Here is a 57,671-nt window from a genome sequence, read left to right on the forward strand (position 1 = left end):
TCTGGAGCTGCTTGATTTCTTTAGTGCCGGCAGATGCGATATGTTCGCGATGGACACGTGACCCAAGCAGCTGCATCGTCAGTAAGAGCCTTTCATGGAAGGGAAGCGTGTGAAAGCCGTTTTTCTTAAGCTCGTCATTCAGTTCTTCAACCGCTTGATAAGCGTTCGTTTTTTCCAAAATGTTCATTTCCTCTTCGTCGATAGAAACGGTTGAGTTATCTGATTTTCGTTTTACGACGATCAGAAGCTGCAGAATTAAAAATTGGACAACCTCTTCGGTGAAAGAAACATTCAGTTTCTTTTCGATTGAGGCTACTTCGTTTTCTAAAAAGATGAGCAGTCGGTCGTCTGTATTACCTGAAGACGGATTCAGCATTTCATAGAGCTTCTCATGCAAATGCCGGGAATCTTTTGATGAAAGTACGTCACTGATCAAAGTCGTTAAAAGCTGACGCTTCGCCTGTTCAGATCCGATAAGCTCGTAGCCTGATCCTTTCTCATAAGAGAGGGTAATTCCCAAAGGATTTATCGAATCGGCTGCTTTTTTTATATCGCGAAAAATGGTTCCTCTGCTTACTTGTGTTCTTTCCATTAGGTCATGCAGTGAGGAAGTTTCGCTCTGAGTCAACAGGGAAATCAAAATAATGCAGATTCGTTCCTGCCGGGATAACCGATATTCCCATTCATCCGTGAGTTTCAAGCGGGAAGCGAGATGATCGCGAGTACGTTCTGATAAATAAAATCCCTTGCCGTACGCTTTTTCTACCGGAGATAATCCTTCCCGTTCAAGCCATCCATTAATTTGGTCAATATCGTAATAAATGGTTCGCTGTGAGACCCCTAGTCTTTCCTTTAGAAGATCGATGCTGACCGCTCCATTGGATTGATAAATCAAGTTCAATATGGAGGTTCTTCTTTGATCAAGGACCATATGCAAAAGCCCCCTTACTTGATGCCATAATTTGCAAAAATAGACGCTTCGTTTTCTTCTTCTCTCTACACTTGTTAGTATACTCCTTTTACAAACTGTATGTAAGGGTTTTCGAAGTATAATAGTTGAGTAGCTTCATTTTGCAAAATGATACTTTTGTCGTTCGGGACGTTTCCAGTATTGAAACCTGGCAAGAAAATGGTTTAATTAAACTAATATTGAAAAGCTGGAGGCTTAAGGTTCATGATTAAAAAACTAAATGCCACAGATAAGGAAACAGCCAAGAAAATGATCGATGTCCAGCTGCCTTCCTATAAAGCAGAAGCAGAATTAATCGGCTTTTACGGGATTCCCCAGTTAAACGATACGGTTGAATCGATCATGGAAAACGATGAGATATTCATTGGATATTTTTTCGACGAAGAATTGGCAGCTTTCATTTCATATACCGAAGAACAAAATGAATTTGATATTTGCAGGCTGGTTGTCCATCCGAACCATTTTCGCAAAGGAATTGCGAAAAAGCTGTTGGAGCATGTACTTAAGAATAGAACGAATGGCAAAAAAGTGATTGTCAGCACGGGAGCAAAAAACGTTCCAGCCAAAAATCTTTATGCTTTTTTTGGTTTTGAAGAAGTGAAGAATATTGAAGTTGCACCGGGGATTTTTCTTACTTTTATGGAGTTAATGTAGAGAAACAGTTAATTTCAATTAATCTCAAATTTATATGTTAAAGAGTACTAATAAATAGTGGTTTTCCCTCTTTTTTCAAGCGGAAGTTAGATATAATTTAACCAATAAATCAAAAAGAGGTGCAGCATTTGAAAAAAGTCCTAATGTTTTTTCTATGCCTTGCTGTTGTTTTGACAACATCTGCTTGTCAAAAAAAATATACTGGTGAGTATAAACAATGGGGAATGACGGCCAAATTGGTTGATACTGATAAACTAGAAAAGCATAACATTCCATATAAAATTGAAGATGGTCAAGTTTATATTCCTGAAGATGCCTATGAGGATGCTCTATTCTGCTGCTCATAACAAAAAACAGGAGACACAAAAGCTCCTGTTTTTTTGTTATTTTCCTGTAGTGTCGCTTGTTGTTCGATGTGAACTACCTTATTAGGGCAGGCTTCAAGGAATCGATCGTTTATTTTAAAAGGCACCAGATCCGCCTCCTCCTCCACCAACTCCGCCTCCTCCTCCACCAACTCCGCCTCCTCCGCTAAACCCGCCACCTGTATTGGATGAACCGGCTGCAGTGCTTGAGGCAGCTAATCCTGCTGAATGAAAGCTAGGAGATATTGAGGCTGTGAGAATCATAAGGGTGGTTATGTCAATCGAGTAAAAGCTTGGCTGAATGTCATTTGAACTGGCTCTATTACTGGATCGATGAAAGGCGTTCTCAAGCTCTTCATGTTTTTTGTATAAGCTATTGTCTTTTATACCCATTCCGTAGATGAAAGAACGCAATCGCTCATCTTCCGTCCAAGTGCTCCACTCATTTTCAGTAAGATATGGGAAGTTATTTTTGAATCGATTCCACTTATAAAACGTTGCCGCTCCTTTTTCGCTTTTTGGTCGGTAAAAAATCGCATACCCGATCAAAAAGAGGAAAGTTGGCAATGAGAGAAAGAACAAGCCAAAAAGGTCATACAACGGAAATAAAAAGAGAAATGGCAATAAGATTAAGCTCGATAAGCCGACAGTTGAACGATATATTGTATTTTTCTCGTAAAAAGCTTGGTCTTTGATTTCGTTCTTAACGGCATACTGCCATTTTGTCTGGTTGGAAAGGTATTTATTGTGATTTTTCTTCTGTTTTGTATACCTAGCCAGGTCATCTAAACTGAAAGTGCCGTTTTTCCCGATTTTGTCAAACAGCCATTCCATCAAAATTTCTTCGTGGCGTAAAGCGCCTTTTCGAGTAATAATTCGAAATTGATCGTCAGAAATGTTTTCAATATAGCCTTTGTGTAGCAAATCCATCAATCCCGCTGCAACTGTATCTGAAGAAAATGCTCCTTTATTTGTATAAAAAATCGTTGCCGGTATGCTCATACTTTCTTCCGGAATCTTGTTTGATGTTGCCGCTTCTTCCTTCTCAAGCATTAGCTTTAAGTCTCTGCTTCGTTTCCAGGAATAAAGGAGGATTGCAAGTATAACGAGACCAAAAGCTGGGATAAGTACTTCGCCGATAGTAGAAAGCTGCTTCTTCATCCTCGCATCTTCAGCAGCTTGATCTATCCCCTCCTGCTCAGCCGCCAGGATTTTCTCCTTCATCGGCTTATTCGACATATTGGAAGCGGCAGAAAATAGCTTGTTGTCATAGGCGACTCGAATATCACCTTTTGTACCATCGGGAACCTCTTCAAAGGAAAATTTGACGGATCCGTCCGGTTGAATCGCTTCTTTATTAAAAGCTTCATCATAGCCAAAAGCTATCACATCTTCTGTTGTTTTTTCGGGTGGATGAACTGTGACCGTAAGATTTTCATAGGTTGATTCATTGTTATTATCGAAGAAAGGCCAATAAAACTCTGCTGCATCTGAATATACACTTACTCCATTCTTTATAGAGTAATGAAGGTCGACAGAAATCGTTTCATAGCTGCCTGCTCGGTGAATTTTATAGGTATTTTCATCTTTTTCTGTTTTTAATGGTTTTCCGTTTTCATATGCTTTAAAATTTGAGATTTCCGTGCCTTTTTTGGCGATCAATTCTCTGGTGATCCCATTGAAATCATCGTCGAACTTATAAGTATGTGTCTCTTTAACATTAACATCGCCATTTTTTTGCAAATCAGCTTGTATTTGAGTATTAGTAATGGAATAATCAATGGCAAAGGTAAGAACAGGAAAAAGTACTAGTGCAGCCGACATGACAAGAATAGAAATCAATCGTTTCATTATTTAATCACCTGCCTTTAGTATGTTATACGAAGAAACAGAGAAAAGGTTTTAAAAAAAGAGAGTGTATATGGATCATCTGTTTTAAATATATACTAATAAAAAAGTAGGCTAGGAGAGAAGAAGATGGGGGACAACAATGCAACAAAGGATTATTGGGACGCAAGCTTATATGATGGAAAACACGCCTTTGTTTCTAACTTTGGAAATGATGTAATCAAACTTTTAGACGCAAAAAAAGGTGAACGTATCCTTGACCTGGGATGCGGCACAGGGGATTTAGCACACTCGTTAACTGAGATGGGTGTGACAGTTGTCGGGTTTGATAAGTCGAAAAATATGATTGATCAAGCAAAGGCTAAGTATCCGAATATTGTTTTTGGTGTTAGTGATGCAACAGAATTAGACTATCAAAATGAATTTGATGCGGTGTTTTCAAATGCTGTCCTTCATTGGGTTAAGCCTCCAAAGCAGGCGCTGCAATCAATCTATCAAACACTGAAGCCAAAAGGCAGATTTGTCGCTGAATTCGGCGGAAAAGGAAATGTTAAAATCATTACAGATGAAATTCTGAATCAATTTAAGAGCTATGAAATTAACTTTTCTGATGAGCAGTTCCCATGGTATTTTCCGAGTATTGGCCAATATTCAACATTGATGGAGGAAGTCGGGTTTAGAGTCATGCATGCACAGCACTTTGATCGTCCGACGCCGTTAGATGGGGAACACGGCTTAAGAAACTGGTTGGAAATGTTCAGCGGCGGGATGTTTGAAGGAATCTCAAACGAATTAAAAAATGAAATCTTCAACAAAATCGAAACCAACGTAAGAGAAACATTATATCTAGATGGCTGTTGGTTTGCTGATTATAAAAGGATCCGTGTCATTGGAGTGAAATAGAACGATGAGGAGGAATTGTGCAATTAATTAAGTCTTCTGTGCAATTATTAGCTATTACTGTGCAAAAATAGCGACTACCTGTGCAATTATTGCAACAGTTTGTGCAAATAATCAATTGAACTGTGCAATTCCCACGCTTCATTGTGCAATTCCTATACGTTTTTCGCAAAAAAGGGCGACCCACACAACTCGTGAGCCGCCATCACCATCTTCTCAGCTATTTTGTTCTTTCAATTCTAAAAAGATTGCTGATAAATCCAACTCGCCTTTTCCGTGTTCTTTAGCCGATCCGTAGGTTTGATCTGCAGCTTTAGTCAGCGGCAGGGAGGCGCCGTTTTTGTCTGCTTCTTTTAAGGCAAGACCCAAATCCTTCGACATCAGCTTCAGCATGAACGCAGCAGGGAATTCTTCTTTCTCAAACAACTGTTTTTTGCCGGTAACGAGCGGGGTTCCTACCGCAGAGGCAAGGATCATTTCTAGGGTGTTTTCTTTTTCAAGACCTAATTTTTCGGCAAGCAGCAAGGCTTCAGATGCTCCCTGCATCGTAATTCCCAGCAGCAAATTAATGACAAGCTTGGCTGAGGCGCCTTTTCCGTTTTCGCCGAAATGTACGGTCTTTTTGCCCAGTATATCAAAGATCGGCTGTACCTTCTGGATATCTTCTGCGTTTCCTCCCGGTAATATTACCAGTGTACCGTCTTCTGCAGGCTTCACAGATCCTGATACGGGTGCATCGATGAAAGCCGCCTCTTTTGTACGGACAAGCTCTGAAAAAAGTACCGAATCCTCAGGGCTGACTGTACTCATGTCGATAACGATTTTGCTGTGATCTAATCCAGCCAGGATTCCTTCTTCCTGTTCCATCACATCCTTAACCGCAGCACCGTCCGTCAGCATTGTAATTATGACATCTGATTTTTCCGTCAGTTCCTGTGGTGTCTCGCATAGGATCGCGCCTTCGTCGGCCAAGCCTTGTGCTTTTTCTTTCGTCCGGTTGTACACATGCAAAGTGTAGCCGGCTTTGAGAACGTTTTTTGCCATCGGGGTTCCCATATATCCTAGTCCAATCCAACCGATTTTCAACAATGCAATCATCCTTTCCGTAGTTATCTCTCTTTATTTTAACAAATACGTCTTTGCCAATGATACTTTGGTGATTTCATAGGAAACATCTCCTACTCTTATAAAATTCAATTTGTATATTCAGAGAAAATATGATATTTTTTATGTTAACCAAAAATAAAATAGGTTAACATAAAAATGCTATATGGAGGGGTTGACCGTATGACCACGGATTGGCGATTGCTAGCACAGCAAGTTATGGAAGGGTACGAAGTCACAGAGGAAGAGGCTTTGTCAATTATACAAGCTCCTGACGAAGAAATGCTTGATATCTTACAGGCAGCTTTTCTTATCCGCCAAAAGTATTATGGGAAAAAAGTAAAGCTCAATATGATTATTAATACGAAATCAGGGCTTTGTCCGGAGGATTGCGGATATTGCTCGCAATCGATAGTGTCCGAAGCTCCGATTGATAAATATGCATGGCTGACCAAGGAGAAAATTGTTGAAGGAGCCCGGGAATCTGTTCAAAGAAAAGCAGGTACATATTGTATCGTTGCTTCAGGAAGAAGGCCAACCAGTAAAGAAATTGATCATGTTATCAGTGCGGTAGAAGAGATTCGCGAGACGACGGATTTGAAAATTTGCTGCTGTCTCGGATTTTTAAATGAAGAGCATGCAAAAAAACTGGCGGATGCGGGTGTTCATCGCTACAATCATAATCTGAATACGAGTGAACAAAACTATGAAAATATTTGTTCTACCCATACATATGATGATCGGGTTGATACGGTCGTGAATGCGAAAAACTCCGGCATGTCACCTTGTTCAGGGGCAATTTTTGGCATGGGAGAATCCGATCTGGAGGCGGTTCATATCGCAAAGTCTCTGCGCGAATTAGACGCTGACTCCATTCCATGCAATTTTCTGATCCCAATTGACGGGACGCCACTTGAAGGACGCACCGACCTGAATCCGCGAAAATGTTTAAAGCTTCTCGCGATGATGCGTTTTGTGAACCCTTCGAAGGAAATTCGGATATCAGGAGGAAGAGAAGTCAATCTTCGTTCTTTGCAAGTAATGGGCCTTTATGCGGCAAATTCGATTTTTGTCGGGGACTATTTAACGACGATCGGACAAGAGCCAACAGCCGATTGGGGAATGATCGAGGATCTTGGGTTTGAAATTGAAGAATGTGCCTTATGATAAATAGAAAAGCAAAAAATTTTAGGAGGAGTCTTCTTTGAAAGTACGAGACATTACGTTTATTTCATTATTTGCTGCAGTTATGGGGGTGCTGGGGCTTGTTCCTCCTATAGTACTGACCTTTAGCCCAGTGCCAATTGTTCTTCAAAATTTTGGTGTGATGCTTGCCGGCGGACTGCTTGGTGCAAGACTTGGCGCCTGGAGCCAGGCGATATTCTTAATGGTAGTGGCGGCCGGAATGCCGCTTTTGAGTGGAGGACGAGGCGGCCTCAGTGTTTTTGTCGGACCGAGTGCTGGATACTTATTCGGTTATATCATCGTTGCCTTTACCATCGGGTATATTCTTTCCCGATTTCGTGTGGTAACCTTTATAAAGATATTGATCACTAATGTGTTAGCGGGAGTATTCTTGCTGTATGTATTTGGAGTCCCCGTTCAAGCTTTTGTCATGAATACTTCATTAGCAGGAGCATTAATATCAAGCTGGGTTTATCTTCCTGGAGATTTGTTAAAAGCGGTACTTGCTGCTTATCTAGTGAACAGGTTAAGAAAATCCCCGGTATTTCAGAAAAAGGCGGCTAGTATTTAGGAAAAGGAGATAAAGAATGGCAGCGATAACCCAGACCTACGACAAGCATCGTCAAAATCAACCTGAGCGCATCGCTGTTCAGATGGGCCATGAATCGATTACTTATCGAGAGTGGCAGGAGTTGGTTGCAAAAACAGCAAACTGGCTGACATCTCTGGATAAAGTGAATCGGACGATAGGAATTCTATTACCTAATGGAATTCCCTTTCTGCAGCTCTTCGCAGGGGCGTCTTCGGCAGGATTGACAATAGTCCCTCTCGATCCAAAATGGAAAAAAGAAGAGTTAGAAAAAAGATTACAGCTCTGCTCTCCTTCCTTCGTGATTACGACAAAGAAAATGAGCAGCGCGTTAGATACCATTGGATGTAATAGATTACTTTGGGAAAATTGCAAAGCTGATATTCAATGTGCACCACAGGATGAACCTGATGAAGTAAGCGGGGACCTTCCGTTTTTCATGGGGTTTACTTCGGGTTCAACGGGAGCACCTAAAGCCTTTGTCCGCTCGCATGATTCCTGGATTGAAAGCTTTGCCTGCAATCGGGTGGATTTTAACATGCATGGCGATGAACACGTCGTTATTCCGGGAGCACTTATTCATTCCCATTTTTTATATGGCGCTATAAGCACGTTGTATCTCGGAGGAACGGTGTATTTGCTAGAGAAATTTTCCCCATCTCAAACAATCTCTTTCATTGAAGCACATTCGATTACGACCGTTTTTATGGTCCCAACAATGATAGAAGCGCTTATGAGAGAAAAACGCATAATAAACAAGCCTCTAACGATCATTTCCTCTGGAGCGAAATGGGAAGCCGATTCAAAACGGCGGATACGGGACACCTTTTTCAATTTGACGATGTATGAATTTTACGGAGCCGGTGAACTAAGCTTCATTACTGTTCTTTCCGATCAAAACAATAGGCAGAAGCCTAGGTCAGTAGGCAAAGCGTGCCACAATGTCGAAATCAAAATAGTAAAGTCAAACCAAGAAGCCGCGCTCCCGAATGAAGTCGGAAAGATTTATGTACGAAGCAAGATGATTAGTATGGGATATGTACATGAAGGCTCAGAAGAGATTCATTCACTTCAGGATGAGTGTGGCTGGAGTTCTGTGGATGACATGGGATATTTGGATGAGGATGGATTCTTGTACATAGCTGGACGAGAAAAAAATATGATTCTCTATGGCGGCATGAACATTTTTCCCGAAGAAATTGAAGCCGTGCTCACACTACATCCTGAAGTTGAGGAAGCTGCCGTAGTGGGAATTTCAGATCCATACTGGGGACAGGTTGTGACTGCGGTTATCAAAGGGAGTGCTTCGAAACCCGAATTAAGAAGGCTTTGCCAGAGCAAGCTAGCCTCATATAAAGTTCCCCGAAAATGGCACTTTTTCGATGAAATTCCTCATACAACAAGCGGAAAACTCGCAAGGCAGCAAATGAAGGAAATGTTGGAAAGCAAGGTGAGCAGACATTAAGAGAGCGGTTATTGTCCAAGCAAAACGAACGCCGATAGGAAAAGAAAACGGCATGTTAAAACACTTGCAGCCCCACGAATTGGCTGCTCCTCTTCTTAAACAATTAAGCAAGGGGATCGAAGAGGAAGTTGACGATGTCATTCTTGGAAACGTTGTTGGGCCGGGCGGAAATGTTGCAAGACTGTCTGCTTTAGAGACAGGTCTTCCTTATGATGTTCCGGGAATGACGATAGACAGGCAATGCAGTGCCGGGCTGGAGGCTGTTCGAATCGCCTGCTACTCCATTCAAGGAGGGGCAGGCCGTTGTTATATTGCTGGAGGAGTGGAAAGCGCGAGTACTTCTGCTTTTGAAAAACGTGCACGGTTTTCACCTGAGTATATCGGAGATCCAGATATGCCATTGGCCGCAGAATATGTCGCTAAAAAATATGGTATATCAAGAGAAAAGCAGGATAAGTATGCATTAAGAAGCTATGAACGGAGCCGGGAAGCTTTTCAAACTGGAGTATACAATCAGGAAATACTAGCGATAAATAACATAGATACAGACGAGGAGCTGTTGCGTGACCGCAATATGGAAAGGCTCATAAATCGGGCAAGACCTATAATTGCTAATGAGCACGGCACCGTTACGGCGGCAAACAGCTGCGGTATTCATGACGGGGCATGCGCTGTTTTAGTCATGGAAGAAACGATGGCAAAACAACAAGGGTATCAGCCGGTATTACGGTTCATTGACAGCCAGGTGTCCGGTGTTCACCCGCACATTCCGGGAATTGCGCCTGTTCCCGCAATTTTGCAGCTGTTAAAGAGGAACGAGTTAACAATGGAGGACATAAGCTTTGTTGAATTAAACGAAGCGTTTGCCTCAAAGGTTGTCGCTTGTGCGGAAGAACTGTCCATCCCTTACGAAAAATTAAATGTTAGCGGCGGCGCCCTTACATTAGGTCATCCTTACGGAGCATCCGGCGCCGTTTTGATCACACGTTTATTTTATGAGGTACAAAAAAGCAGGCAGGCAAAGTATGTCCTTGCGGCTATTGGAAGCGGCGGGGGAGTTGGGGTTGCCATGTTGTTTGAGAAGGTGTAAGAGTCAAATAGTTTTTTAAATAAAAATATAATAAATTTCTCACCTTATATTCATACCATTAAATTTTTCTGCCGTATCATGTATACTTATCGGACAGTACAGATAAAGGTGGAGCCTCATGATTCGAACTTTCCTGTTTTCCAACCGCTTTGTGTTTAAGATTATACTAGTTTTTCTATTTGTTATCTTATTGCCTACCTTTATTCTAAGTTGGGCTTTTAATATGCAATCTGAATCTGTTGTAAAGACAAACGTACGTGAAAATACGATTCAAACCACTAAACAAACGGCGGATTCTCTTTCTTTTATTTTTAACTCGGGCAGCGACACATCGGATTTTATTTTCAGCAATACAGACATTCAAAAAGCGATAATGAACATGAATAGAAGCTCGGCTGAAGAGCAGCGTCGGATTTTTCAATACATGAATAACACGTTGAATCAAATTGTTTACTCAAACTCCTTCGTCAAAAATGTCTATGTTTGGAAAGAAGAGGGCAGCGGCTGGGGCGGCAGTACATTTTCTCCTTATATGTATCATCCATCCATGTACAAGCTAATGCGGATTCGTGTGTCTAATCAGGAATGGATAAAGGAAGCCAAACAGAAGGATGGCGAACTGGCTTGGCGGGGGTTGCAGTTTGACCGTTTGATCGGAGGGGGTGCCAATACAGACCTGATTCTTCCTATCGGGAGAGTTGTTAAAAACTTCAACGATATGAATCACATAGGGTTTATGCAGGTGAATTTAAATGGGCATTCTATCTTAAACATCCTCGAGCAGCTAAAGCTTGGGAAGACAGGAAGATTTTTTGTTGTAGATCAGCAAGGTAAAATCATGATCCATCCTGATCTTAATCTGATTAACAAGAGTGTGGAAACTCCGGATTTACTCAAAAAAATTGTGGACAAAGATGTTGTAGAATTCGAATATACCTTAAATGGAAATCCGCATTATGGGGTCAAGCAGCCCTTGAGTAACGGATGGATGATCGTGGGAACTGTGCCGGTTTATGAAATTACCGGACAATTGGATCGGTTGCAGACCTTTATTTTGATTTCTTCCGGAGTTCTCATCATGCTTTCTATTGGTATCGGTCTATTAATGGTAAGCAGAATAACAAAACCGATCAAGCAGCTTACTCTGGATATGAGGAAGGTAAAGAATGGGGATTTAAAGGTAAGGACAAATGTAAGGTCCAACGATGAAATCGGTCTAATGAGTCAGCAGTTTAACAGCATGCTTCAAGAAATCGAAAAGCTTATGCATAAGGTAAATGAAGAGCAGGATCAAAAACTACAAGCGGAGCTAAGAGCCGTCATGCACCGGATTCATCCCCATTTTCTTTTAAATACATTAAATATGCTATGGTGGTCGATTAAATCAAATCAGAATGATCGAGCTGCTCTAAGTTTGAAGTCATTAATCCGCCTTTTGGAAGCACATATGGGTAAAAGCGGAAGTATGATTACATTGGAAGAGGAAATAGATTTTCTGCGGAAATATATTACCATTTTAGAGCTTCGATATGAAAAGACCTTTAAACTGGATTTGGAAGTGGAGCCAGAAGCGGAGAAGCTTGTTATTCCTCGTATGCTGCTCCAGCCACTGGTAGAAAATGCAATTTTCCATGGGATTATTCCCAAGGAAACGGACGGACGTATCTTAATCCAAGTTCATACAAGAGATAATTATACAGAATTTCTAGTCACTGACGACGGTATAGGTATCCGTGAGGAGAAGCTGAAAATATTAAATGAACCGGAGAAGGCTAAGGCCAAGGGTGAAATGGGTATTGGTCTGCTGCACGTTTACGATATGCTTCGCTTTTATTATTCTGATTGCTCTGAGTGGACGGTCACAAGTAAACTGGGAGAAGGGACAACCGTCTGTATCTTACTCGGAAATCCTGCGATACCTAATTCCTTAGATAATAAAAGGAGAAACGTTTAATGGCACGGTGGATATCAATTTTGTTGATCCTTGTTATTGCTACCGGATGTGAAAGATCGAAAATCATCACTTCGGATGAGCCACAAACGCATCATGAGAATAAAGAGAATGTAATCGAGTTTTGGCATACATACAGCGACACAGAAAGCAGGATTTTGGAACGGGAGATGATTCCTGCTTTTGAACGCCAATTTCCTAATATAAAAGTAATAGCTGTAAGGAAACCTTATAACACGGGACTGAAAAACACATTGATTGCTCGGGCTTCATCCAACCGCGGTCCTGATGTGGTCAGAATGAAATTGGACTGGATTCCTGATTTTTATCAAAACAGGCTGATTATGCCTTTAAATACTTTTCCTGATTTCCAAAAAGTCCGTCATACGCTTAATCATAAGACGATGTCAGCGGGCTTCTACCAGAATCAATATTATTCTCTTCCCATGGATTTTCTCGTACAGGTGGCTATCTTTAACCGGGAGCTTTTGAATAAAGCGGGGTATTCGGAACCTCCTAAAACAATGAAGGAAATTTTGGAACTTGCCAGTCAACAGCATCATACTATTGGACTTGGAGGCTTGGATACATGGAGAACGCTTCCATATATATTCGGCCTTGGGGGTTCGCTGACCGATGCTAAGTTTACTAAGGCAACCGGGTATTTAAATGGAGAAGCAACAGTACAGGCGGTGGAGAAGCTTCTGTATCTTTATAATAAAGGGCTGATTGATCACATGGTAGGAGAAGAAGGGGGAGACAATTGGGAAGGTGTAAAAAGCGGTAATGTGCTTATAACGGGCGAGGGGCCATGGTTTTACAACATATGGACCGATAAGGAATTGGACAGGTCTTTAAAAAATACTCTACCTATTCCTTTCCCCCATAATAAAGGGCCATCTTCAATCCTGGACGGCGATCATTTGGTTATTATGAAAGGGAGCAAACATCCTGATGCTTCTTGGACATTTCTGAAATGGATGTCCAGTAAAGAGGCTCAGTTGATGATGTCGAAAGTAGGGATTTTTCCAACGAATTTAGAAGCAGCAAAATCGATAAATTCTAATCGGGATTCTTACACTATTCCGTATAAAGAGGCTCTGGATCATGCTTACCATAGGCAATCGGTAAAAAATTGGAGTGAAATCGATGAGGTTTACACTCGCTATATGCGTAAAATATTCCTAGGGGAAATCTCTGTAAAAGAGGGACTGACCCGTGCGGCAAAAGAGATTGACCGTTTATTGGCCGTATAACGTTCAGAATGAAAGCGATCTGGGCATATCACGAGAAGAGAAAAAAAGAGGCCGTCAAATGACAGCCTCTTCGTCAATTTTATCGTCTATTCTTCGACGATTATTTTCGTTTGCTTGGATGTTCCATCAATCGAAAGGTTATATTCTCCAGCTTTATCAAAATGAACAGTAAATGTCTGTTGTTTTTTCTCTCCAGGGGCAAGACGGATATAGTGTTGTTTTATTATTGTGTCATCAACTTTTAATTTCAGTTCATCGCCTAATGGCGTTTGACTGTTGTTCTCAGCATCTAAGCGGACTGAAACTGTTTGGCCGGCTTTTACTTTCTTAGGGGCTTTTAATTTCCCGTAGCCAAGGGTTTTTGATTTGTAGTCAGGATAATTCTTCAAATCTTTTTTTGATGCTGGCTCCAAACTAATGGCATGTCCTCCGCTGCCAACCATGGAAGCCGTAATCTTATCCTTTGAATCTACGATAACTTTATCGATGGATACTTCGGTTGGGTTATTTTCCATGTCCGCTTCAGAACCGTCACTATAAATCGTTGCGACATATTTTTGATCTTTTTCAAGGAATTTAAGTGGTACTTGAATATTTTTCGGATCTCTATCGGTTAATGTTCCGACAAACCATTTATCCCCTTTTTTGCGGGCAATCGATAGATATTCATCGATTTCTGCATCAAGTACTTTCGTATCGTCCCAGCTTGCCGGTACATCTTCGATAAACTTAAATTCAGGCTGGTTGCGATAATGTTCTGGAAGGTCGGGAGCCATCTGCAAACCGCTGAAAATGACAGGGTAATAGGCAAGCTGACGGGCTCTTGTCGTCCATACACGTGTATCTTGATCATTTGGATCATATTTAAGATTGAAGATACCTCCGTTATAATCCATCGGTCCACCTAATCCAGCAGTAAACGGAAGTGTCACCGTGTGTTCAGCTGGATTTCCTGTATCTCCACCGTTGTATTCCATACCACGGAAAGTCTCACGACTCATCATATTCGGATAGGTCCGACGTTCACCGGTATCTTTAATTGTTTCATGAGCATCTACCATCAGGTCATACTTAGCAGCTGTCGTAAGAACCTTACGGAAATGGTTGACCATGAATTGGTCACGGTGATGATGGCCTTCAGGCTCAACAATTTTCGGAGTGCCGACGTATCCTGTCTTAATGGAATGAATCCCTAATTCTTTGTAATAAGCGAAAGTCTTCTCTAGTTGATTTTCATAATTTGTAATGTTTCCGCCTGTTTCATTATGAGCAACGAAATCAACGCCTTTTTTCTTGCCGTATTTAACTACTTCCTCTAAGTTGAAGCGCGGGTTTGACTTGATATAGTTTTGGTCGCTCCAGCCTTCAGGGATTGGACCGTCCCAGCCGTCATTCCATCCTTCAGCCAAAACGGAAGTAATATTGTGTTCGCTCGCAAAGTCAATATATTTTTTCGCGTTTTCGGTCGTGGCTCCAACTTTGTCACCCGGTGCCCAAGTGGATTGCATTTTGTGCATTTCCCACCAGATACCCATGTATTTTTGAGGTTTGATCCAAGAGGTATCTTTAATTTTATTTGGTTCGTTTAAGTTTAACATCATATCGGACTCAATTAGGTCACCGGCCTTATCACCGATCATAATGGTCCGCCATGGTGTTTTATGAGGAGCTTCGACTTTTGCTTTTACACCATCTGGCAAAGGAACGATTGCACTTTTAAAGCCGTATTTTACATCCTTGATTGGTTCAATTGTCATTTCGCCATAGTCAACCAAATCTGCTTCATTGAGAGCTAGATAAGCATTTTTATCGGCCTTCATCGTAATAGGAGTATTTGCCGCTTTCATTTTATCTAACGTGGTTTCCTTATAAAGATGTTCATATAGTTCAAAGTCTTGCGGTGTCCACCATGATTTGAAATTGCCGGCAAAGCGGAATTCCGTATCTTCATTCATAATGTCAAACTTTTTGAGGTTTTCTTGTTCAGGAAAGACATAACGAAAGCCTACTCCGTCATTAAACACACGGAACTCTACATGTAAATCTCGATGGGGAGCAGCTTTTTCCTTAAGTTTCACTCTCAGTTCATTGTAGTGGTTTGTTATTTCTTCTTTTTCATCCCAAACCGGCTTCCATTTTCCATTTTCTGTTTTTACTTCAGTACCGACGATTTCGAAGTTTTCTTTAAGATCCGGTACATCTTTTAAATCAAACCCTAATTGGGAACGATCGATTAAATTTTTATTATTGAATTTAACCTGATAAAATGGTCTTCCCTTTTCTCCTAAGCCAACTTGAACATTAATCTTACTGTCTGGTGATTTAACCACAAGCGAGTTTTTTTGTTCGTCTGCAAATGTATTGTTTGCACTTAATGTCATTAGAACAAGTAAAAGTAAGAGCAGCGTTACGCTTACAATCAGTTTTTGATACCTGTTGGTACGAAAATCAAAAATTTTCATCATTACCGATCTTCCTCCATCATTTAATTAGTCGTCAACTGACGCTACAAACCGGCCACGATAGATAGCCTGTGGCTATAAGTCCGAATTAGTTAGAATTTGCTTGAATTTTTTTGTGTTTCTCTTTTAGCGGGATTTAAACACTTGTTCTTTCTTCGGTTTAACGCTGTTATGTAGCTCCAGCGAGCAAGGCTAGATGTAGTTGTTCTGAACTTTTAATTCTTGTAAACCTCTCTCCTTTCTGAAAACGGAAATTGACATAAAAGCTACTTTAATATAATTAATTGGTGAGGTAGCACTCCCCTTTCTTTTTAAATTCCCTCTTAAAAAGGGGTTACCTATAAAATAAATATTAAAGACAACTGATTCAATGGAGAGTTTGTACCGAAAAAGCGTATAAGCCAGAAATATAGAAAAGAAAGCGTTTTATTGTTTGTGGATAGATAGGTGTTAAGGGAATTAAATACTGACATGATGAGGATTTTAACACTATACACTAAAAAGCAAAAAAATATTTTTATGCGAGTTTCATTGGGAAAATATACAATTACATAGTGCGTAGGTATATGTTAAATGAAGTAATAAAAACCATTAATTTACTTAGATTCTACTATGTTAATATTATTTAAGTAATATAGGGGATTGAATTGCTAAAACCATCTTAATATAGTGATTCAATATTATGTAATATGAATATCTCAATGGATAAACCAAAATTTGTAATAGTGAAAATTGCATTGTATTATGAACCTCAACATGTAAACATTAAGATAGATATTATTGCTGAATTCAGATTTTGCTGATAATGGAGGAGTTACCATGTATCGAGTTGTTATCGTTGATGACGAACCGATCAGTCGCAATGGAATTGAAGCCTATATCGATTGGGAAAAGGAAGGTATGTCGGTAGAAGCTATTTGTGCCAGTGGGGAAGCGGCCTTGAATACAATAAAAAATCGTTCCGTTGATATTCTCATTACAGATATCCTCATGCCTGTAATGAACGGAATTGAACTGATGAAGCAAGCGTTCGAGCTTGAACCTAATCTCAAAGTTATTATGCTTAGTAGCTACAGTGATTTTGAATATGTAAGAGAGGGTCTCAAGCTAGGCGCTGTCGATTACATGCTAAAGTCTGCATTAGAACCGGAAGATCTTCTAGCCGTCCTGCATCGTTGTATTTATATGCTGGAGGAAGAACGAAGAAAAGAAGCGGAATTTTATCATTATCAACATGAGGCAATTTACAAGGAACGGAAATATATCGAGCAGGAAATCAAAAGGCTGATGGTTCAAGAACAATTTTCACATTCATCAATGGATTGGGCTCCTGCATGGTTAAAACAACATCGATATGCTTGTATCTACCTTACGTTGGACCGGGTGAATGAATTAAGGGAAAATCAAGGATATCTGCACGTTCAATTATTATTGGAAGAATTGCAGGAAATGTTTTATGAGCAGGTAGATGAAGGCTGCGCGATGTTGTCAGGTGAAAGAAGTTTATTTATATTAATTCCAGAAAGCGTACGTAATTGGGGTCTCAGGCTTCTCCGATTGAAACGATTCGTTGAAACTGAATTAGACATTTCCATTTCTGCCGGCTATAAGATTGAGCAGGGAATATCCCGAGTTCTAAAGGGATTATTCGATAGCCGCACTGCTTGTCAAAGAAAATTTTTCGAAGGCTTAGGTTGCATATATCGATGGAAGGGACCATCCTTAAACGAGGAAACAAAAAAGCCTGAAACAGAGCCGCCTGATTGGGACCCCTTTTTCGAAATTATTCGTAACGGGGATCCGGTTCACACTGCGGTTGAATTTGCGAGTAATCATTGGGAAAATAAACGATTGGAACCGGAACAAATAAAACAAGAGGCTTACGAGCTTTTTAACGACATGAATAAACTGCAAGGAGAGTCAGGGCAGCTTCTTTCTGAACAGCTTGTTTTGCTTGAAAGGTCAGAAACATTAGAGGAAATAACATTGCTTCTGAAATGTGGATTGGAAGAAATCGGAAGGACCTTTATCCCTAGACTTCCCGATAATGGAAACGGGGGGCAGCTGATTACAAAGGCGTTGGATTATATTGCCGATCATTATAAAGAGAACGTAACACTGCAGAGCGTAGCGGATACAGTGCATGTCAGTAAAAATTATTTCAGCATTCTTTTTAAAAAACAAACAGGCTATAACTTTATCGATTATCTGATGGAAATGAGAATAAGGGAAGCTAAGCGGCTCTTGATTGAAGAGAACAGCCGTATTTATGATGTTGCTGAAACCGCCGGATTCAATAGTGTGAAATATTTCAACAAGCTGTTTAAAAAAATGACCGGACTTACCCCGTTAGAATATAGGGAAAAGCACAAGGAAGCAGGTTCGTATATAGTTTAACAAGTTGGCGTTTAAAATTAGAATTAGCTCAGATACGGAAAAAGGACGTGAATCCCATTGATTCATGTCCTTCTTGTGTAATTACTTTATATCCCGAATAATGATAACAAATAAGTCCAGGCAGCAATGATCACAAGCAATAAAAGACTGTACTTAATCGTCATGCGCAAAAGCGTAGATTCCTGCCCTGTTTCGTTAACAGAAGCCGTGGCAATTGCAATGGATTGCGGTGAAATTAGCTTTGCCATGACACCTCCGCTCGTATTGGCAGCAAGTAGCAGAGAAGAACTTGTGCCGATTTGTACTCCTGTTACCACTTGGAGGTTGCCGAACAGAGCGTTGCTGCTGACGACAGAGCCGGTGATAAATACGCCGATCCAGCCAAGAACAGGTGATAACAGCGGGAACATATCTCCTGTTTTTGCGAGGGCAAGACCAATTGAAGAGGAAAGCCCTGCATAATTGGCAAGGTTCGCAAATCCCATAATAAGACAGATGGTTATGATCGGAACCTTAAGCTCTTTCAGAGTATCCCCTAAACCTTTAAAGCCTTGTTTGACATTCATATTCCTGCTTAGTACAACTGTTATCAAGCAAGCAATAAGGATTGCTGTCCCTGTGGCAGAAATGAAATCAAGCTTAAAGATGGCTGCCAATGGCGCTTCTGCTCCGGCGATCGGGGGGACTTTGACCACTTGGCCGTCCAGTCCGGGAATAGGCAAGAGCATGGTTGTTTTTTGCAAAATGCCGCCTTCAGTGAATAGATCTTTAAACGCAGGGAGACTCCAAATAGCAATCATTCCTGTAAGAATGTAGAAAGGTGACCAGGCACTAACGACTTCTTTAAGTGAGTGGTTTTCCTGAATACCGATGTCCTCCTCAGCGTTTTCGCGATAGATCGTTTTTGGCTCCCATGTTTTTAGAAAGACGGCAAGAGCTGCCATACTCGCTAATGCGGAAAGGATATTCGCAAGCTCTGGTCCCACGAACATCATGGTAACTGTTTGAAGAACAGTATAAACTCCGCTCACCACTAGTAAAGCAGGGAATGTTTCCTTTACTCCTTTCCATTTATCAAGAATGAAGACGAGCAGGAATGGAACGATAAAAGAGATAAATGGCAAGATCAAAGCAAGGGTGCGTGATAATTCAAGTGCTTCGAGATTCCCCATTTGCGCACCGACAATAACAGGTATACCGATTGCGCCAAATGCTCCTGATGCTGCATTTGCTATCAAGCAAAGCATTGCCGCTTTTAACGGGTGGAATCCGAGCTGGGCAAGCAACGCGGCTGAAATGGCAATCGGAACACCAAACCCCGCTGCACCTTCCAAAAAGGCGTTAAAGCTAAAACCGATAAGCAAGACCTGCAGACGCTGATCTCGTGAAATATTTGCAATGCTGCTGCGAATTACGTCGAATTTGCCGGTTTTAACGGCAATTTTATACAGCCAAACAGCCATAATAATAATGTATCCAATCGGCCATAAGCCGTTAGCAATGCCGTGTACTACAGCAGCAATTGCTTTAGTAAATGGCATTTGGAATAGCGCAACCGAAATAAATAAACTGATAATCAAAGTAAGAAGGGATGCAATCATGCCTTTCATTTTAAATAAAGTCAAGGCCAACAAGAAAAAGATGACAGGCAAAGCTGCGATAAGAGCTGATACATAGGTATTACCGAAAGGATTATAATCTTGAATCCACATACTCACTCACACTTTCTTTTTAAGACTTGTTTTCCCGAAAGATTGTGAAGTATTTCACAAATAAATAGTACACCATTTATCTCCATTTAGCAATTGGGGATGTGTAAACAATTTGTCTTTTTTGTTACAAAAAGAGAAAGCCATTTAGGGCTGCAAAAAAGAAGGCGATTCACCGACGAATCACCTTTATTGTAAATGAGTCGCTCCTTTTTTGTTCATTTTTTAAGCACAAAAGTGTTTAGAAATAATGTGAAGTGGGACAGAGTATTACAGGTGATGAAAAATTGAAATTAAATCATATAAATACAAGTCACAGACCATTTCCGCTTCCTAAAGTTCCATGGATACTACAACAAACCTGGGATGATGTACTGTTTTTACATTGGCCCGTTTCAGAGGCTATTCTTCGCGACCATATTCCCGCTCAACTTGATCTGGATAGATACGAAGGAACTGCCTGGGTCAGTCTTGTTTTATTTGAAGTGAACGGAATGAGGCCAAGAGCTTTACCGCCTATCCCATTTGTCCATTCCTTTCTTGAACTTAATGTAAGGACTTATGTGACATACAAAGGAAAACCTGGTATTTACTTTTTTAGTCTCGATGCCAATAGTCGTCTTGCCGTTAGAATGGCTCGTATTGGCTATTCTCTGCCCTATCATCTTGCAAAAATAGAGCTAAAAAGAAAGACTGGCAAAATTGAGTTTTCGAGCAGCCGAATTCATAAAAATAAACCAAAAGAGAGCTTACAAACAATTTATCGACCTACGGCTGAGGGATATTTTGCAAAAAAAGGAACTCTTGATTATTGGCTGACAGAACGCTATTGCTTATGGACGCAAAAAGGCAGAAGACTTTTTCGGACAGATATACTACATGAAAAATGGAAACTCCAAAAAGCCGAGGTAGAAATCCAAAAAAATTCAATGGCTCACTTTTTGCCTGCTTCAAGCTTGAGCAGCGATCCAGTCATTCATTATTCTCCATCGAAACGAGTGTTGTTCTGGCCGCCTTTGCCAGAAGATTAGCGATAATAGGTCAATCTGATGTGTCCTTATCATAAATGGCTTTGCTTCAGGCCAGTTTCAATTAACTAAGACAGCTCGAGCAGCTATCGCTCAGACTGTCTATTTTTTTAAAAAATATTTTCAAAGCCAATTTAGTAAATAAAATGAAATATTTTTAATAATAGCAACAATATCAGTGTCATCCTTAAGAGAAATAGGCCTGCTTCAAATTACAAGCAAATTACTTTTTACACAATCGATGAAATATATGGAAATATAACTATTGCAATGCAGTTTGCTGGTTTTTCAAAAAATTTATAGGGGTATAGCGTTTGTAATAGTCACAAGAAAGGGGTGAGGAAATGACTCGAAAAACATCTGGAGAAAACTCATCGTCAGAAAATACTTCTGAAAATCCAGGTGATGCGAGTGAGAGCCTCAAAGAGAAAGCGAAGAATGGACTGCAAAAAGCAGCTGTTGCATTGGTTAAGAAAGCCCCGAAGAAAGTGAAAGAAACAATTAAAGACGAAACAAAAGACCAGCTGACTAAACAGCTCAAAGCGAATTTTAAAAAAGAGCTTCATTCGAAGGCTGAGAATGCCTCTGAAAAATTAGAAAAAGCAAAAGATCAAAATGCTGAAAATGTACACGAAAAAGCCGAAATGGCCAAAGATAAGGTGCAGGATGTTTTATTCAATGTGAAGGATAAACTTAAAGATCTCAAAGAAGCTGGAGAAGAGTTTCAAGAAAAGGTTTCGTCTAAGAAAAAAGATTCTGGCTTGAAGAGTGTGAATGACATTAAAGGAGCTAACGATATAAAAAGTTCAAATCAATTAAAAAGCTCCAAGGATATCAAGAGCTCTAAAGATATCAAAAGCTCTAAAGATATTAAAACAATCTGTTCGTAATCATAGAAAGGAGAATGTTTCTAATGAGTGTTCAAAAAAGTACGGATAGTTCTAGTTTGGCTGAAGTGATCGACCGAATTCTTGACAAAGGTGTCGTTATTGACGTTTTCGCAAGAGTATCTCTTGTTGGAATTGAATTAATTACAGTTGAAGCAAGAGTAGTCATTGCGAGTGTGGACACATGGCTGCGTTATGCAGAAGCGGTGGGACTCCTTCGAGACGATATAGAAAAAGAAGGCCTTCCTTCACAGTCCAATGAAAGAGGTAATCAAGCGTTCAGTATTTAATCAAAGCTTAGAATATAGGTGACTAATCATGGAAATCCAAAGAATAATGAAAGCCGTCAATGATTTTTTTAACGAGCATGTGGCTCCTCCCCATAAAATCATATCAGTTGAATTGGCGGAGGATGAGGGCTGGAAAGTGATGATTGAGGTCATTGAAGAAAAAGATTATATGAAGAGATATGCTAAGGACGAAATGCTCGGTGTGTATCAAGTGTTTTTAAATAAGGAGATTGAAGTTGCGTCATTTTCGAGAAAAAGCTTTCGTTACCGAAGCTCGATTGGTGAAGAAGCGTAAGATGCGATTAGCGAAATGGCGATGGCAAAATAATAAGGAGTGAGCCGGTTGAGTCAAACGGGAATATACATTTTTTGCGGAATTCAGACCAAGGAAACATCCTCATTTGGTAAGGTGACGATCGAAGGAGAAGAGAGGTCAACCTTTACGATCCATTATAAGGACACGGCAATGGTGGCTGCTGAGGTTCCGATGAAGATCTATCACCCGAACAAAGAAAACCTGATGACTCATCAGAAGGTGATATCTTCAGTCATGGCCCAAAATGATACTGTCATTCCAATTAGCTTTGGAAATGTTTTTCAAACGAAAAGAGACGTGGAGGTTCTTCTGGAAAATCTGTATCCGCAGTTCGCAAAGCTCTTCCCTGAAATCAAGGGGAAAATGGAGCTTGGATTAAAGGTAATCGGAAAAAAAGAATGGCTGGAAACAGCAATCAAAGAGAAGCCAGAAGTGGAGAAAATGAAGCAAACGATGCAAGGAAAGTCACGGAATGCTCAATATTATGACCGTATCCGGCTTGGCGGCATAGCTCAAAATTTCTTTGCTTCTCTGCAAAATGAAGTGAAAAAAGACATTTTTGTTCCGTTAAAAGAAGATTCCATTGCGGCAAAAATCAATGAACCAATCGGAGAGACAATGCTTTTGAACGCTGCCTTTCTCATTGATCGCAGCAAGGAAGAACCATTTGATCAAAAAGTGAATGAAGTCCATGAGAAATGGAAGGATAAAGTTCAATTTAAATATTCCGGTCCATGGCCTGCTTATAATTTCATAAATATCAAGCTTAAAGTAGAGGAAGGCCGATGATCCATAAACTGTTCACTGTCCCGATGAACCTAGTCATTAAGGTCGGTGAAAAAGTGAAAGAAGAAGCAGATCGTGAGCTTTACGATCTGGATTTCATTCAACAAAAGCTGATACGCCTGCAAATGATGTACGAATTAGAGGAGATCCCTGAAAAGGTTTATAAGGAAAAAGAAGAAGAACTGCTCATGCGATATGAGGTCGCAAAAGCACGCGAATTGGAAGAATGGGAAGCCATGACAAAGAAGCAGAGGTGAGGGAAAACGATGTCAGCGTTTTTTTATTTATACGGGCTCATACCCACGGCAGAAAAGAACGAAAAAAGCTTCATTCCCTTTAAAGGAATTGATAAAGAACACGAGTCATATACGATATCGATGGGAGATATCACGGCGATTGGCAGTGATGTTAGGGAAGAAGAGTATTCTGAAGAAGTAATAAAAGACAAAATGAACAATGACATGGAGTGGCTGCAAGAAAAAGCGATGCATCACCATGATGTTTTGGCTGCACTTCAAAGCCAATACACAGTCATTCCCATGAAGTTTTGCACCATCTATAAAAGCAAAAACAGCATGGAACAACAGATTGGAGCCAGTCGGAAGAAAATCAATGATTCGTTTTTAAAAGTTATGGGAAACGAAGAATGGAATTTAAAAATCTATTACGATGGCACAAAACTAAAAGATCATCTTCGTAACAGCCATCTGGGGATTGCAGCAAAAAAAGAAGAAATTAGCAAATTGCCGCCCGGCAGGCAATTTTTCGAAAAAAGAAAACTCGATCAACACCTCGATCAAGAGGTTGAGAGAGAAATAAATAAGAGGTGTGAAGATATTCATAATCAACTGACACAATTCTCTGATTATAGCACAGTCAAAAAGAATTTGAGCAAGGAAGTGACTGGTAAAATCTATGAAATGAGCTGGAACAGCGTATATCTTATCCCTCTCCCACAAGTAGAAGCTTTTTTAGAAGACATTCAGGAAAAGAAACAGTCCTATGAGGAATTTGGATTGCAGATGGAAGCTTCTGGACCATGGCCGGCTTACCATTTTGCAAATCTTGCCTAAAGGGAGGAGTTCGATGAGCCAGAGATCAGCCGCGGAAAATAAAGATGTGTCGCTCATCGATATATTGGATGTCATTCTCGATAAAGGCGTTGCCATTAAGGGTGATTTGATTATTTCTATTGCCGGAGTCGATTTAGTCTATCTTGATTTGCGTGTATTAATTGCTTCTGTTGAGACGCTGATAAACGCAAAAGAATTATCATCTGCAGAATTTGATAATGAGAAGGAGGGTTTGGAAGATGCAATCGGACACTCTGAAAAATGGCCGGATTCATCTCGATCCTGATCGAGCAGAGCATGGGTTGGCCCAGCTCGTTTTGACCGTGATAGAACTTCTGCGGCAAATCGTTGAACGGCATGCGATTCGACGGGTTGATTCAGGAAATTTAACCGATGAACAAATCGAGAATCTGGGACTGGCCTTGCAGAATTTAGAATTGAAAATGGATGAATTAAAAACGATTTTTCAGTTAACGGATAAAGACTTAAATATTGATCTTGGGCCTTTAGGAAACCTGCTTCCACGATCAAAATAGGAGTGATTCAAAATGCCGGTGGAAGGTCCAGTACAATCAAGCACAATTGTTGATGTGTTAGAAAAGGTTCTGGATAAAGGAGTCGTTATTGCCGGAGACATCACGGTAGGAATTGCCGATGTAGAGCTATTAACGATAAAAATCCGTTTAATCGTCGCATCGGTTGACAAGGCAAAAGAAATTGGCATGGACTGGTGGGAGTCGGATCCCTATTTATCTTCAAAAGCATCCGACAAGAGTCGCCAGCTGGAAGAGGAAAATAAGCGGCTGAATGAACGTCTTCGAGCATTAGAACATAAACTGGAACGCAATTCATAATGAGGAGGAAATGGTATGACAATCGAAAACAATGTTGAAGGAAAAGAAAACAATGTTGAAGGAAAAGAAAACAATGTTGAAGGAAACGAGAAGCGTGAAAATAAATTAACGAGCAGTCCGGTTAAACGCACCATTTTATATGGAGTCGCAGGAGCGACGATCGGGCTGGTCACCAGCAAGAAAGCAGGAAAGAGGATTTTGGCAGCGGTTGACACAGAGAAATTAAAAGAAAAAAGCTTGAGCTTTGGAAAATCAGCTAAGGAAAAACTAAGTGAATTAAAGGATTCAAGTGTTGAAAAGTCACAGCAGGCTGCAAAGGATATAAAAAATAAAACGACAAATTTCATAACGAAAAGAAAAAATAATGAGGAAGCTGAAACGCAAACAAATGAAACTGAACCGGAAAATAAAAATGATCATTCCGATAACGAGCAATATGAAGCGTTAAAGGAACAAAATAAAAAGCTGAGTGAACGCTTAGAACAGGTAGAACAAAAATTGAAGCAGCTATCGGAATCGACTGAAAGTGATAGTGGGTCAAAAACTGACAAAGCAGAAACATCTGTTTCCAGCAATGACGATACGTCTTCAAAATGAAAGGAGAATAATAGATGACGTCATCACCATCCAAAGACAGTACGCTCGAATTTTTTGTGAAGGCTTCAAATAAACATGAGTTTTCACTGGATATTACATTAAATGTGAATGGGTCGGTGGTTACTGGAACGATCATCTCGGCCCATGAGTATTTTGAAACGGTGAGTGAAACATTTGAAGATGGAAATGAAATTGCTCAAAAAATTAGTGAAGGACTTGTAAAGGCTAGTGAGTCAGCAAAGAATAGCAGCCAAGAAAGCGACATCGGTTTTATTCATTTAAAAAATACACGTATTTATAACGGCGATGGTAAAGGAACACCCTCGAAAGGGGATATTTTATGGCGGGGCAAGCTGGATCAAGTAGATGGATTCTTTCTCGGAAGAATTTCAGAGGGATAAAGTGAACGAAAGGTGACTCAGGATGAAGTCACCTTTTTTCTTTTAAAGTTTTATACTTGATGAAACGAGATCACTTGCTAGAATTCAAAGTCGACGGATCTGAATGTTTAATTTAGATAACGAATAGATGACAAAAAATAGGTAAGTTGGCGGATGAAATAAGTCTGTCCCCATGTTTTCTCTGTTGATGATTCCGCAAATCTTTGTAAGGGGTTGCATAAAAAGTCCTGTTAGGAATCAACTATCCGGCAGCTTTTTTCCACTTCCTTCTTTACATAGCTTTACAGCCTGTTAAAAAATGATCTTTATAATAGTCAGCGAATCGACATATTCATTGAAAAGAGGGGAAAACGTGGCAGAAGAAAGATCATTAGAAGGTTGGATTAAAAAGCTTAGTGACGAGAGCTTTAAGAACAACAAATTTGATCGCCGTCGTTTTATTCATGGGGCTGGTAAGATTGCCGGCATATCACTGGGGCTTACAATCGCCCAGTCAATGGGGGCATTTACCATAAATGCTGCTCCTAGATTCTCCAGTTATCCTTTTACGCTGGGGGTTGCTTCAGGAGATCCGCTCTCTGATAGTGTCGTTTTGTGGACAAGGCTAGCGCCAAATCCTCTTAATGGCGGAGGAATGCCGGAGGAAGCAGTACCGGTTAAATGGGAGATTGCTAAGGATGAAGATTTCCGCAACATCATTAAGAAAGGAACGGAGGTTGCACAGCCTGATCTTGGACACTCCGTTCATGCGGAGGTATATGGACTTGAGCCTAATCAAGTATACTATTATCGCTTCAAAAGCGGGAATGAATTAAGTCCCGTCGGCAAAACAAAGACGATCCCTGCACCAGGTTCAAGCGTTGCATCTTTAAGCTTTGCGTTTGCTTCTTGCCAGCAATATGAACATGGCTTCTACACCGCTTATGAACACATGGCAAACGAAGATCTTGATCTGGTCTTTCATTTAGGAGATTACATTTATGAATACGGGCCAAACGAATACGTTTCCAAAACAGGAAATGTACGTACACACAGCGGTCCTGAAATCATGTCTCTTCAGGATTATCGGAACCGTCATGCCCAATACCGTTCAGATGTAAATTTGAAAGCCGCGCATGCCGCCTTCCCATGGGTAGTCACATGGGATGATCATGAGGTTGAAAATAACTATGCTGATAAAATACCAGAAAAAGGACAGTCGATCGAAGCCTTCGTACATAGGCGAGCTGCAGCTTATCAGGCCTATTACGAGCATATGCCGCTTCGATTGTCATCTTTGCCTAATGGTCCGGACATGCAGCTGTACAGAAATTTTTCTTACGGAGATTTAGCTTCATTCCATGTTCTTGATACACGTCAATATCGCGATGATCAAGCAAATGGAGATGGCAACAAACCACCTTCTGAAGAGTCGGAAGATGCGAGTCGTACGCTTCTAGGAACAGATCAGGAACAGTGGCTCTTTCAAAGCATAGAGAAATCCACTGCCAGCTGGAATGTTCTCGCTCAGCAAATCTTCTTTGCCAAATGGAATTTCGGTACAAGCGAAGCGCCGATTTACAGTATGGATTCCTGGGATGGCTATCCGGCACAGAGACAGCGTGTCATCGATTTTATCAACGGCAAGGAAATGAACAATCTCGTCGTCCTTACTGGTGATGTTCACGCAAACTGGGCTTCCAACCTGCATACTGACCTTCACGATCCGAACTCCCGGATTTTTGGGGTTGAATTTGTTGGAACATCGATCACTTCCGGAGGGAACGGGTCAGATATACGGGCAGATACTGAACGTATTTTGAAGGAAAACCCGCATATTCGTTTTTTCAATGATTACCGCGGTTATGTGCGTTGCCATGTGACTCCTGAGCAATGGAAAGCAGATTATCGCGTCGTTCCATTCGTCTCCGAGCCCGGAGCTGCGATTTCCACGCGAGCTTCCTTTGTGTACAACAAGGATCAGGCAGGATTGCAGAAGGTGGCTTCTAACTCTGTTCAAGGAGGGGTTAAGAAGTCAGATCAGGTTGAAGAGGATCGTTTTACAGCACATACTAACGCTCATCAAAAACAAATGCGGAAACAGCAGGGGAAAGTCCATCAATAATAATCTGATTAAATTGTAGGGGGGAGAACAACGATATGTTGACGAATATCGGAATACCCGGTTTGGTATTGATACTTGTGATCGCATTGATTATTTTCGGGCCGTCGAAGCTTCCTGAAATCGGGAGAGCCTGCGGAAGAACCTTAACCGAATTCAAAAATGCATCAAAATCATTATTGCCATCTGAAGATAATAATGAAAAGAATGTAGAATTAAAAACCGTTGAAAAGAAAAAGGATCAATCAGTCGGATAAATAAACAGGGGGCGGAAGGAGTGGAAACCTCCTTTTGCTCCTTTTTCATTTGAATCATTTGAAGGGCGGTTACGATGGTATGGAAAACAAAAATGTCTCTTTATTTGATCACCTGACAGAATTGAGAAAGCGAGTCATGATTACGTTTTTTGCCTTTTTCTTTTTTCTTATTATTGCTTTTCTTTTCGTTCAGGATATTTACAACTTTTTGGTGAAGGATTTAGACGGGAAACTGGCTGTATTGGGGCCAAGTGATATTCTTTGGGTGTACATGGCCATTTCAGGAATTCTGGCTATCGCCGCGACGATTCCGATAGCTGCCTTTCAGACATGGCGATTTGTTGAGCCAGCCCTGACAAAGGAAGAACGAGGGATTACGTTGGCTTACATACCTGCGTTGTTTCTATTGTTTATTGCCGGGCTGTCATTTGGATATTTTGTGCTGTTCCCAATCGTTCTCTCATTTTTAACTACCTTGTCCGCGGGAAACTTCGAAACAATGTTTACAGCAGAAAAATACTTCCGGTTTATGCTGAACCTGACACTGCCTTTTGGATTTCTATTCGAAATGCCGCTTGTCGTCATGTTTTTAACAAAGCTCGGTATTTTAAATCCGGTACGGCTTGCAAAGGCAAGAAAACTATCCTATTTTTCTCTTATCGTCATCTCCATTCTTATAACTCCGCCGGATTTTATTTCCGACGTCATGGTGATTGTCCCATTATTAGTTCTCTATGAAATCAGTGTTTCCTTATCTGCGTTCGTATATAGAAAGAAACTGGTTAGTGAACCGTCTTCGTAATTTAATTATCTATTCTATCGAGAGCGTTCGCTTTTGATAAAATAAACTAATATTTTGTAATTCCTGATTTAGATTCTAATTTATAAATCCAAATCAGCTAAAGAAAAGAACCTGTCGCAAAACCAGGTTCTTTTCATAGTTCATTCACTGATTAACGTTTTTTTCTTTCCTAGGAGAGATAAAATAACTTATTGCAATTATTAAATCTATACCGAGTACAATAGACCAAATCTTTACCATTCCACTTAATGCTTCCGTTCGTGAAGGATCATTAACCACATAAATCATTCCGGCTAACAGTCCGGCTCCAATAAGGTAAGCGAGAACGTGTTTTAACCAGCCTTTCAATGAATGCTTGGCGTGATTCATCCCGAAGCGTTTCAAAGGTTTTGGGCCCTCTTTTGTAACGTAGTACTGAAACCGTTCATCTGCCCATTCGATCATGCTCTTTCCAAAAGCAATGGATACTCCGATATACACTGCTGCTATGGCATGTGCTGTGGTTGCTTCTGCCCCTCCGTATAAATCAATCCCTGTAATTACTAACAGAATTAAATCAATGACAGGGGTGAGAGCCAAAAAAATCAACCCCAGTTTATTTTGCTTAAGAACATATCTAGTCACTAATCCAATTGCAATCACAACCCAAAATGCGATTTCACAGGCAATAATGATCCATGCAATATGATTCATAGGTTAACCTCTTTCTGATACAGTTGTATTATAAAAAAATTTTACCATGTGTTTTTAAATAATACAAATGTATTAAAAAATTGCACCTCGCATTTTTTCTTGATAAAATATGTCTATGCCAAAACTAGTAGATCATAACAAACGAAAAGAACAAATTGCAGAAGCGACTTGGAGAACTATTTTAAAAAAGGGAATGGAAGGAGCGACCGTAAGAAATATTGCAAAGGAAGCCGGTTTATCACTCGGTTCGCTGCGACATTATTTTTCCACTCAGGATGAATTGCTTGTGTTTGCAATGAACCTCGTTGAGGAAAGAGTGACAGACCGTATTAATAAGATAGCAACACAAGATATACCTTTGAAAGAAAAAATCCTGAAAATATTGCTTGAAATCGTACCGACGAATCAAGAAACAATGGCAGAAATGGAAGTGTGGTTTGCCTTTACTTTTCACATGAGACATCGGAATAATAAACTCAAGGATCACGACGATAAAATATTGCTCGGTATGAAAAACATTGTGAATTACCTACACGAGTCGCGCCTTCTTATAGACCATTTAGATAAAGATACGGAAGCTGAAAGACTTTATGCGTTGGTCGACGGTTTGGCGCTGCACGCGATGCTTGAGCCGGAACGCGTGAATCAACAGCGGGTTCTAACTGTATTAGAAAGTCATTTGCATTCGATCTGTACTGATGAATTAAGGGAATGACATTCTCACCGTTTACTGCGGGCAGATTCAGATAAAAATTAGAGTGGCTTAGACCGCTCTTTTACATTTTTAAGGATTTTGCCGTATAGTAGATCTTAGACTAATAATCTTGAAAAATTAAACAGTTATTCATATCCGTTCATTTTTCAGTTGTATATTGATAGAGAACGCAGAGGAGGGTAAAAGTATGCAAAAACAAGAATCAAACCAACAAGGCAAGTTTGGCGCCTTTTTTCAATTAGTAAAAAAGACGAATCCATCCTACGGAAAGCTTGCTTTTGCGATTGTCTTAAGCATTATTACGACGCTTGTCAGCTTAATGATCCCATTAATGACAAAGGATCTTGTTGACGGATTTTCAACGTCGTCATTTTCCGCCGGCCAAATTGCTTTAGTTGCTGTCGTCTTTATTGTTCAGGCGTTGCTAAGCGCTTATGCCACGTATGCTTTGAATTACAGCGGACAGAAAATCATTGCAGGACTCCGTGATTTATTATGGAGAAAATTGGTCAGGCTGCCGGTATCATATTTTGATAATAAGGCATCTGGTGAGACTATCAGCAGGATAACTAACGATACGTTGATTGTAAAAGAATTAATTACAAACCACATTACGGGCTTTATTACCGGGGCGATATCGATAATCGGTTCTTTAGTAATTTTATTGATAATGAACTGGAGGCTGACACTGATTGTCTTCATCGTTGTTCCGCTCGCCGCAGCTATTATGATTCCGATTGGACGCAAGATGTTTCTTATTTCAAGAGAAACACAGGACGAAACGGCACAATTCACCGGTTTGCTTAATCACATTTTGCCGGAAATTCGTCTCGTGAAGTCGTCCAATGCCGAAGCGATCGAATATAAACGCGGCAAAAATGGAATTGATAAATTGTTCAAACTAGGGCTTCGGGAAGCGAAGGTCCAATCGCTCGTTATGCCGCTTATGACTCTAGTTATTATGGCTGCCCTTGTTACCGTCATCGGCTACGGTGGCATGCAGGTTTCATCCGGTGTTATCACTGCCGGTGCATTGGTTGCCTTTATCTTATACTTATTTCAAATCATCATGCCGATCGGACAGATCACGCAATTTTTCACCCAGCTGCAAAAATCATTGGGAGCTACAGAGCGTATGATTGAAATTTTGGGTGAAAAGGAAGAAGATTTGGATAGCGGCTTGCCGGTCACCGATGCTAAGGAATCACTTTTTTTGAAAGATTTATCATTTTCCTATAAATCAGGCAGTCCCGTGATCAAAAATATAAATGCCGAGATTGCTGCTGGAAAAGTTACAGCGATTGTCGGCCCAAGCGGCGGTGGAAAAACAACTTTATTTAAACTGCTTGAAAGGTACTACGAGCCGACCGAGGGAATGATTTCTCTAGGAGATGAGCGCATTTCACGATACTCTCTTGAATCTTGGCGCAAACAAATTGGGTATGTCTCACAAGAAAGCCCATTAATTGCAGGGACCATCCGCGAAAATATCTGTTATGGTTTAGATCGTGATGTTTCTGATCAGGAGCTTGAAGAAGCAGCTAAGATGTCATATGCATTGAAATTTATTCAAGAACTTCCGAATACGTTTGACACAGAAGTGGGCGAACGTGGGATTATGCTCTCCGGAGGCCAGCGTCAGCGGATTGCCATCGCTCGTGCACTGCTTCGCAATCCACAGATATTGATGCTAGATGAAGCAACATCAAGTCTTGACAGCCAGTCGGAGCAATCTGTTCAAGAAGCACTGGACACTTTGATGGTTGGCCGGACTACGATCATAATTGCCCATCGACTTTCGACGGTGATCGATGCGGATCAGCTTTTATTTGTTGAAAATGGTGAGATCACCGGCCGAGGGACGCATGCAGAATTAATGGAAAGCCACGAGCTGTATCGTCAATTTGCAACTCAGCAGCTTAAAATCAATGCCGATTTAGAAGAACGTGCCGGCTAAAATGGGGGTGGTACTGTGACAACGATATTAGTCGTCGATGATGACCTGCATATTCGGGAGCTTGTGAGCACGATGATGAAACAGTCTGGTTTTTCCGTTATTGAAGCAAGCAATGGAAAACAAGCGATTGACCGATTAGCAGATGACAAGGTTGATTTGATGATCGTAGATGTCATGATGCCATACATGGATGGATTTGAAGTGAGTAAGGCAGTTAGGGACTATACCGATCTGCCTATTTTAATGCTGACAGCAAAAGGTGAAACGATAGATAAGGTGAGGGGCTTAGCAGTTGGAGCCGATGATTATCTCGTGAAGCCTTTTGAGCCGCTTGAGCTTGAAGCCAGGGTCAAAGCGCTCCTTAGGCGCTATCACATTACTACAGCCAAACAGCTTAAAATAGGTACAATTACGCTCTATGAGGATTCTCATTCTGCAACGAATGAGAAAGGAGAAACCTTCAACTTGCCGCGGCGTGAATTTGAATTGCTTTACAAATTGGCGAGCTATCCCAAAAAAACATTTTCAAGAGAACAACTAATCGATGATATATGGGGATTTGAGTTTGAAGGGGACGAAAGGACAGTCGATGTTCATGTGAAGAGGCTTCGGGAGAAATTCCCTGAGCCGGCTGTCGCTTTTTCGATTCGGACAATTCGCGGCCTAGGATATAGGCTGGAGATAAGCCAATGAGGGTTCGCCGGTTTGGAGCAAGTATCATTGGTCTCGTATGTGCATCGATCTTTTGGCTTCTTGCCAATGTAATCGTCAGTCAATTAGGGGAATGGCTTTCGATTTCTATGAACAAATATGTCGAACAAATTGGTTCATTATGGCTGATGTTTTTGTTGATGGGACTGACAATCTTTATTATTTCTCGTTCGGCGCGCCATGAACAATTAAAGATATGGAATCAAATGTCTGACACGATTAAACGAATAGCGGCAGGTGATTTTTCAGCGAAGATCCAAAGTGATTCTAAAGATATGAAAAACAGCAGGCATCCCGTCACAAAGCTGGTCAATCAAATTAATCACCTCGCTGTTGAATTAAACGAAATGGAAAAAATCAAGCAAGAATTTATTTCTAATGTTTCTCATGAATTTCAGACGCCGTTAACCTCGTTGAAAGGATTTGCCCATTTATTAAAAAATCCTGATATATCTGAGGAAAATCGTATCTATTATTTATCTATCATTGAAGCAGAAACGATGCGATTGTCGAAGATGAGCGAAAATCTTTTGAAGCTGACTGCGCTGGAACAGCAGGTAGAGCCAATCGAAAAAGCCAGATTCAGCCTAGACAAGCAGCTGAGGCGAATTATATTACTATGTGAGCCTCATTGGACAGAAAAAAACATTGAAATCGATCTTGATACCTCTCCGGTAAATATTGATGGAGATGAGGGGCTGCTTAATCAAGTATGGACAAACATCATTCATAATGCCATTAAATTCACTAAAGAAGGGGGAGTTATTGCCGTACAAGTAAAACAGGCACCAGCTCATGTTATCGTGGAAATCAAAGACGATGGCATTGGGATGACGGAGGATCAGGTGCAGCGGGTATTTGAACGTTTTTATAAGGCAGATAAATCGAGAAACGCCGGCGGAAGCGGTCTCGGCCTTTCTATTGTACAAAAAATTATCGAGCTGCATGAGGGACAGGTAGAAGTAGAAAGCGACTATGGCAAAGGAACCTTATTCCGGGTGAAGCTTCCGAAGGTTGACTAGATAGAATGAAAAGAGCCACCTTTTAAGATAAACATCAATCATGTCATCATCTGATAATTGCACAGTAAACAGAAGGAATTGCACAGATCGCAAAAGTAATTGCGCGATTCCAGGTTAGAATTGCACAGAACATCTGAATAATTGCACAATAACCCTATATTTTTGCACAAATAGAAATGATAATCGCACAAACGCCCAATTCTTTCTTAATCTCTTGATCCTGTTAATAGAAATAGGCAGCAATATCAGCAATTGTCCGGTTCTTTTATTTCTAGCTTGAATATTCTATGTACTATGAGAGATGGAAATCTCTCTCGGCCGCTAAGCTGCATGTATCCTCCACTACATGCATCCTCTGCCTGTCTCCCATAAAAAAATACCTCCATTTTTTACGAAAGAGCTGACTCGTTCCTGAGTCAGCTTCGTTTTTTGACTGTACAACCGATTAAGTGAAAATATCCTATCGATATATACGTTTATCCAATCATTTCTATTAGACAAACATATATTGATGATAGAGATGAATATCTCTTAATTGCTCACGATAGGAGGCGAAGAATTAAATGGGTTATAACTCCGGTGGTTCAAATTTTGCGATCATTCTTGTTCTGTTCATTTTACTAGTTATTGTAGGTGTAGCTTTCTTGAACTAGTAATTATGAGGATGGCTTTACATGAGTGATGGTTTTAGAAGTGCCTTTGCCATAATCGTGGTACTCATGTTTTGCTCGTCATCGTAGGATGTTCGTATTCCTATTAAAGAAATAATCTTTAGAGAAAACGCAGCAACCAGTATACTGATGTGCTGCGTTTTTACATTATATAGTGGATAATAGCATTTAACTAAAAAGAAGATAATCAATGGAATAGAGCCCTGGTCCAATAAGCGTTACCCCTATTGCCACAATAATAATATGAACATTATATTCACAACCGTTTTGGGCATTCCAATAGCCTTTCCCTGCATGTGCGGTAAAAATAGCAACGAGCATCGTAATCGTAATTATCACGGCGGAAAGCGGCATTAAGAACCCTAAGGCGAAAAGTAACCCTCCTGCCAATTCACCTAGTCCACCCAGAACTGCCATTGTTTTTCCAGGTTTAAGCCCCATAGATTCAAAACCTTCCGCTGTTTTGTCTATTCCTTGACCGCCGAACCAGCCGAATAGTTTTTGCGTACCGTGAGCTGCAAAGGTGAGTCCTGCTACAATCCGAATCAATAGTAAACCCAAACTAGCTAATACGGTCATATATTATGTCTCCCCTTATTTTTTGTATCATTTCTTTATACTTTTTACTTTTAGGGGGACATTTAAACCTTTCAATTTGTTTTCGATTTACTAATCATACTATTGCTTGACTAAACAAAGTTACTAAATTAAAATAACTTACATAAAGTAAGTATAAGAAAATCACAAACTTTCTCTTAGATAGGGGGCAATTGCGTAATGAACTACCACAGTCATCCGCATACGTTCGTAAACCAGGTTGACATAAAGGTGCAAAATCTGGAACGGTCGCTTGCTTTTTATCAAAACGTAATCGGATTTCAGCTTTTGGAACAAGCGGACAATAAAGCGTTTCTTACGGCAGATGGAAAAACACCTTTGTTAATCATCGAACAGCCTGAATATGTGATTCCGAAACAGCCTCGTAAAACCGGCTTGTACCATTTTGCGCTTCTTCTGCCTTCACGCCCCGATTTAGCAAGCGTGTTAAATCATTTGATTGAAATCGGCTATCCATTACAAGGTGCTTCAGACCATCTTGTAAGTGAAGCGCTATATTTAGGAGATCCTGATGGGAATGGGATTGAAATTTATGCAGACCGGCCGTCCTCTCTCTGGGATTGGAACGATAAAGAAGTAGTCATGGCAACCAAGGCTTTAGATGCAGACGGTCTTTTGGCAGAGGGAAAAGGGCTGCAATGGGCCGGCCTTCCTGCCGGGACGTTATTGGGACATATTCATTTACACGTGTCCGAGATGGAAAATACGAAAGAGTTCTACACAAAAGGCCTCGGCTTCCAAATCGTCAGCCGCTATGGAAATCAGGTGCTCTTTCTATCGACAGGAGGGTACCACCATCATATTGGATTAAATACTTGGAATGGGGTAGGTGCACAGAAGCCTGCTGAAAATAGTGTAGGTTTGAAATCATTTTCGCTAGTTCTTCCAGACGAGGAAACGAGAAAGAAAACGATCGAACAGCTCACGACTATCGGAGCGGCGGTAAAAAAAGAGAATGACATCGTAATCACGCACGATCCATCTGGAAATCAAATTCAATTAATTGTATGAACGGCGTTGACTTTCCGTAGGTAGCTCGAGAAAGGATTATTTTGGTGAAAAATCAAAACTGAACAGTGGTTATCAAACGTGAAAGCCGTTCCCTTCAGACAGGGAGCGGCTTAAAATTTTTTACATCCGAACAATTACAGCGCCGCCTCCGCCAGTTGTACATACACGGTTTTGCAGTTCCTCAATGGAACGCAGCGTTTCATTTGTTTTTTCTAAGCTGGAAAGAAGTAATTCCAGCCGATGTTCAAGGTTGGCCAAGCGCTGCATGACCTGCTGCTGGTCATGATTTATTTGACGATGATCGGTTTGGTACTGGGAGTTTGGTGAATTCCAATTCGAGTACATAGGATTGCCTCCATCCACAAAAGCTTTAGTACTTTATTTTATGATTACCAGGTGGGTAAGTTCGCCTATTTTATAGGCATCCATTTCTTTTTTAAATTTTCAGGATATATCATTGTCAATTTTGTGGGATAACCTCTATAATAGAATTTAGAATCAAGTATTAGTACCTGGTTATAATTTTTAAGTGAAATTTAATCGAATTTTGGAGGTGTCTTGTGCTTAATTTAAATGATTTACTCCCAGATAATGAATATAATTTAATAGATGAAATTGAGAAATATTCTTCGGAACAAACAGCAATAAAATGGCTGAATGAACAAGGAGACAGGCAGGAGATATCATATGCTCAATTGCTAAAGCAGGTTAACAAGCAGGCTAACGTCTTGACTGAGCTTGAATTGAAAAAAGGAGATCACGTCCTTGTGATTATGCCAAGGTTGATTGACGCTTATGTTACTTATTTGGCTTGCTTTAAAACGGGAATCGTAGTGATTCCGTCTTCTGAAATGCTCCGTGCCAAGGATATTGAGTATCGCTTAAACCATGGAGAAATAAAAGCGGTTATTTCATATCACTTATTCACTGGTGAAGTAGACAAGGTGAAGGATACCCCGGCAACGCTGAAACGGAAAATTTCTATCGGCGGAGAGGTCAGCGGATGGCTGCAAATGGAGGAATTGATGGAAAATGCGGCTGACAGCTTTGATACGGTTCCGACATTAAAAGACGATACCCTTTTGATGTCCTACACCTCAGGAACGACCGGACAGCCGAAAGCAGTGGTCCATAGCCACGGGTGGGCTTATGCACATTTACGGGTAGCTGGAAAGGAATGGCTTGATATTAGTGAAACAGATACCGTATGGGCAACAGCTGCGCCAGGCTGGCAAAAATGGGTGTGGAGCCCGCTGTTATCAATTCTCGGCTGCGGTGCAACCGGATTTGTTTATAACGGGAAATTTAATCCTGAGAAATATTTAGAGCTTTTGCAGGATGAAGAAATCAATGTTCTATGTTGTACTCCGACAGAATATCGCTATATGGCTAAAATTGATGAACTTGAAAAATACAATTTGCCAATGCTTCATAGTGCGGTGTCAGCAGGAGAGCCGCTCAACGCGGAAGTAATTACGATCTTTAAAAACAAGCTCGGCGTTCAAGTAAGGGATGGATACGGGCAAACTGAAAACACCTTATTGATCGGTACGCTTAAAGGAGTCGAGCCCAGACTGGGAAGCATGGGAAAACCGATGCTCGAAGGCTTCGTTGAAATTGTTGATGAAAACGGAGTGCCGTGCGAGGTCGGAGAAACTGGCGACATTGCGGTCCTAAAGAATCTGCCATCATTGTTTAAAGGCTATTTTAAGGAGCCTGAGCGGACAGAAAGAACGATTAGAGGCGATTACTATATCACAGGTGACCGCGCTACGAAGGATGAAGACAATTATTATTGGTTCCAAGGGCGCGGTGACGATGTCATTATCAGCTCGGGCTATACCATCGGGCCATTCGAAGTGGAGGATGCATTGGTCAAGCATCCGATGGTGAAAGAATGTGCAGTCGTTGCGAGCCCGGATGAGTTTCGCGGAACCGTAGTTAAGGCGTTTATCGTTTTGACGCAGCCTGTAGAGAATGAAGAGAAGCTGATGAAGGAGTTGCAGACGCACGCAAAGACGTTAACAGCTCCATATAAATACCCAAGACGTATCGAATTTGTTCAAGATCTGCCTAAAACGAATTCAGGAAAAATCAGAAGGGTTGAATTACGCGAGCAAGAGCTGCGTAAATATTTGAAGTAACTTAAATGACCGGCTTTCCTATGGGAAGGCCGGATTCTTTTGATTTGAGAAGGGTTTGAATCAAGCAGAAAAAACAATGGAAGACTATTTATGATTGGACAATGGTAAGTAACCTCGTTTCAACAAGGAAAAACTCGGGAAATCCGAGAAGAGATTGACCACAACATCCCACCTATGGTTAACCTTAAAAAAAATTCTCGGGTAAAGGAGAGTTTACATGCTTGATTGCGCAATTATTGGCGGTGGTCCTGCTGGATTAAATGCTGCCCTCGTCCTTGGTCGAGCCAGACGAAAAGTGGCATTGTTCGATGACAATAAGCCGCGAAACGCTGTGACGCGTGAGTCGCACGGATTTCTTACGAGAGATGGAGTAAGTCCCCGGGAAATCAAAAGCATTGCCCATAAAGAAATCAGCCGTTACCAAACGGTGGAGCTTCACAAAAGCCGGGTGACGAATGTGACGAAAAATAACTCTTCTTTTGAAATTGAAACAGATAAAGGAGACAGGTTTCACGCCAAAACCATTCTTCTGGCGACCGGGTTAAAGGAGCAGCTTCCTGATATCGATAAGATACAAGAATACTATGGAAGAAGCTTGTTTTGCTGTCCTTATTGTGACGGATGGGAGCTGAAAGATAAGCCTTTAGTGGTTATCTCCCGGGGTGACCACCTGTATCATTTGGCAACCACAGTCTGGAACTGGAGCCATGACCTGCTCGTTTGTACAAACGGAAATGAAAACAATCTTGCAACAGAAGAATTAAATCTTCTGAGAAGTAAAGGAATTCATGTGAAAGAAGAAAAAATCCGTACGCTCAAAGGGGAGAACGGGGAATTAAAAAGCATTGTGTTTGAAAATAGGGAAGAGATCAAGCGAGAAGGCGGATTTATTACTCCGCACGTCGTCCAGGCCGTGAAATTTGGCGAATATTTAGGCTGCGAAACCACAAGGCTTGGCGGGATTCAAACAGATGAGGTAGGCAGGACCAATATTAAAGGCGTATACGCTGCGGGAGACTCTGCCATTATCGCTCCGGCACAAGTAGTCATAGCAGCAGCTGAAGGAAGCAGAGCGGCAATCGGGATTAATACGGATTTAATTGAGAAGGAATTTATGGATATATGATTTTAGAAACGCGAATCTAATAAAGGCTTGGAGGTTTTCAGGTGGCGAAAGAACGTATTGCCATCATTGTAATCCACGAAATTTATGGTGTGAATCAGCATATTAAGGACGTGAAGGTTTTTTTAGAGAAGTCAGGAGCTGCAGTTTATACTCCAGATTTACTTAGTATTGAGGAACCTTTTGCCTATAGTAAAGAAGAAAAAGCATATGCAAATTTTATGGAGAATGTTGGTTTCGAAAAAGGAGCCCGGCAAATCGAGAGGCTTATTTACCAGTTAAAACAGCAGTTTGATCATGTTGGAATCATTGGATTTAGTGTGGGAGCAACGATTGCTTGGCTTTGCAGCACATTTCATGAGTTAAGCTTTGCCGTCTGCTGTTACGGCTCACGCATCAGAAGCTACACAAGCATAGAGCCGAATTGTCCGGTACTTCTTATTTTCCCTGCCCACGAACAGTCATTTGACCCTGAAGCTCTGATCGAAAACCTTAAGCAAAAACGAAACGAAAAAATCACGATACAGCAATTTTCAGGCAGCCACGGTTTTATAGATCCATATAGTGACAAATATGAAGCTTTGGCAGCAGAGAAAGCACTTCGTTTGATGGAAGAGTTTATTTATAGGCTTTGTTAAGTAAAATAATAGACCTCCTCCAAGGAAGGTCTATTAATTTGAAAAAACGTACTTTTATAATTTAAAATACATTGTAACGTTTCTAATACATGTGAGAGCTGGATGTCCTGATCTCACATTAAAGCTTGAACCATTATTTTTGAGTGGGGATTTTAATCAAAAGTGATAATATAAAACCGATTCCCAGTAATAGAGCCAGCATTTCAAAGGTTAAGACGTAGCTTCCTGTATTTAATAATGCCACAGTAATAACCGGCCCGATGGAAGCTCCGATAAATAAAATAAACATGTATAGCGTTACAGCCGCTCCGCGTTCTTTCCCTCCGTGCATGCCGACTAACGAAATCAGTGTAGGAACGACAACTGCAATTCCGGCAACAAATACGACAGTCATCCCAATCAGAAAGGCTAGGTTTGAACCAGCACCAAGCATTGCTAAACCCAGTACTGCCGCCAGTAATCCAGTCTTTAACACTTTGCCGAGTCCAAAGGCAGAAACAAATTTGCCGGCAAAGGGTGACAAAAGTATACCGATAATGCCTATGGATCTGATGTACAATATTTCTTGGCCGGTTAAACCAAAATTCGAGCCTGTTAAGAAGCTTCCTAAAGCGGTATACATTCCTACGAAAGTAAACAAAAGCATAAACGTAATCGAATAACAGAAGATCAATGACCGATTTTGCAATAAACGCGCCATTTTACGAAAGGAGTCAGCGATTGTTGATGTTTGGGCAGCATTTGTTTGTTTAGGTATGAACAATGCTGCGAAGAAAGCGGTTATGAAATAAATAGCACCTAATATAAAAAAAACTGAGTTCCAGTCAGATGCTTGACTTACGATGCTGCTTAATACCTGGCCTGCAATGCCTGCCATTAAAAATCCCGTGGTCACAAAACCAATTGTCGTGACTCGTTTTTCTATAGGAAATCGTTCTGCTATATACGCCAGGGCGGCAGGAGCAAAAGTCGATGCAGCAAATCCTTGTATGCCCCGAAGAACGATGATTAACGCTAAGCTATTGGCTAATCCGGTGAGCAAAGTAACGACAGCAAGCGCACAAAGTCCGTATACAATAATTTGCTTGCGTCCATATCTTTCTGAAAGGGTTCCGAAAAATAACAAACCGACGGCGTAGCATAATGAGAATGAACTGCTGGTCCATGCTGCCTGGCCTGGTTCAACATGAAAAACATCTGAGAAAATAGAAAGCAGCGGCAGCATAATATAGAGACTAGAGAGAACGACTAAGCCGCACCAAAACAAAATTAGTGTTATCAGTGGATAAGATACCCGCGTTTTCGCTTCATTAAGATCTTTTGCAATGTCCAATTGTAATGCCTCCTTTTTCTGCTAATCCTTTTTGCCATTCTTTTTTCTGCTCCTCACGAATCATTGCCATCTCGCAATCTCTCCTTATGGAAATTGCTTCACAATGTTCTTTATCTACATTAATTGTAACTAAGTTACAAACAAAGTCAATATATATCGTAATGATTTGTAACGAATCTCCTTTTCATGTAAAATAGTTACGTTAAGTATTGGAGGGAAGATACCGTGACCGATAAATTTGAATCAATGCCATTACTTGATTTTGACTTACTTAAAAAGCTTGTTGTTGGTATAGGTGAAGTATCTGAAATCACTGGAGTTCCGACAAGAAAATTAAGGTATTGGGAAGAAAAAGCGATTATCCAGTCTGAAAAAGATGGCGAAGGCATTACACGCAGATATAATTATTTAAATATAAAAAAAATACTTTTGATTCAAGAGTTACTCGACGAAGGATATACCTTGGATGCAGCAGCAAAAAAGGTTGAAACAAGAATGAAAACGATAAATGATGTCTTTCTCAAATTGACTGAGGCTGCCTCTGAAAATAAGAATGATGAATAAATTGAAAATGCTTTGAAGGAATCGTTTTTCCTTAAAAGCATTTTTTCTTTTGCTTTTAACTTTTGACACAAAGCCTGGTGCCAAAGTTAGCCTAACTCCTCCCCATAGGTAACAAACGCATAGACAGTGTTTCCAGTTGGTCCAAAGGCAGGGGTGGTAAAACACAAGAATAAGAAGACAACAACCGGTGATTCAAGATAATGGTTTCATCTGAACGGGCAGGATAGAGCAATAGCGACAGGACCTATCCCAGCAGTTCTTTGGCTCCGTTCATCACTAAAGGCATAGTCTGTTTAACGAATGATTCCGCACTTATTAGACACCCCTCATTGTTCCAAACGTAAGCCGCCCCATACATCCCCCAACTTAACATGATAGAAGCTGTATTTATTAAGAATTGCGCGTTTGGACTCGATAGCATCTTGTCTTTGTCTATAAAGGAAAGAAGTATCGTTTGAATTTTTTCCTTTATTTGAATTTCGAATACAGGTCCAAGCGATGCATACCTTCTTTTGCACATAGTGCTTAGACCCTTGTGAAAATCGCATACACCCAGAAAAATACTCTGAATTGTTTCTTCATTTAATACTTCGTGACCGCTTATTCTACGATTTATGATTGTCATAAATGATTCCATTAGTTTGGCCTCAAGAATTTCGAATTTATCTACAAAGTGCGCATAAAAAGTCGCTCTGTTAACAGTAGCCCGCTCTGCAATATCCCTAACGGTTATCGATTCAAAGTCTTTTTCTTGAATTAATGAAGCAAAAGCGTCTTGAAGGAGTCGCCGTGTACGTATCACACGAGGATCAGCTTCATTCTTTTTAATTGTCATGTTAAGATCTCCCCAATAAAACGACATTATAGAAATGGTGTTGTCTATACAACGGTTTATGGTTATTGATGATTGCGTACCATTCGGTTGTTATTATAGCATATAAATACAACAAGTGTTGTTCAAACAACTAATGTTGTAATGAAACAAAATGCTGAATGCCGCTTTTCCAAAAGGAGGAGAGAACCATGTCGGTTTCACTACCGTCGCAAACAATGGAGCACCAACTTTTTTTTGATGTTATTCGAGAACGCCGGTCGGTTCGTAGCTATGATCCCGAGATCAAGATTTCGCGGAAGGAATTGACCGAAACATTGCGGCAAGCTACGCTGGCTCCTTCAGCCGCTAACCTGCAGCCGTGGCGGTTTCTCGTTATCGACTCGCCGGAGCTGAAGCAGAAGCTGCTTCCGATCGCATTCAATCAACAGCAAGTGGTCGAGGCTTCGGCTGTCATTGCTGTACTCGGAGATTTGGAGTGTTATAAATTTGCCGAGAAAATTTACGGAATGGCGGTCGATGCGGGTTACATGCCTGCAGAGACGGCTAAATCGTTCGTGGAACGCTATACCGGCATGTATTCGAGCATGCCGCCCGAGGCCATCCGCCAAAAAGTTTATACCGATTGCGGGCTAGTATCTATGCAACTCATGCTTGTCGCCCGCGCTAAAGGCTATGATACGGTCCCGATGGGCGGCTATGACCAGGCTGAATTTGTAGAAGCGTTCGATATTCCGGAGAGATACGCTCCTGTTATGCTTATCGCTATCGGCAAGGCGACGAAGCCTGGTCATCCGACGGTGAGACTGGCTGTCGATGATGTAGCTTTCTTTAACGAAATACCTATGGAATAACAAAATGTAAAAGACCTTGGCAGCCGCATAAACAACGGGGAGCTAAGGTCTTTTACAGGCTCTACGCATCAGATTCTAACAAGGCGTCGTACAGCTATATTAGCTGGATGGTGCTAGATTCGATTTGGCGACGGGGTATGTTTTAAATATGTGAACATCAGTTCCGCAATTCCGACATTTTTTACTTTTATGGTTACTTCATCTTCACCGGGAGCCGGATAAGGAACTTCCTTGATGACTGCTTCAAATGGTGTTTCAATTACTAGCGCTTTCATTACTAATCCCTCCAATGGATTACCGACTATAATTTCAGATAAAAATGATAAAACAACAATGGGTTCGCTTACATTAGTAGTTTATCAGCTATCAATCATGTATTGTATCTATGAATTCTAAAGCTTTGGCACGTCATTGCATAACAAAACTTAAGATTATACTTGTGAAACAATAAAGTGAAGCTTCAATCAGCGGGGGGGGGTACTGCCCGTTAAAGTGGGATAAAATCAGCATTTTATATCTTTTGCTTGAACGAAATTAAAACTTTTCTCAATGTAGATTAATATTTGTCTGATATTCTTAATATTGAAAAATAGCCGGAGCAATCGGCTGTAAATGAGAGAACAGAGGGAGGAGAATAGAAATGGTACGGAAGTGGCTGGTTCTTTTACTTTTATTTGTGTCGATGATGGTGGTTTCAATTGTCCCGTCGGCTCAAGCAGAAAATGCGCCGTCTTCTGACGAGCAACCACGGGCAGCATCATCAGATTTAACAGAACCTGAATCACTTGTAGGTCCAAGTGGAAAAACTCTTGTAACCAATGAAAAAACGACACCGGTTGGGCCAGGTATTGAATTAACGAGTTTCGAGAGGTTTGATCTGCGGGGGTGGTTAAATGGTGAATTGATGACAATTGAGCTTGATAATGAAAACGTTTTTTTGGACCTTCTTTTTCCGGGTGTCGTTTCGTCAGCAAAACCGTTATCTGAAATGGCTAAAACAGCAGGAGCAATTGCGGGGGTAAACGGTGACTTTTTTGATATTAACAATACGCAGGCGCCTTTAGGGGGAGCGATCCAAAACAATCAGCTGCTGAAAGGTCCAGAAGGTTCCCATACGTTAACTGCTGGTATTGATAGTAACAGAATTGGGCGGATTGCCAATCTATTATTAGAGGGAACCGTTACTCTTTCCAACGGCAGCTTTTCTTTAGATGCTTTCAATCAATACGGACTTCCCGCAAATGGGATCGGCTTATACACTTCCGTCTGGGGCTCTAAACAAAGGTTGTCATATGGAGCCTCAACGTATGAAGTAACGATACGGGATGGAAAGGTTACGCATGTTTCCAGTCAGCCAGGAAGCGGTGATATTGAGGAAAACTCTTACGTATTAGTTGGCCGTGAACAAGGGGCAGATATTTTAAAGACCTTATCAATTGGAGACAAGGTGACAGTCGATTATGCACCAAAAGTCGATGGGAATGCACGTATGTCATTTGCGATTGGCGGTAATGTCAAGCTGCTTGAAAGTGGAAATATTCGAGAAAACTTGGACGACAGCTCAGCAGCTCCCAGAACAGCCGTAGGATTTTCAGAGAATGGCAAAAAAATGTACGTAGTTGCCGTAGACGGCCGCCAAACGGACAGCCGTGGAATAACATATAAAGAATTGGCAGCATTAATGAAGGGATTTGGCGCCTACAATGCGCTGAACTTAGATGGCGGCGGTTCAACAACAATGGTTGCACGTAAACCCGGCGCAGAAAATGCGGAGGTTGTCAATCAACCATCAGATGGATCAGAGAGAGCTGTGCCGAACGGCATTGGGATTTTCGCAAAACCGGGCAGCGGAAAACTTAAAGGCCTTGACGTCACACCTGTTTTGGAACAAAAAAACATTGATCTGGTTTTTCCCGGTTTATCAAGAAGCTACAAAAGTGTTGGTTACGATGAGAATTACAATCCAGTTGAGACAGGTTCTATTAAATGGAGAACACGTCCATCTGATATAGGTACGTTCGAGGATGCCGGGGTTTTTCGTGCAAAAAAATCAGGTTCCTCTTTCGTACAGGCACAATCGGAATGGACGAAAGGAACAAGGAAGGTAACAGTCATAGGCGAATTAGAACGGATTGAAGCATCATCTTCGCGCCTGAGTCTTGAATCGGGTGCACAAGAAGATTTTTCTATCGAGGGGTACGATAAAGACGGTTATCGCACATTAATTGAGCCGCGTGATATTACACTAGACTATGATTCATCGGTTATATCCGTAAAAGAATACAAAGATGGCGGTTTTTCGATTGCTCCAAAAAAAGACGGGGGATCAACTGTTATTACGGCAACAGTTTCTGGTCATAAAACATATCTTCCAGTTACAATTGGTCTTTCAGAAAAAAAAGTATCGGACTTTGAGAGTACTGCAGGATGGTCTTTTACCAAATACCCTGCCGCTGTCGATGGATCAATAGAGACTGTTCAAGGGAAAAATGGACAAGGACTGCAGCTTAATTATGATTTCTCCACTTCGACCGCTACGCGTGCTGCTTATTTACAAGCAGACCCAATGCTAGAGCTTCCGGGAGAGGTGCAAAAGATTGGGCTGTGGGTACATGGAGATGGAAACGGAGCTTGGCTTCGCACGATCATTAAAGATGCTGCAAACACAAGCTATACGTTAACATTAGCAAGCAAAGTGGATTGGAAGGGCTGGAAATATGTTGAGGCAACGGTTCCAGAAGGAGTACGCTATCCGGCTAAGCTATGGCGCATCTATCCGGTGGAAGCGAATAAAAATGCTCAATATGCCGGAAGTCTAATTTTCGATGATCTCGTTGTTAAGGTGCCGCCGGAAGTTGAGGAGGTTCCAAAACAATCTCAGACACCCGATCCGCTTATTATTCAAAACGGGAAAATCCAAAGCGATCGTTGGAAATTTGCTGTCCTGGCAGATAGCCAGTTTGCTGCAAAATCTCCTGACAGCCAACAAGTACGGATGGCTCGGGAATCTCTTCGCCAAATCGTGAAAGTAAATCCGGATTTTCTTGTAATCAATGGAGATTTCGTTGATACGGCTTACAAGGAAGATTTTGAGCTAGCGGAAAAAATTTTGAAAGAAGAAGTCGGGGACAAGCTACCTGTTTATTATATCCCAGGGAATCATGAAAGAATGGGTACAGACACATTGGACAATTTCTTGAACGTTTATGAAAAAAACCGTTATACATTTGACCATAAAGGGACACGAATCATCTTGCTTGATTCATCTGCAGGAAGCTACCGTACAAGTAATTTTGAACAGCTGATCCATTTGAAAAAATCACTTGAGGAAGCCGCTGATGATCCAACGGTCAAACAGGTTGTTGTGATGGCACACCATCCGACCCGTGACCCGCTCCCAACAAAAAACAGCCAGCTGAACGATCAAAAAGAGTCGGAATTACTTGAACAATGGTTAACTGCTTTCCGCCAAGATTCAGGCGGGAAAGGTGCGATTTATATTAGTGGACATGCTCATACCGTTCATAGTGAGCGTGTAGAAGGGGTACCGTATATGGTGGTCGGACCCGCCGGGAAAATTCCTTATGGATCAGCGGATGAAGGCGGATTTTACTCATGGACCTTGTTTGGTGTTGATCCAAAAGCTGGACCTGACAGAGTATTCGGTCCGGAAAAAGCTTCATTAGCCAGTAAAAAAGCTGATCGAAGCTGGATCCAGGCTGAGGTGAGACCGATGCTAGAATCGATTACAATGGATGCGCCATCTGCCATCAATGCTGGCGAAACCGTTAAAATCAGCGCTTCTGGCCATCAAGTTGGAGATCTCACAGTGCCTCTACGTTATCCTGCAACCGTAACTTGGAACGGCAGCGAGAACGTCTTTGTTGGCACAGGTCAAAAGTTAAAACGAGCAGAAGTATCCGGGCGGTACGATGCCGCGTTTAATCCGGAGAAGGGAGAATTAAAAGCTCTTCGTAAAAGTAAAATTACATTGGAGATTGAAGCGAACGAAAAAATGACTGAAAAAGAAATCGTCATTCATTAGGTCGAGACAAATAGAAAAACATACTAAGATTAGCAGCACAGACCACGGCCATGGTCTGTGCTGCTATTTTTATAGTAAAAGTGAAGAATAGGTCGTGACAGCCCCAGAACCTTGAGTTCATATTAAAAAAACTGGTCTACTTCACTGTCAATCACAGGATTCAATTTGTCCAACCAATACAGTGACAAAAGCAAAAAAGAGTAAATCTAAGTGATAAAATATTGTTGGTAAAACATCTCTTAAAATATGGTATTTTTAAGAGGTATTTTTTCAAAACGTAAGTATTTATATTAGTTTTTCATGAGAGGTGCTATTTTCAGGTGCAGAAAACGATTTTGCTTGTTGAAGACGATCCGTCGATTAGTAATATGGTAAAAAAGTATTTAAGTAATGAGGGTTTTAACGTTGTATGTGTTTTTGATGGCGAGGAAGCAGCAAGAGTCTTTATGCGCGAACAATATGATTTAGTATTGCTCGATTTAATGTTGCCAAAGTTATATGGCTTAGATCTGCTTCAAATGGTGAGAGCAAAAAGCTACATCCCGGTCATTATTATGTCAGCTAAAGAAAGTGAAGTGGATAAAGCGCTCGGTCTTGGGTTTGGTGCAGATGACTACATCACAAAACCATTTTCGATGATTGAACTGGCAGCAAGAGTGAAAGCGGCCATAAGAAGATCTACACAGTACATAGAAAGTGATACGCTGGTAAGAAAATCAGTCATTAAAGTACATGAGATAGAACTGGATACAGAGAATCATCGTGTGATAAAGAACGGCGTTGAGATCAACTTAACATCAAAGGAATGGAAGATTCTCTGTCTGTTTTTTGAAAATCAGAAAAAGGTTTTTACAAAAGAACAGATTTATCGTTCCGTCTGGAGCGATGATTACTATAGTGATGAAAATATTATTAACGTGCACATAAGCCGTCTGAGAGAAAAAATTGAAGATACCACATCCAAACCTGCTTATATTAAGACACTATGGGGGATTGGGTACAAGCTGGGAGAATTTTAAATGATCACTATATTAAGCTGTGTCATTATAGCTCTTCTTTTCTGGAATATCTATCAATATCAATCAAAGAAGGCAAGAGATAGGGATATTACTTATATAAAAGATAAACTTGAACAGATGAAAACCTCACAATCAAGTCAGAAAATTCTCGTCGTAACTGCTGATAGGCAACTTATCGACATGCTTGATCTGTTAAATCAACTCGCAGGTCATCATCAAGAAAAAGAACGTCAGTATAAAAAAATGGAAGCCTCGATGAAACGGATGTTGGCAAACGTTTCTCATGATCTGAAAACACCGCTTACCGTGATCGCAGGCTATGTTGAAATTCTTCAGAACCAACCTCAAATTATTGAACAAGAAAGAGCGCGTTTGCTGGAACAAGTACATACTAAAACAATAGAACTCATTACGTTAATGAATACATTTTTCGACTTGGCCAAGCTAGAGTCTGGAGATAAAGATATTCCGCTAGAAAAAGTTAATTTAACTGAGATCTGTAAAAATAACATTTTATTGTTCTATGAATGGATCCAAACAAAAGGTCTGGAAGCTGTTATCGAGATTCCAGAGAAACCTATTTTTGCACTTGGCAATGAGGAGGCATTAAACCGAGTATTAAGTAACCTGATTTCAAATGGTCTTCGCTATGGTGCAGATGGTAAGATGATCGGTTTAAAAGTATTTTGTGATGAAACTCTTGTCTATGTTGAAATCTTTGACAAGGGAAAAGGGATTAATGAAACCGAGCAGGAACGTGTATTTGAACGGATGTTCACGCTTGAAGAGTCAAGAAACAAAGCATTCCAAGGCAGCGGTTTAGGTTTAACTATTACAAAAAAGCTGATTGAAGAGATGCAAGGAGAAATTTCAGTACAATCGAAGTCATTTGAAAAAACGTCATTTACATTTTCATTAAAGCGTCTTAATAAGTAGCTCGCTTATTTCTTAAGATTTTCGTAAGAATTATGACAGAAATAAGCAAGTATCTCCAGGTAGAATAAAGACAATTAGAAAACGAGGAGGGCCATCATGGATTATGTTGTACAGACAAGAAATCTAACAAAAACATTCCAAGGACATGATGCTGTATCTAACGTAACGATGAATATTAAACAAGGTGAAATTTACGGGTTTATTGGACCGAATGGTGCGGGTAAGTCAACGATCATGAAGATGCTGACAAATATGATTAAACCTTCACATGGTGAGATTACTGTCTTTGGGACGCTATTAAAACACGATTCATTCGATTTTTTAAAGAGAATAGGCAATATGATTGAATATCCTATTTTTTATGAAAAAATGACCGCACTAGAAAATTTAGAGCTTCATTGTGCGTACATGGGATATCATAACAAACAGGCGATTCGAGACGCTTTGGATCGGGTAGGTCTGGAAAATGTAGAAAATAAGCGGCCTAAGGACTTTTCACTTAGGATGAGACAGCGTCTTTGTGTCGCAAGAGCGATCATCACAAAACCAGAATTCTTGATTCTAGATGAGCCTATTAACGGACTGGACCCAGCTGGAATTAAGGCTATGAGAAAGCTATTCAAAGAGCTAAATCAAGAGTATGGAATGACGATATTAATTTCCAGCCACATTATTGGTGAAATTGAGCAGATCGCAGACACAATTGGCGTCATTAAAAGCGGCAAACTGATTGAAGAAGCGTCTATGGATACGATAAAGGCGAGAAATACAGAGTACATTGAATTAGTGACAAGTGATCTGAGAAAAGCAGCTATGGTTCTGCATGATAAATTAGGTATTAATAACTTTAAGGTAGCAGGTGATCAAGTCATTCGCGTGTATGCCACAGAAGTACCTCAATCGACCATTTCAAAGACATTAATATTAGAAGATATCAAAATAGAATCTATTGATAAGAAAAGGACAACCTTAGAAGAGTATTTTATAAAAAAAGTTGAACTCGATCAGATTGTGATTTAAGTCTTGGCGTAAAAGAAGAATTTTCATTAGAATAAATGATCAGTTACGGGAGGGTATATCAGTTTGTTTCATTTAATAAAACTTGAGTTAAAAAAGAATAAATTAGGATGGTTCATAAAGGGTGCTATTCTTGCAAATATAATTATCCTTGGCTTTTTATGCATGATTCCGGCAATTGAAATGAGTGAAGGGGAGCAGACATTCAAAAACTTTACAGATTTTTTTACGATAAGCGGGGCTTTTGTGAGAAGTGTGTTTATTGTATTTGCCGCAGTACTCATTTCAAAAATGATTATTGATGAGTTTAAGAATCGAACGATGCTTGTCATGTTTTCGTATCCGATCAATCGAAAAAAAAATCTTGAGTGCAAAATTAATTCTTATCTTCTCAATGACATTTATTACACTAGTAATCTCTAATATAGTGGTGATTACTGGATTTATGGGCTTGAATCAAATTTTTCATTTAACTTCTGTAATGCGTTTAACGATAAATGATTTTTTTGCGGAGATCATTCGCATATTGATGTTTAGTTTGGCATCTGCAGGTGCAGCACTCGTACCATTATACTTCGGGTTGAGAAAATATTCAGCGCCAGCAACGATTGGTTCATCGCTATTAGTCGTTTTAGTAACAAGTTCGAGTTCTTCGGGTTTCTCATTAGCGAATATCATTTATATACCACTTAGCCTAGCAATAATTGCCCTTGGTATTGTTGCAGGGGCGATTCGGAAGATCGATCGGATTGATTTAAATTAAGTTGAGGTTGTTAAGTGATCAGATACTAAGGAGGAGTAATTGCACAGATTACTCCTTAAAATAACTTGCGATTGCACCTTTCTTTCGAATAATGATCCGTTTGTGGAAACCCCCTGTATTGGCTGTGATGTTCCCTCATCCCTATATAGTCTGATTTTCTTTTCATCATTATTTTTTTTAAAACAAGCGATAATTTGTCTGTGATCTGGGCTTGAGCCGCTTAGTTGTTTTCGGCGCTGAAGAAGATTTATACCCTCCTGCATACAAAAGCCCTTTCTTCAAGGAAAGATGGTTTAACACCTCATCATGATTTACCGCGCTAATTGTTTTGCTGATGTGCTGGAAAATAAGCATCGCCGCCTTTGCATCCTCGAGCGCATTGTGATGCTGGAACGAAAATTCTAGTATTTCCGCTATGGTTGAGAGTCTGTGATTGTATAAATCTGTCCAAAACCTGCGTGCCATTTGCATCGTGCAGGAGTACTCAAGCTCAGGGTACTCCAGGTTGTATGTATCCAATGTTTTTCGCAGTACACTAAAATCAAAGCTCGCATTATGGGCGATGACAAATGAGTTTTCTAAGAGGGGACTGATCTCGGGCCAAAGCTCGTCAAACGTAGGTTTATCTTCTACCATATTGGCATTGATGCCGTGAATTGATGTATTAATGGAGTGGAACCAATTGTTTTTCGGGCGAATGTACCATTCTTTCTCCAACACTACTTCTTTCTCTTCGTAAACGACAACTCCTATGGAACAAGCGCTGTCCCTGGCCGCGTTGGCAGTTTCAAAGTCAATCGCAACTGTTTTCAAGTCCATTTCATCCCCTTACTATTCGTCGGCATTTTTCTACTAGTTTACCATATACCAGCAGTCTTTGAATGGACTAAGTCCTTTAATTTGTTAATAACAATTTTTTCAAAAATTACTTTGACAGATAGAGTAATATCCGTTATGATTACTCTATCAGATAGAATAATGTTAGAACGGAAAGGAGCATTATGATTAGAAGCGATATTATTCGCGGGCATTTAGATTCCATCATCCTGCGGCTAATCTTAGAAAAAGACCAATATGGCTATGAAATATCAAAAGAAATCAGTTTGCGAACTGACAATCGATTTCAAATTAAAGAAGCGACTCTTTACGCCGTATTTCAGAGGCTGGAAAAGCGGGAATTAATCGAGTCCTATGTCGGGGGCATCTCACATGGCGGCAAAAGAAAATATTACCGAATCACCACGCTGGGCATTGCTTATTTAAAAGAAACCGTAAAAGAATGGCATGAAACGAAAGACATTATAGATCTGTTTATGGAGGGAATAGAGTGATAAAGCTAAGCAAGCATATCGACCAATTATTTAAAGACGTTCCGGACGGGGAACAAAAGGAAACGATTAAACAGGAAATTTTGCAAAACCTTGAGGAGAAGGTTCATGATTTAATGATGCAGGACAAGGAAGAGGAGGATGCGATTAACAAAACCATCGTTGAATTTGGAGACATCGAAGACATAAAAAAAGAACTTGGAGTCAAGGAGCATATCGAGCAAAAAACTGAAAAAAAAGATATGTCAAAATTGAATTTGGGCTTTTCTCTATGGGGGAGCGCTTTGATCATTACATTTTTCATTTTTCTTAATTTTTACTATTCTCCTGAGACGATTTGGTTTGTTTATCCTACATTTGGTGTATTGTGGTGGCCGCTTGCGATGTTTTTTGCTTGGGAGCGGACAAAGTAAGGGGGAATTAGGATGGAAGAAAAGAATCGCTTAAATGCTGCAACCGCTGGCACTGCATTAATGATCGCATTTTTAATGTTCGTAAATTATTTGACTAGCCCTCATGTCATATGGTTTCTATATCCATCGTTGGTTCTTCTGTTATTGACAATGAGCTTGAGCTTATGGAAGAAAAAGCAGCCAAAACTGCTTTCTCTTCTTAGCAGCACTATAATCATTCTGTTTTTTATTATAAATAATATGTTGTATTCGCCTGAACATCCTTGGTTTTTATATGCGATGTTTCCCGTGCTCTGGTGGCCGATTGTTTTGTATTCAGGAAACTATGCAGAAACGATGCAGTTCGCCCTGATTGGAAGCGGAATAACTATTCTGTATTATACTTTATTGAATGTATTCCTTTCTCCACAGTACCCTTGGTTTATTTATCCGGCATTCGCAGTACTTTGGTGGCCGATCGGACTATATTTTGGGACAAATAAGAAATTTTTTGCTTTATCCATTGTTGGAAGTTCACTAATAATCATTTTTTTCATTGCCGTTAACGCCTTTTCTTCACCTGAAACAGTATGGGCAGTATATCCAATTTTTTCAGTGATTTGGTGGCCGCTCAGCCTTTATTATTTTTCTTTTAAGAAAAGTAAAGTTAACTCGATTAATTAAGCTGTCTAATAGGCTGTCAGTCAGTAGTGTTCTTTTCTATCCCCAGCGACAGACAGCCGCTAACAAAAAAGAGAACAGAGCTCGCGTAAAAAATAAAATGGATGGTGAAATAATCGGCTAAAAATCCGCCGAGTATGATCGCAGCCGCTGAAAAGATAGACGTCCAAAAGTGGTAGTTTCCTATTTTTGTTCCTCTTGGTGCGCCATCGGTCACATCAGCGAGAAGTATTTTTTCTCCGTGTTTTTGCATAGAGCCAAACAACCCTAACAATATTTGAATTGTGTAGACCTGGCCGATCGATTCGATATGGGGATAAAAAAGAAGTAGTATAGCCATACCCCATGCATGGCCGCTTAAAAAATAACGACTGTCCACTCGGTTCGATAGTTTCCCAAGAACCGGATGGATAAGGGCTGCGCTCATTCCGAACAGCCCGTAAGAAAAACCAAATTGAGTATAGCTTGATCCTACATTCTTAAGGAAAAGAATGTAGAACGGAAATATCAAACTGCTTGCAAAAAATATGCCGCTCTGAGAAAGAACGAGCCATTTCAGTCCATTGTGCTTCATTTATTTATACCTCTCGTAAAAATAGTTAGTAAATCGTTCTTCAGGATCGTATTGAAGCTTTTTCTTAAAAAATTCATTCTTTCGCGGATAAGCCTTTTCCATTTGCTCATTTGTCGGATAGTTCATGTACGGAAGGTAGTAGCTTCCGTCATGGTTCAGCGTGACGTCAATCATTTTTTGGACGATTCTTTCGGTCTCGGTTCGTTCCGCGGGTGAAAGTCCTTGATTAATAAGAAGCACGAGCGCAAACATATCCGATTTCGCATAGGAAAGCACAGCATTTTCGTTTTTTTGTACATAACGGATGGTAATATTGACAAGGTTAAATTCTTCAGCTGACAAAGCGGACCTCAGCTCGTCTATGTAGGCTTCAAAATGATCGACCGGCACAAAATACTCTTGAAGTACATCCGTATTGCTTTCATTTTCATATTCCAAAAACTTAGATTCTGATCTCATGACGTTATTTCTCGTCATCTGTTTCCCGCTTTCTTTAATAAAATGGGATTTTTGCAGATTCCAGAAAGCGTCTTTTCCGAAATCGTTATTCCTTGCCAGACCAAGGGAAAACTTAGTTATCCCTGTCAACTCATCCTCTTTAAGCTTGTTGTAATTACCGAGCGCTGATTGATCGGTCAGCACATAGTCCGTAACATACATTTCTTTTAAAAATGAGGATTTTGCTGTAGAGATTCTTGCAAGATGCATGCGCACATCAGGGCGATTCAGCACATTCTCTTTAAAATAATCGGTATATTCCTTGTAATCGAGCTCTCTGCTATTCATTGCATACAGCTCATCGTCGGTTAACTCAAGCTCGACGTCTAAAATGACTCCGAATAACCCATATCCTCCAAGTACGAGAGAAAACAATTCATCGTCTCTGTTCACTGTAATGATTTTTCCATCGGCGTTTAACAGGCGGAAGGAGCGGACCGTGTCAATTAAAGAGCCGTATCGGATATCTCTGCCGTGTGCGTTTACGCTGAGAGAGCCTCCGATCGTAAAGATATTTTGTGATTGCATCACTTTTACCGCAAGGCCGTAAGGGTTTACCGCTTGCTGAATATCATTCCAAGTCGCTCCGCTTTGAACGGTAATCGTTTTATTCTGTTTATCGATCTCGAGAATTTTGTTGTAGCCTGTCATATCAAGCACTATGCCATCTTTATAGTATGTGTGGCCGCCCATGCTATGCTGCTTACCTGCAATCGAAACCTTTAAGTTCTTCTCTTTTGCTTCTTTAATCGTATCTAACAAAGTCGCTTCGCTGCTTCCATCGGTCACTTGTTTTACTTTGACAGGCATTAGGCGGCTGACATCCGTCATGAGAGCCGGATCTTGTACATTTTTTTCTTTCTGTATCGAGTAAAAAAACATCGATAGATAGAAAACCAAGATGATCCCGATTACTATCCATTTTTTCTTCATGTGATCTCACCACTTTCTACCTTTCCTAGTAACTATTGTACGTGACTTTATTAAATTTTTTAAGGATAGGTTTCTATTATTTCAGAATAGTAACTCTTCGTACGTAAGCTTTTGATTTTTGTTATACTTTTGGATAGAACGTTTGTTAAGAGGTGTTTAACTTGAAAGTAAAAAGAAATGCTCCCTGTCCATGCGGAAGTGGGAAAAAATATAAAAAATGCTGTGGGAATAAGGTACTGGAGTTTCCAGGTATAATCGCAGTAAAAGAAGCAAATGAGCTGCAGGATGAGCTTCATCGGTTTGCCCATGCAAATTATAAAAAAGAAATTACTCGTTTTTTTGAAGAAGATGGATTTAAAAATACGATTCCTTCAACTGATGAGAGAGAAGGCTATTATCACATACTGAGTATTTGGTATTTCTTTTTTGAGAATACAAAGCTGGGAAATACCATATTTGAAGAATTTTTGCAGAGGAAAGAATCGCAAATCACTCGCAAGCGTACATACGAGATTATGGAATCCTGGAGGTATATATCCCCCTCATTATTATTGGTAAAAGAGATCAACCAAACCGTTGTTTCGTTTGAAGATGTGATTCAAAAAGACGAGATAAGGATCGACCTGGCAGAATATTCGAACTCCGTTCCTGAAAAAGGGAGCCTGGTTGCCGGATGTCTTGTGCCAATGGGCAATCAATTCGATTTCTTTTTGCAATTCATTGAATTTCCAAAGGAAAAAACGGAGGAGTTAGTTAGTAAGGTATATTCAGATCTAAAGGCATATCTAGATAGTGAAGGACATGCGGACAAATATTTGAAAGAAAAGTTTAACAAGGTACTGAAAATCCTTTTTTCCAAGGAAGAGGAAACTCTTATGCCATTATCTATTGAATGGAGAAATGACAAGGAGTTTCAGACAGCTGAACTCATTAAGTCAAAATTAAAAGAAGACAATATTGCTAAACAGCTAATCCCAGAAGCATTGGCTCTTTGGGAAATGTATTGTCTCAACGCCATGCCGACTATACGCAAACCTGAATCATACGCAGCAGCATTGGAATATTTCCTTTACCTGTTGCCGAATAGTCCTGGGCCGGTCTCAAAAGCATTTATTGCAAAAAAATACGGTGTTTCGGCTCAAACAGTGACAAGGCGTCTGGGAGATTTAGAAGAGGTATTTGAAAAAGCAGTGATTTAAGGTGACTTTCAAACTGGATGATTCGGTTGAAGCAGGAAAAAGTCCTTTTAAAAGAACGATGAA

General features: G+C 40.5%; 60 protein-coding genes (1 of these 60 running past the window's edge). 46 read left to right on the forward strand and 14 right to left on the reverse strand.

Features of this window, described 5'->3' with window-relative positions; genetic code table 11:
- Positions 1–931, reverse strand: partial view of a BglG family transcription antiterminator gene (locus tag JOC74_RS14975; RefSeq protein WP_211086199.1) — the 5' portion only. It extends 1,169 nt beyond the left edge of the window; only the first 931 of its 2,100 coding nucleotides appear in the window; it begins with the start codon at positions 929–931; its stop codon lies off the left edge, out of view.
- Positions 932–1,174: 243 nt separating this feature from the next.
- Between JOC74_RS14975 and JOC74_RS14980 the strand changes: the two genes are divergently transcribed.
- Both JOC74_RS14980 and JOC74_RS14985 read left to right on the forward strand, forming a co-directional pair.
- Positions 1,175–1,624 (forward strand): GNAT family N-acetyltransferase, encoded by a 450-nt coding sequence (locus tag JOC74_RS14980; RefSeq protein WP_053605457.1) that lies wholly within the window; start codon positions 1,175–1,177, stop codon positions 1,622–1,624.
- 119 nt (positions 1,625–1,743) lie between these two features.
- Complete coding sequence (locus tag JOC74_RS14985) at positions 1,744–1,971, forward strand: hypothetical protein (RefSeq protein ID WP_376773397.1); 228 nt, start codon at positions 1,744–1,746, stop codon at positions 1,969–1,971.
- Between the two features lie 114 nt (positions 1,972–2,085).
- Here the strand turns inward: JOC74_RS14985 and JOC74_RS14990 are convergent, their stop codons facing one another.
- Complete coding sequence (locus tag JOC74_RS14990) at positions 2,086–3,840, reverse strand: DUF2207 domain-containing protein (RefSeq protein WP_053605458.1); 1,755 nt, start codon at positions 3,838–3,840, stop codon at positions 2,086–2,088.
- A gap of 126 nt (positions 3,841–3,966) precedes the next feature.
- Between JOC74_RS14990 and JOC74_RS14995 the strand changes: the two genes are divergently transcribed.
- A complete protein-coding gene (locus JOC74_RS14995; protein WP_053605459.1) occupies positions 3,967–4,740 on the forward strand; it encodes a class I SAM-dependent methyltransferase in 774 nt (257 codons plus the stop codon).
- Between the two features lie 213 nt (positions 4,741–4,953).
- On the opposite strand, the gene JOC74_RS15000 is transcribed toward JOC74_RS14995, so the two are convergent.
- Entirely contained in the window at positions 4,954–5,823 is an 870-nt protein-coding gene (locus JOC74_RS15000; protein WP_053606196.1) for an NAD(P)-dependent oxidoreductase, read from the reverse strand.
- A gap of 201 nt (positions 5,824–6,024) precedes the next feature.
- On the opposite strand from JOC74_RS15000, the gene bioB reads away from it, so the two are divergent.
- From bioB to JOC74_RS15030, 6 genes are all read left to right on the forward strand, one after another.
- Entirely contained in the window at positions 6,025–7,008 is a 984-nt protein-coding gene (bioB, locus tag JOC74_RS15005; RefSeq protein WP_053605460.1) for a biotin synthase BioB, read from the forward strand.
- Between the two features lie 37 nt (positions 7,009–7,045).
- Positions 7,046–7,597, forward strand: a complete 552-nt coding sequence (locus JOC74_RS15010; RefSeq protein WP_082364246.1) for a biotin transporter BioY — start codon at positions 7,046–7,048, stop codon at positions 7,595–7,597.
- A gap of 16 nt (positions 7,598–7,613) precedes the next feature.
- Entirely contained in the window at positions 7,614–9,080 is a 1,467-nt protein-coding gene (locus JOC74_RS15015; RefSeq protein WP_053605461.1) for an AMP-binding protein, read from the forward strand.
- Entirely contained in the window at positions 9,076–10,170 is a 1,095-nt protein-coding gene (locus JOC74_RS15020; RefSeq protein WP_082364248.1) for an acetyl-CoA C-acyltransferase, read from the forward strand. Before JOC74_RS15015 ends, JOC74_RS15020 begins: the two co-directional genes overlap by 5 nt.
- Before the next feature lie 118 nt (positions 10,171–10,288).
- Positions 10,289–12,124: a cache domain-containing sensor histidine kinase gene (locus tag JOC74_RS15025; protein WP_053605463.1), complete on the forward strand. Its 1,836-nt coding sequence runs from the start codon at positions 10,289–10,291 to the stop codon at positions 12,122–12,124.
- Positions 12,124–13,377, forward strand: a complete 1,254-nt coding sequence (locus JOC74_RS15030) for an extracellular solute-binding protein (protein ID WP_053605464.1) — start codon at positions 12,124–12,126, stop codon at positions 13,375–13,377. Before JOC74_RS15025 ends, JOC74_RS15030 begins: the two co-directional genes overlap by 1 nt.
- An 86-nt stretch (positions 13,378–13,463) precedes the next feature.
- On the opposite strand, the gene JOC74_RS15035 is transcribed toward JOC74_RS15030, so the two are convergent.
- Positions 13,464–15,842 (reverse strand): glycoside hydrolase family 97 protein, encoded by a 2,379-nt coding sequence (locus JOC74_RS15035; RefSeq protein ID WP_211086200.1) that lies wholly within the window; start codon positions 15,840–15,842, stop codon positions 13,464–13,466.
- An 816-nt stretch (positions 15,843–16,658) separates the two neighbouring features.
- Between JOC74_RS15035 and JOC74_RS15040 the strand changes: the two genes are divergently transcribed.
- A complete protein-coding gene (locus JOC74_RS15040; RefSeq protein WP_211086201.1) occupies positions 16,659–18,236 on the forward strand; it encodes a response regulator in 1,578 nt (525 codons plus the stop codon).
- Positions 18,237–18,322: 86 nt separating this feature from the next.
- On the opposite strand, the gene JOC74_RS15045 is transcribed toward JOC74_RS15040, so the two are convergent.
- Positions 18,323–19,948: an L-lactate permease gene (locus JOC74_RS15045; protein WP_053605466.1), complete on the reverse strand. Its 1,626-nt coding sequence runs from the start codon at positions 19,946–19,948 to the stop codon at positions 18,323–18,325.
- Positions 19,949–20,232: 284 nt separating this feature from the next.
- On the opposite strand from JOC74_RS15045, the gene JOC74_RS15050 reads away from it, so the two are divergent.
- From JOC74_RS15050 to tatC, 15 genes are all read left to right on the forward strand, one after another.
- Positions 20,233–20,976 carry a YqjF family protein gene (locus JOC74_RS15050; RefSeq protein WP_053605467.1) on the forward strand — a complete coding sequence of 248 codons (744 nt, stop codon included), beginning with the start codon at positions 20,233–20,235 and terminating at the stop codon, positions 20,974–20,976.
- Positions 20,977–21,317: 341 nt separating this feature from the next.
- Positions 21,318–21,863 carry a gas vesicle protein GvpQ gene (gene gvpQ / locus JOC74_RS15055; protein WP_053605468.1) on the forward strand — a complete coding sequence of 182 codons (546 nt, stop codon included), beginning with the start codon at positions 21,318–21,320 and terminating at the stop codon, positions 21,861–21,863.
- A 23-nt stretch (positions 21,864–21,886) separates the two neighbouring features.
- Complete coding sequence (gvpA, locus tag JOC74_RS15060) at positions 21,887–22,150, forward strand: gas vesicle structural protein GvpA (RefSeq protein WP_053605469.1); 264 nt, start codon at positions 21,887–21,889, stop codon at positions 22,148–22,150.
- 28 nt (positions 22,151–22,178) lie between these two features.
- Positions 22,179–22,445 (forward strand): gas vesicle protein GvpO, encoded by a 267-nt coding sequence (gene gvpO / locus JOC74_RS15065; RefSeq protein WP_053605470.1) that lies wholly within the window; start codon positions 22,179–22,181, stop codon positions 22,443–22,445.
- A gap of 39 nt (positions 22,446–22,484) precedes the next feature.
- Positions 22,485–23,255, forward strand: coding sequence for a GvpL/GvpF family gas vesicle protein (locus tag JOC74_RS15070; protein ID WP_053605471.1), 771 nt, complete (start codon positions 22,485–22,487; stop codon positions 23,253–23,255).
- Entirely contained in the window at positions 23,252–23,509 is a 258-nt protein-coding gene (locus tag JOC74_RS15075) for a gas vesicle protein GvpG (RefSeq protein ID WP_053605472.1), read from the forward strand. Before JOC74_RS15070 ends, JOC74_RS15075 begins: the two co-directional genes overlap by 4 nt.
- Positions 23,510–23,518: 9 nt before the next feature.
- Entirely contained in the window at positions 23,519–24,325 is an 807-nt protein-coding gene (locus JOC74_RS15080) for a GvpL/GvpF family gas vesicle protein (protein WP_211086202.1), read from the forward strand.
- 13 nt (positions 24,326–24,338) lie between these two features.
- Positions 24,339–24,611, forward strand: coding sequence for a gas vesicle protein (locus JOC74_RS15085; RefSeq protein WP_053605474.1), 273 nt, complete (start codon positions 24,339–24,341; stop codon positions 24,609–24,611).
- Complete coding sequence (locus JOC74_RS15090; protein WP_053605475.1) at positions 24,565–24,861, forward strand: gas vesicle protein K; 297 nt, start codon at positions 24,565–24,567, stop codon at positions 24,859–24,861. The genes JOC74_RS15085 and JOC74_RS15090 overlap by 47 nt, the downstream gene beginning before the upstream one ends.
- A gap of 12 nt (positions 24,862–24,873) precedes the next feature.
- A complete protein-coding gene (locus JOC74_RS15095) occupies positions 24,874–25,179 on the forward strand; it encodes a gas vesicle protein (protein ID WP_053605476.1) in 306 nt (101 codons plus the stop codon).
- A 15-nt stretch (positions 25,180–25,194) separates the two neighbouring features.
- Positions 25,195–25,776, forward strand: a complete 582-nt coding sequence (gvpT, locus tag JOC74_RS15100; protein WP_053605477.1) for a YtxH domain-containing protein — start codon at positions 25,195–25,197, stop codon at positions 25,774–25,776.
- Positions 25,777–25,790: 14 nt separating this feature from the next.
- Entirely contained in the window at positions 25,791–26,177 is a 387-nt protein-coding gene (gene gvpU / locus JOC74_RS15105; RefSeq protein ID WP_053605478.1) for a gas vesicle accessory protein GvpU, read from the forward strand.
- A gap of 352 nt (positions 26,178–26,529) precedes the next feature.
- Positions 26,530–28,281 carry an alkaline phosphatase PhoD gene (gene phoD, locus JOC74_RS15110; protein ID WP_053605479.1) on the forward strand — a complete coding sequence of 584 codons (1,752 nt, stop codon included), beginning with the start codon at positions 26,530–26,532 and terminating at the stop codon, positions 28,279–28,281.
- Positions 28,282–28,316: 35 nt separating this feature from the next.
- Complete coding sequence (locus JOC74_RS15115; RefSeq protein ID WP_053605480.1) at positions 28,317–28,535, forward strand: twin-arginine translocase TatA/TatE family subunit; 219 nt, start codon at positions 28,317–28,319, stop codon at positions 28,533–28,535.
- 79 nt (positions 28,536–28,614) lie between these two features.
- The gene (tatC, locus tag JOC74_RS15120) at positions 28,615–29,337 is read left to right on the forward strand and encodes a twin-arginine translocase subunit TatC (RefSeq protein ID WP_053606198.1); all 723 of its coding nucleotides are present in this window, start codon (positions 28,615–28,617) and stop codon (positions 29,335–29,337) included.
- Positions 29,338–29,481: 144 nt separating this feature from the next.
- Here the strand turns inward: tatC and JOC74_RS15125 are convergent, their stop codons facing one another.
- Entirely contained in the window at positions 29,482–30,030 is a 549-nt protein-coding gene (locus tag JOC74_RS15125) for a hypothetical protein (RefSeq protein ID WP_053605481.1), read from the reverse strand.
- Positions 30,031–30,145: 115 nt separating this feature from the next.
- Here JOC74_RS15125 and JOC74_RS15130 point away from each other — a divergent pair, with 115 nt between their 5' ends.
- The 5 genes from JOC74_RS15130 to JOC74_RS15150 all read left to right on the forward strand — a co-directional run bounded on the left by JOC74_RS15130 (position 30,146) and on the right by JOC74_RS15150 (position 35,088).
- Complete coding sequence (locus JOC74_RS15130; protein ID WP_053605482.1) at positions 30,146–30,745, forward strand: TetR/AcrR family transcriptional regulator; 600 nt, start codon at positions 30,146–30,148, stop codon at positions 30,743–30,745.
- Positions 30,746–30,932: 187 nt separating this feature from the next.
- Positions 30,933–32,702 carry an ABC transporter ATP-binding protein gene (locus JOC74_RS15135; protein WP_053605483.1) on the forward strand — a complete coding sequence of 590 codons (1,770 nt, stop codon included), beginning with the start codon at positions 30,933–30,935 and terminating at the stop codon, positions 32,700–32,702.
- A gap of 15 nt (positions 32,703–32,717) precedes the next feature.
- Positions 32,718–33,395, forward strand: coding sequence for a response regulator transcription factor (locus tag JOC74_RS15140; RefSeq protein WP_082364255.1), 678 nt, complete (start codon positions 32,718–32,720; stop codon positions 33,393–33,395).
- Entirely contained in the window at positions 33,392–34,435 is a 1,044-nt protein-coding gene (locus tag JOC74_RS15145) for a sensor histidine kinase (RefSeq protein ID WP_053605484.1), read from the forward strand. Before JOC74_RS15140 ends, JOC74_RS15145 begins: the two co-directional genes overlap by 4 nt.
- Positions 34,436–34,998: 563 nt before the next feature.
- Positions 34,999–35,088 (forward strand): YjcZ family sporulation protein, encoded by a 90-nt coding sequence (locus JOC74_RS15150; protein WP_082364257.1) that lies wholly within the window; start codon positions 34,999–35,001, stop codon positions 35,086–35,088.
- Between the two features lie 186 nt (positions 35,089–35,274).
- Here JOC74_RS15150 and JOC74_RS15155 read toward each other — a convergent pair whose 3' ends face one another.
- On the reverse strand, positions 35,275–35,685 hold the full coding sequence (locus JOC74_RS15155) for a DoxX family protein (protein WP_053605485.1): 411 nt from the start codon (positions 35,683–35,685) through the stop codon (positions 35,275–35,277).
- 198 nt (positions 35,686–35,883) lie between these two features.
- On the opposite strand from JOC74_RS15155, the gene JOC74_RS15160 reads away from it, so the two are divergent.
- Positions 35,884–36,735 (forward strand): VOC family protein, encoded by an 852-nt coding sequence (locus tag JOC74_RS15160; RefSeq protein ID WP_053605486.1) that lies wholly within the window; start codon positions 35,884–35,886, stop codon positions 36,733–36,735.
- 120 nt (positions 36,736–36,855) lie between these two features.
- Here the strand turns inward: JOC74_RS15160 and JOC74_RS15165 are convergent, their stop codons facing one another.
- On the reverse strand, positions 36,856–37,080 hold the full coding sequence (locus JOC74_RS15165; protein ID WP_053605487.1) for a hypothetical protein: 225 nt from the start codon (positions 37,078–37,080) through the stop codon (positions 36,856–36,858).
- A gap of 215 nt (positions 37,081–37,295) precedes the next feature.
- Here JOC74_RS15165 and mbcS point away from each other — a divergent pair, with 215 nt between their 5' ends.
- The 3 genes from mbcS (at position 37,296) to JOC74_RS15180 (ending at position 40,640) form a co-directional block, all read left to right on the forward strand.
- Positions 37,296–38,879 carry an acyl-CoA synthetase MbcS gene (mbcS, locus tag JOC74_RS15170; RefSeq protein ID WP_053605488.1) on the forward strand — a complete coding sequence of 528 codons (1,584 nt, stop codon included), beginning with the start codon at positions 37,296–37,298 and terminating at the stop codon, positions 38,877–38,879.
- A gap of 217 nt (positions 38,880–39,096) precedes the next feature.
- Positions 39,097–40,005: an NAD(P)/FAD-dependent oxidoreductase gene (locus tag JOC74_RS15175; RefSeq protein WP_053605489.1), complete on the forward strand. Its 909-nt coding sequence runs from the start codon at positions 39,097–39,099 to the stop codon at positions 40,003–40,005.
- A gap of 41 nt (positions 40,006–40,046) precedes the next feature.
- Entirely contained in the window at positions 40,047–40,640 is a 594-nt protein-coding gene (locus JOC74_RS15180) for a dienelactone hydrolase family protein (RefSeq protein WP_053605490.1), read from the forward strand.
- Between the two features lie 133 nt (positions 40,641–40,773).
- Here the strand turns inward: JOC74_RS15180 and JOC74_RS15185 are convergent, their stop codons facing one another.
- Complete coding sequence (locus tag JOC74_RS15185; protein ID WP_053605491.1) at positions 40,774–41,973, reverse strand: MFS transporter; 1,200 nt, start codon at positions 41,971–41,973, stop codon at positions 40,774–40,776.
- Positions 41,974–42,198: 225 nt separating this feature from the next.
- Between JOC74_RS15185 and JOC74_RS15190 the strand changes: the two genes are divergently transcribed.
- Complete coding sequence (locus tag JOC74_RS15190) at positions 42,199–42,537, forward strand: MerR family transcriptional regulator (protein ID WP_225970292.1); 339 nt, start codon at positions 42,199–42,201, stop codon at positions 42,535–42,537.
- 244 nt (positions 42,538–42,781) lie between these two features.
- Here the strand turns inward: JOC74_RS15190 and JOC74_RS15195 are convergent, their stop codons facing one another.
- Positions 42,782–43,372 carry a TetR/AcrR family transcriptional regulator gene (locus JOC74_RS15195; RefSeq protein WP_211086203.1) on the reverse strand — a complete coding sequence of 197 codons (591 nt, stop codon included), beginning with the start codon at positions 43,370–43,372 and terminating at the stop codon, positions 42,782–42,784.
- Between the two features lie 188 nt (positions 43,373–43,560).
- Between JOC74_RS15195 and JOC74_RS15200 the strand changes: the two genes are divergently transcribed.
- Complete coding sequence (locus JOC74_RS15200; protein WP_053605493.1) at positions 43,561–44,223, forward strand: nitroreductase family protein; 663 nt, start codon at positions 43,561–43,563, stop codon at positions 44,221–44,223.
- A gap of 113 nt (positions 44,224–44,336) precedes the next feature.
- On the opposite strand, the gene JOC74_RS15205 is transcribed toward JOC74_RS15200, so the two are convergent.
- Positions 44,337–44,498 (reverse strand): hypothetical protein, encoded by a 162-nt coding sequence (locus JOC74_RS15205; protein WP_225970293.1) that lies wholly within the window; start codon positions 44,496–44,498, stop codon positions 44,337–44,339.
- Between the two features lie 365 nt (positions 44,499–44,863).
- Between JOC74_RS15205 and JOC74_RS15210 the strand changes: the two genes are divergently transcribed.
- The 6 genes from JOC74_RS15210 to JOC74_RS15235 all read left to right on the forward strand — a co-directional run bounded on the left by JOC74_RS15210 (position 44,864) and on the right by JOC74_RS15235 (position 52,003).
- Positions 44,864–48,268, forward strand: coding sequence for a phosphodiester glycosidase family protein (locus JOC74_RS15210; protein ID WP_053605494.1), 3,405 nt, complete (start codon positions 44,864–44,866; stop codon positions 48,266–48,268).
- A gap of 320 nt (positions 48,269–48,588) precedes the next feature.
- Complete coding sequence (locus tag JOC74_RS15215; RefSeq protein WP_312883829.1) at positions 48,589–49,287, forward strand: response regulator transcription factor; 699 nt, start codon at positions 48,589–48,591, stop codon at positions 49,285–49,287.
- Positions 49,288–50,223: a sensor histidine kinase gene (locus JOC74_RS15220; protein WP_053605495.1), complete on the forward strand. Its 936-nt coding sequence runs from the start codon at positions 49,288–49,290 to the stop codon at positions 50,221–50,223.
- A gap of 96 nt (positions 50,224–50,319) precedes the next feature.
- Positions 50,320–51,243 carry an ATP-binding cassette domain-containing protein gene (locus JOC74_RS15225; protein WP_211086204.1) on the forward strand — a complete coding sequence of 308 codons (924 nt, stop codon included), beginning with the start codon at positions 50,320–50,322 and terminating at the stop codon, positions 51,241–51,243.
- A 63-nt stretch (positions 51,244–51,306) separates the two neighbouring features.
- On the forward strand, positions 51,307–51,663 hold the full coding sequence (locus JOC74_RS15230; RefSeq protein WP_053605497.1) for an ABC transporter permease: 357 nt from the start codon (positions 51,307–51,309) through the stop codon (positions 51,661–51,663).
- 22 nt (positions 51,664–51,685) lie between these two features.
- Positions 51,686–52,003, forward strand: coding sequence for a hypothetical protein (locus JOC74_RS15235; RefSeq protein ID WP_211086205.1), 318 nt, complete (start codon positions 51,686–51,688; stop codon positions 52,001–52,003).
- A gap of 177 nt (positions 52,004–52,180) precedes the next feature.
- Here JOC74_RS15235 and JOC74_RS15240 read toward each other — a convergent pair whose 3' ends face one another.
- Positions 52,181–52,822, reverse strand: coding sequence for a 3'-5' exonuclease (locus JOC74_RS15240; protein WP_098945269.1), 642 nt, complete (start codon positions 52,820–52,822; stop codon positions 52,181–52,183).
- A 182-nt stretch (positions 52,823–53,004) separates the two neighbouring features.
- On the opposite strand from JOC74_RS15240, the gene JOC74_RS15245 reads away from it, so the two are divergent.
- Genes JOC74_RS15245 through JOC74_RS15255 form a run of 3 tightly spaced genes read left to right on the forward strand, consistent with a single transcriptional unit; the run spans position 53,005 to position 54,407 of the window.
- Positions 53,005–53,334 carry a PadR family transcriptional regulator gene (locus JOC74_RS15245; RefSeq protein WP_053605499.1) on the forward strand — a complete coding sequence of 110 codons (330 nt, stop codon included), beginning with the start codon at positions 53,005–53,007 and terminating at the stop codon, positions 53,332–53,334.
- On the forward strand, positions 53,331–53,744 hold the full coding sequence (locus JOC74_RS15250; protein ID WP_053605500.1) for a permease prefix domain 1-containing protein: 414 nt from the start codon (positions 53,331–53,333) through the stop codon (positions 53,742–53,744). The genes JOC74_RS15245 and JOC74_RS15250 overlap by 4 nt, the downstream gene beginning before the upstream one ends.
- A gap of 12 nt (positions 53,745–53,756) precedes the next feature.
- Positions 53,757–54,407 (forward strand): hypothetical protein, encoded by a 651-nt coding sequence (locus tag JOC74_RS15255; protein ID WP_053605501.1) that lies wholly within the window; start codon positions 53,757–53,759, stop codon positions 54,405–54,407.
- Between the two features lie 16 nt (positions 54,408–54,423).
- Here the strand turns inward: JOC74_RS15255 and JOC74_RS15260 are convergent, their stop codons facing one another.
- Positions 54,424–54,978: an MFS transporter gene (locus tag JOC74_RS15260; RefSeq protein ID WP_053605502.1), complete on the reverse strand. Its 555-nt coding sequence runs from the start codon at positions 54,976–54,978 to the stop codon at positions 54,424–54,426.
- On the reverse strand, positions 54,979–56,409 hold the full coding sequence (locus JOC74_RS15265; protein WP_053605503.1) for an FAD-binding oxidoreductase: 1,431 nt from the start codon (positions 56,407–56,409) through the stop codon (positions 54,979–54,981).
- Between the two features lie 161 nt (positions 56,410–56,570).
- Between JOC74_RS15265 and JOC74_RS15270 the strand changes: the two genes are divergently transcribed.
- Entirely contained in the window at positions 56,571–57,608 is a 1,038-nt protein-coding gene (locus JOC74_RS15270) for an SEC-C metal-binding domain-containing protein (RefSeq protein WP_211086206.1), read from the forward strand.
- Positions 57,609–57,671 lie beyond the last annotated feature (63 nt).

It is taken from the genome of Bacillus capparidis, from assembly GCF_017832095.1.
In the GTDB taxonomy this organism is placed as follows: Bacteria; Bacillota; Bacilli; order Bacillales; family Bacillaceae; genus Bacillus; species Bacillus gobiensis.

Bases quoted from the DNA above. Each gene is read 5' to 3' on its own strand.
- JOC74_RS15145 (WP_053605484.1), top strand. From the start codon at position 33,392: ATGAGGGTTCGCCGGTTTGGAGCAAGTATCATTGGTCTCGTATGTGCA.
- JOC74_RS14990 (WP_053605458.1), bottom strand. From the start codon at position 3,840: ATGAAACGATTGATTTCTATTCTTGTCATGTCGGCTGCACTAGTACTT.
- JOC74_RS15025 (WP_053605463.1), top strand. From the start codon at position 10,289: ATGATTCGAACTTTCCTGTTTTCCAACCGCTTTGTGTTTAAGATTATA.
- JOC74_RS15080 (WP_211086202.1), top strand. From the start codon at position 23,519: ATGTCAGCGTTTTTTTATTTATACGGGCTCATACCCACGGCAGAAAAG.
- JOC74_RS15255 (WP_053605501.1), top strand. From the start codon at position 53,757: ATGGAAGAAAAGAATCGCTTAAATGCTGCAACCGCTGGCACTGCATTA.
- JOC74_RS15205 (WP_225970293.1), bottom strand. From the start codon at position 44,498: ATGAAAGCGCTAGTAATTGAAACACCATTTGAAGCAGTCATCAAGGAA.
- JOC74_RS15130 (WP_053605482.1), top strand. From the start codon at position 30,146: ATGCCAAAACTAGTAGATCATAACAAACGAAAAGAACAAATTGCAGAA.
- JOC74_RS15240 (WP_098945269.1), bottom strand. From the start codon at position 52,822: ATGGACTTGAAAACAGTTGCGATTGACTTTGAAACTGCCAACGCGGCC.
- JOC74_RS15030 (WP_053605464.1), top strand. From the start codon at position 12,124: ATGGCACGGTGGATATCAATTTTGTTGATCCTTGTTATTGCTACCGGA.
- JOC74_RS15235 (WP_211086205.1), top strand. From the start codon at position 51,686: ATGGGCTTGAATCAAATTTTTCATTTAACTTCTGTAATGCGTTTAACG.
- JOC74_RS15225 (WP_211086204.1), top strand. From the start codon at position 50,320: ATGGATTATGTTGTACAGACAAGAAATCTAACAAAAACATTCCAAGGA.
- JOC74_RS15155 (WP_053605485.1), bottom strand. From the start codon at position 35,685: ATGACCGTATTAGCTAGTTTGGGTTTACTATTGATTCGGATTGTAGCA.
- JOC74_RS15245 (WP_053605499.1), top strand. From the start codon at position 53,005: ATGATTAGAAGCGATATTATTCGCGGGCATTTAGATTCCATCATCCTG.
- bioB (WP_053605460.1), top strand. From the start codon at position 6,025: ATGACCACGGATTGGCGATTGCTAGCACAGCAAGTTATGGAAGGGTAC.
- JOC74_RS15095 (WP_053605476.1), top strand. From the start codon at position 24,874: ATGCCGGTGGAAGGTCCAGTACAATCAAGCACAATTGTTGATGTGTTA.
- gvpU (WP_053605478.1), top strand. From the start codon at position 25,791: ATGACGTCATCACCATCCAAAGACAGTACGCTCGAATTTTTTGTGAAG.
- JOC74_RS15220 (WP_053605495.1), top strand. From the start codon at position 49,288: ATGATCACTATATTAAGCTGTGTCATTATAGCTCTTCTTTTCTGGAAT.
- JOC74_RS15200 (WP_053605493.1), top strand. From the start codon at position 43,561: ATGTCGGTTTCACTACCGTCGCAAACAATGGAGCACCAACTTTTTTTT.
- JOC74_RS15195 (WP_211086203.1), bottom strand. From the start codon at position 43,372: ATGACAATTAAAAAGAATGAAGCTGATCCTCGTGTGATACGTACACGG.
- JOC74_RS15040 (WP_211086201.1), top strand. From the start codon at position 16,659: ATGTATCGAGTTGTTATCGTTGATGACGAACCGATCAGTCGCAATGGA.
- JOC74_RS15135 (WP_053605483.1), top strand. From the start codon at position 30,933: ATGCAAAAACAAGAATCAAACCAACAAGGCAAGTTTGGCGCCTTTTTT.
- JOC74_RS15175 (WP_053605489.1), top strand. From the start codon at position 39,097: ATGCTTGATTGCGCAATTATTGGCGGTGGTCCTGCTGGATTAAATGCT.
- gvpA (WP_053605469.1), top strand. From the start codon at position 21,887: ATGAGTGTTCAAAAAAGTACGGATAGTTCTAGTTTGGCTGAAGTGATC.
- tatC (WP_053606198.1), top strand. From the start codon at position 28,615: ATGGAAAACAAAAATGTCTCTTTATTTGATCACCTGACAGAATTGAGA.
- JOC74_RS15150 (WP_082364257.1), top strand. From the start codon at position 34,999: ATGGGTTATAACTCCGGTGGTTCAAATTTTGCGATCATTCTTGTTCTG.
- JOC74_RS15165 (WP_053605487.1), bottom strand. From the start codon at position 37,080: ATGTACTCGAATTGGAATTCACCAAACTCCCAGTACCAAACCGATCAT.
- JOC74_RS15035 (WP_211086200.1), bottom strand. From the start codon at position 15,842: ATGATGAAAATTTTTGATTTTCGTACCAACAGGTATCAAAAACTGATT.
- JOC74_RS15160 (WP_053605486.1), top strand. From the start codon at position 35,884: ATGAACTACCACAGTCATCCGCATACGTTCGTAAACCAGGTTGACATA.
- gvpO (WP_053605470.1), top strand. From the start codon at position 22,179: ATGGAAATCCAAAGAATAATGAAAGCCGTCAATGATTTTTTTAACGAG.
- JOC74_RS15045 (WP_053605466.1), bottom strand. From the start codon at position 19,948: ATGTGGATTCAAGATTATAATCCTTTCGGTAATACCTATGTATCAGCT.
- JOC74_RS14980 (WP_053605457.1), top strand. From the start codon at position 1,175: ATGATTAAAAAACTAAATGCCACAGATAAGGAAACAGCCAAGAAAATG.
- gvpQ (WP_053605468.1), top strand. From the start codon at position 21,318: ATGACTCGAAAAACATCTGGAGAAAACTCATCGTCAGAAAATACTTCT.
- JOC74_RS15125 (WP_053605481.1), bottom strand. From the start codon at position 30,030: ATGAATCATATTGCATGGATCATTATTGCCTGTGAAATCGCATTTTGG.
- JOC74_RS15260 (WP_053605502.1), bottom strand. From the start codon at position 54,978: ATGAAGCACAATGGACTGAAATGGCTCGTTCTTTCTCAGAGCGGCATA.
- JOC74_RS15210 (WP_053605494.1), top strand. From the start codon at position 44,864: ATGGTACGGAAGTGGCTGGTTCTTTTACTTTTATTTGTGTCGATGATG.
- JOC74_RS15090 (WP_053605475.1), top strand. From the start codon at position 24,565: ATGCAATCGGACACTCTGAAAAATGGCCGGATTCATCTCGATCCTGAT.
- JOC74_RS14995 (WP_053605459.1), top strand. From the start codon at position 3,967: ATGGGGGACAACAATGCAACAAAGGATTATTGGGACGCAAGCTTATAT.
- JOC74_RS15265 (WP_053605503.1), bottom strand. From the start codon at position 56,409: ATGAAGAAAAAATGGATAGTAATCGGGATCATCTTGGTTTTCTATCTA.
- JOC74_RS15015 (WP_053605461.1), top strand. From the start codon at position 7,614: ATGGCAGCGATAACCCAGACCTACGACAAGCATCGTCAAAATCAACCT.
- JOC74_RS15085 (WP_053605474.1), top strand. From the start codon at position 24,339: ATGAGCCAGAGATCAGCCGCGGAAAATAAAGATGTGTCGCTCATCGAT.
- JOC74_RS15075 (WP_053605472.1), top strand. From the start codon at position 23,252: ATGATCCATAAACTGTTCACTGTCCCGATGAACCTAGTCATTAAGGTC.
- JOC74_RS15115 (WP_053605480.1), top strand. From the start codon at position 28,317: ATGTTGACGAATATCGGAATACCCGGTTTGGTATTGATACTTGTGATC.
- gvpT (WP_053605477.1), top strand. From the start codon at position 25,195: ATGACAATCGAAAACAATGTTGAAGGAAAAGAAAACAATGTTGAAGGA.